The organism is Caproiciproducens lactatisolvens (genome assembly GCF_052443335.1).
Taxonomy (GTDB): domain Bacteria; phylum Bacillota; class Clostridia; order Oscillospirales; family Acutalibacteraceae; genus Caproiciproducens.
Genome location: NZ_CP195750.1, coordinates 1,554,167 through 1,611,402, shown reverse-complemented (window position 1 = coordinate 1,611,402; position 57,236 = coordinate 1,554,167). Strand labels below are relative to the sequence as shown.

59 protein-coding genes (2 of these 59 running past the window's edge) are annotated in these 57,236 nt (G+C 50.3%); 5 read left to right on the top strand and 54 right to left on the bottom strand.

The annotated features are described in order from the left end of the window. The 32 genes from ACRQV7_RS07940 to ACRQV7_RS07785 form a co-directional block, all read right to left on the bottom strand. A protein-coding gene (locus ACRQV7_RS07940; RefSeq protein WP_444657737.1) for a TIGR03960 family B12-binding radical SAM protein crosses the window boundary here: on the bottom strand, positions 1–615 show its start. 1,242 nt of this gene lie to the left of the window's left edge; the window shows 615 of its 1,857 coding nt (coding positions 1–615); it begins with the start codon at positions 613–615; the stop codon falls past the left edge of the window. A 59-nt stretch (positions 616–674) separates the two neighbouring features. Beyond that, entirely contained in the window at positions 675–1,274 is a 600-nt protein-coding gene (locus ACRQV7_RS07935; protein WP_275715797.1) for a site-2 protease family protein, read from the bottom strand. Further along, a complete protein-coding gene (locus ACRQV7_RS07930; protein ID WP_444657736.1) occupies positions 1,274–1,915 on the bottom strand; it encodes a hypothetical protein in 642 nt (213 codons plus the stop codon). Before ACRQV7_RS07930 ends, ACRQV7_RS07935 begins: the two co-directional genes overlap by 1 nt. Before the next feature lie 113 nt (positions 1,916–2,028). Continuing rightward, positions 2,029–3,432, bottom strand: coding sequence for an NADPH-dependent glutamate synthase (gene gltA / locus ACRQV7_RS07925; protein ID WP_444657735.1), 1,404 nt, complete (start codon positions 3,430–3,432; stop codon positions 2,029–2,031). Further along, complete coding sequence (locus ACRQV7_RS07920) at positions 3,425–4,273, bottom strand: sulfide/dihydroorotate dehydrogenase-like FAD/NAD-binding protein (protein ID WP_444657734.1); 849 nt, start codon at positions 4,271–4,273, stop codon at positions 3,425–3,427. The genes gltA and ACRQV7_RS07920 overlap by 8 nt, the downstream gene beginning before the upstream one ends. Before the next feature lie 136 nt (positions 4,274–4,409). After that, the gene (spoIVA, locus tag ACRQV7_RS07915; RefSeq protein WP_275715787.1) at positions 4,410–5,888 is read right to left on the bottom strand and encodes a stage IV sporulation protein A; all 1,479 of its coding nucleotides are present in this window, start codon (positions 5,886–5,888) and stop codon (positions 4,410–4,412) included. Positions 5,889–5,946: 58 nt separating this feature from the next. Then, the gene (locus tag ACRQV7_RS07910; protein ID WP_444657733.1) at positions 5,947–7,482 is read right to left on the bottom strand and encodes an SPOCS domain-containing protein; all 1,536 of its coding nucleotides are present in this window, start codon (positions 7,480–7,482) and stop codon (positions 5,947–5,949) included. 446 nt (positions 7,483–7,928) lie between these two features. After that, entirely contained in the window at positions 7,929–8,552 is a 624-nt protein-coding gene (locus ACRQV7_RS07905) for a thiamine diphosphokinase (RefSeq protein ID WP_444657732.1), read from the bottom strand. After that, positions 8,549–9,436: a ribosome small subunit-dependent GTPase A gene (rsgA, locus tag ACRQV7_RS07900; protein WP_444657731.1), complete on the bottom strand. Its 888-nt coding sequence runs from the start codon at positions 9,434–9,436 to the stop codon at positions 8,549–8,551. Before rsgA ends, ACRQV7_RS07905 begins: the two co-directional genes overlap by 4 nt. 5 nt (positions 9,437–9,441) lie before the next feature. Continuing rightward, entirely contained in the window at positions 9,442–11,475 is a 2,034-nt protein-coding gene (gene pknB, locus ACRQV7_RS07895; protein ID WP_444657730.1) for a Stk1 family PASTA domain-containing Ser/Thr kinase, read from the bottom strand. A 14-nt stretch (positions 11,476–11,489) separates the two neighbouring features. Beyond that, on the bottom strand, positions 11,490–12,227 hold the full coding sequence (locus ACRQV7_RS07890; RefSeq protein WP_444657729.1) for a Stp1/IreP family PP2C-type Ser/Thr phosphatase: 738 nt from the start codon (positions 12,225–12,227) through the stop codon (positions 11,490–11,492). After that, entirely contained in the window at positions 12,208–13,239 is a 1,032-nt protein-coding gene (gene rlmN / locus ACRQV7_RS07885) for a 23S rRNA (adenine(2503)-C(2))-methyltransferase RlmN (RefSeq protein ID WP_444660256.1), read from the bottom strand. The genes ACRQV7_RS07890 and rlmN overlap by 20 nt, the downstream gene beginning before the upstream one ends. A gap of 20 nt (positions 13,240–13,259) precedes the next feature. Further along, positions 13,260–14,612 carry a 16S rRNA (cytosine(967)-C(5))-methyltransferase RsmB gene (rsmB, locus tag ACRQV7_RS07880; RefSeq protein ID WP_444657728.1) on the bottom strand — a complete coding sequence of 451 codons (1,353 nt, stop codon included), beginning with the start codon at positions 14,610–14,612 and terminating at the stop codon, positions 13,260–13,262. Next, a complete protein-coding gene (locus ACRQV7_RS07875; protein ID WP_275715969.1) occupies positions 14,612–15,316 on the bottom strand; it encodes a zinc metallopeptidase in 705 nt (234 codons plus the stop codon). The genes rsmB and ACRQV7_RS07875 overlap by 1 nt, the downstream gene beginning before the upstream one ends. Positions 15,317–15,345: 29 nt before the next feature. Continuing rightward, positions 15,346–16,272: a methionyl-tRNA formyltransferase gene (gene fmt / locus ACRQV7_RS07870; RefSeq protein WP_444660180.1), complete on the bottom strand. Its 927-nt coding sequence runs from the start codon at positions 16,270–16,272 to the stop codon at positions 15,346–15,348. Positions 16,273–16,289: 17 nt separating this feature from the next. After that, entirely contained in the window at positions 16,290–16,763 is a 474-nt protein-coding gene (gene def / locus ACRQV7_RS07865) for a peptide deformylase (protein ID WP_275715771.1), read from the bottom strand. Between the two features lie 15 nt (positions 16,764–16,778). Then, entirely contained in the window at positions 16,779–19,232 is a 2,454-nt protein-coding gene (gene priA, locus ACRQV7_RS07860) for a replication restart helicase PriA (protein ID WP_444660177.1), read from the bottom strand. A gap of 16 nt (positions 19,233–19,248) precedes the next feature. Then, complete coding sequence (locus tag ACRQV7_RS07855) at positions 19,249–19,458, bottom strand: DNA-directed RNA polymerase subunit omega (RefSeq protein ID WP_444660176.1); 210 nt, start codon at positions 19,456–19,458, stop codon at positions 19,249–19,251. Further along, complete coding sequence (gene gmk / locus ACRQV7_RS07850; protein ID WP_444660174.1) at positions 19,451–20,062, bottom strand: guanylate kinase; 612 nt, start codon at positions 20,060–20,062, stop codon at positions 19,451–19,453. Before gmk ends, ACRQV7_RS07855 begins: the two co-directional genes overlap by 8 nt. Then, positions 20,052–20,330: an extracellular matrix/biofilm regulator RemA gene (gene remA, locus ACRQV7_RS07845; protein WP_219966407.1), complete on the bottom strand. Its 279-nt coding sequence runs from the start codon at positions 20,328–20,330 to the stop codon at positions 20,052–20,054. Before remA ends, gmk begins: the two co-directional genes overlap by 11 nt. Before the next feature lie 32 nt (positions 20,331–20,362). Continuing rightward, positions 20,363–21,241, bottom strand: coding sequence for a YicC/YloC family endoribonuclease (locus tag ACRQV7_RS07840; protein WP_444660171.1), 879 nt, complete (start codon positions 21,239–21,241; stop codon positions 20,363–20,365). Between the two features lie 161 nt (positions 21,242–21,402). Next, positions 21,403–22,803 (bottom strand): oxaloacetate decarboxylase subunit alpha, encoded by a 1,401-nt coding sequence (locus ACRQV7_RS07835; protein WP_444660169.1) that lies wholly within the window; start codon positions 22,801–22,803, stop codon positions 21,403–21,405. Positions 22,804–22,816: 13 nt separating this feature from the next. Continuing rightward, positions 22,817–23,227, bottom strand: a complete 411-nt coding sequence (locus tag ACRQV7_RS07830) for a biotin/lipoyl-containing protein (RefSeq protein WP_444660167.1) — start codon at positions 23,225–23,227, stop codon at positions 22,817–22,819. 40 nt (positions 23,228–23,267) lie between these two features. Continuing rightward, entirely contained in the window at positions 23,268–24,626 is a 1,359-nt protein-coding gene (locus ACRQV7_RS07825) for an acyl-CoA carboxylase subunit beta (RefSeq protein ID WP_444660165.1), read from the bottom strand. Between the two features lie 108 nt (positions 24,627–24,734). Next, positions 24,735–25,034, bottom strand: a complete 300-nt coding sequence (locus ACRQV7_RS07820) for a hypothetical protein (protein WP_444660163.1) — start codon at positions 25,032–25,034, stop codon at positions 24,735–24,737. A gap of 16 nt (positions 25,035–25,050) precedes the next feature. Further along, the gene (locus ACRQV7_RS07815; RefSeq protein ID WP_444660161.1) at positions 25,051–25,884 is read right to left on the bottom strand and encodes a pseudouridine synthase; all 834 of its coding nucleotides are present in this window, start codon (positions 25,882–25,884) and stop codon (positions 25,051–25,053) included. 26 nt (positions 25,885–25,910) lie between these two features. Further along, on the bottom strand, positions 25,911–26,936 hold the full coding sequence (locus ACRQV7_RS07810; RefSeq protein WP_444660159.1) for a D-alanyl-D-alanine carboxypeptidase family protein: 1,026 nt from the start codon (positions 26,934–26,936) through the stop codon (positions 25,911–25,913). 168 nt (positions 26,937–27,104) lie between these two features. After that, positions 27,105–27,566 carry a GerW family sporulation protein gene (gene ytfJ / locus ACRQV7_RS07805; protein WP_444660157.1) on the bottom strand — a complete coding sequence of 154 codons (462 nt, stop codon included), beginning with the start codon at positions 27,564–27,566 and terminating at the stop codon, positions 27,105–27,107. A 2-nt stretch (positions 27,567–27,568) separates the two neighbouring features. Beyond that, positions 27,569–27,961: a DUF2953 domain-containing protein gene (locus ACRQV7_RS07800; RefSeq protein ID WP_444660155.1), complete on the bottom strand. Its 393-nt coding sequence runs from the start codon at positions 27,959–27,961 to the stop codon at positions 27,569–27,571. A gap of 286 nt (positions 27,962–28,247) precedes the next feature. After that, the gene (gene scpB / locus ACRQV7_RS07795; protein ID WP_444660153.1) at positions 28,248–28,808 is read right to left on the bottom strand and encodes an SMC-Scp complex subunit ScpB; all 561 of its coding nucleotides are present in this window, start codon (positions 28,806–28,808) and stop codon (positions 28,248–28,250) included. Beyond that, positions 28,778–29,518: a segregation and condensation protein A gene (locus ACRQV7_RS07790; protein ID WP_444660151.1), complete on the bottom strand. Its 741-nt coding sequence runs from the start codon at positions 29,516–29,518 to the stop codon at positions 28,778–28,780. Before ACRQV7_RS07790 ends, scpB begins: the two co-directional genes overlap by 31 nt. Positions 29,519–29,530: 12 nt before the next feature. Continuing rightward, positions 29,531–30,223: a site-2 protease family protein gene (locus tag ACRQV7_RS07785; RefSeq protein ID WP_444660149.1), complete on the bottom strand. Its 693-nt coding sequence runs from the start codon at positions 30,221–30,223 to the stop codon at positions 29,531–29,533. Between the two features lie 212 nt (positions 30,224–30,435). Here ACRQV7_RS07785 and rpmB point away from each other — a divergent pair, with 212 nt between their 5' ends. Further along, the gene (gene rpmB, locus ACRQV7_RS07780) at positions 30,436–30,624 is read left to right on the top strand and encodes a 50S ribosomal protein L28 (protein ID WP_081928271.1); all 189 of its coding nucleotides are present in this window, start codon (positions 30,436–30,438) and stop codon (positions 30,622–30,624) included. Between the two features lie 109 nt (positions 30,625–30,733). Here the strand turns inward: rpmB and plsY are convergent, their stop codons facing one another. The 10 genes from plsY to hisH all read right to left on the bottom strand — a co-directional run bounded on the left by plsY (position 30,734) and on the right by hisH (position 39,597). Next, a complete protein-coding gene (plsY, locus tag ACRQV7_RS07775) occupies positions 30,734–31,465 on the bottom strand; it encodes a glycerol-3-phosphate 1-O-acyltransferase PlsY (RefSeq protein ID WP_444660147.1) in 732 nt (243 codons plus the stop codon). A 13-nt stretch (positions 31,466–31,478) separates the two neighbouring features. Further along, positions 31,479–32,801 carry a ribosome biogenesis GTPase Der gene (gene der / locus ACRQV7_RS07770; RefSeq protein ID WP_444660145.1) on the bottom strand — a complete coding sequence of 441 codons (1,323 nt, stop codon included), beginning with the start codon at positions 32,799–32,801 and terminating at the stop codon, positions 31,479–31,481. A gap of 5 nt (positions 32,802–32,806) precedes the next feature. Beyond that, complete coding sequence (locus tag ACRQV7_RS07765; RefSeq protein WP_444660143.1) at positions 32,807–34,111, bottom strand: DUF512 domain-containing protein; 1,305 nt, start codon at positions 34,109–34,111, stop codon at positions 32,807–32,809. A gap of 86 nt (positions 34,112–34,197) precedes the next feature. Continuing rightward, positions 34,198–34,380: a 50S ribosomal protein L32 gene (gene rpmF, locus ACRQV7_RS07760; RefSeq protein WP_444660141.1), complete on the bottom strand. Its 183-nt coding sequence runs from the start codon at positions 34,378–34,380 to the stop codon at positions 34,198–34,200. A 27-nt stretch (positions 34,381–34,407) separates the two neighbouring features. After that, a complete protein-coding gene (locus ACRQV7_RS07755) occupies positions 34,408–34,902 on the bottom strand; it encodes a YceD family protein (protein ID WP_444660139.1) in 495 nt (164 codons plus the stop codon). A gap of 141 nt (positions 34,903–35,043) precedes the next feature. After that, a complete protein-coding gene (locus tag ACRQV7_RS07750; RefSeq protein WP_444660138.1) occupies positions 35,044–35,460 on the bottom strand; it encodes a hypothetical protein in 417 nt (138 codons plus the stop codon). Positions 35,461–35,517: 57 nt separating this feature from the next. After that, a complete protein-coding gene (locus tag ACRQV7_RS07745; protein WP_444660136.1) occupies positions 35,518–36,858 on the bottom strand; it encodes a glucose-6-phosphate isomerase in 1,341 nt (446 codons plus the stop codon). A gap of 106 nt (positions 36,859–36,964) precedes the next feature. Next, entirely contained in the window at positions 36,965–38,113 is a 1,149-nt protein-coding gene (locus tag ACRQV7_RS07740; RefSeq protein WP_444660134.1) for a D-alanyl-D-alanine carboxypeptidase family protein, read from the bottom strand. Between the two features lie 91 nt (positions 38,114–38,204). Beyond that, entirely contained in the window at positions 38,205–38,963 is a 759-nt protein-coding gene (gene hisF, locus ACRQV7_RS07735; protein WP_444660132.1) for an imidazole glycerol phosphate synthase subunit HisF, read from the bottom strand. 22 nt (positions 38,964–38,985) lie between these two features. Beyond that, positions 38,986–39,597 carry an imidazole glycerol phosphate synthase subunit HisH gene (gene hisH, locus ACRQV7_RS07730; protein WP_444660130.1) on the bottom strand — a complete coding sequence of 204 codons (612 nt, stop codon included), beginning with the start codon at positions 39,595–39,597 and terminating at the stop codon, positions 38,986–38,988. A 195-nt stretch (positions 39,598–39,792) separates the two neighbouring features. Here hisH and ACRQV7_RS07725 point away from each other — a divergent pair, with 195 nt between their 5' ends. Beyond that, positions 39,793–40,380, top strand: coding sequence for a manganese efflux pump MntP (locus ACRQV7_RS07725; RefSeq protein ID WP_275715718.1), 588 nt, complete (start codon positions 39,793–39,795; stop codon positions 40,378–40,380). Here the strand turns inward: ACRQV7_RS07725 and ACRQV7_RS07720 are convergent. After that, the gene (locus ACRQV7_RS07720; RefSeq protein WP_444660128.1) at positions 40,373–41,386 is read right to left on the bottom strand and encodes a helix-turn-helix transcriptional regulator; all 1,014 of its coding nucleotides are present in this window, start codon (positions 41,384–41,386) and stop codon (positions 40,373–40,375) included. The genes ACRQV7_RS07725 and ACRQV7_RS07720 overlap by 8 nt on opposite strands. Before the next feature lie 191 nt (positions 41,387–41,577). Between ACRQV7_RS07720 and ACRQV7_RS07715 the strand changes: the two genes are divergently transcribed. Beyond that, positions 41,578–43,137: an acyl CoA:acetate/3-ketoacid CoA transferase gene (locus ACRQV7_RS07715; RefSeq protein ID WP_444660126.1), complete on the top strand. Its 1,560-nt coding sequence runs from the start codon at positions 41,578–41,580 to the stop codon at positions 43,135–43,137. A 151-nt stretch (positions 43,138–43,288) separates the two neighbouring features. Here ACRQV7_RS07715 and ACRQV7_RS07710 read toward each other — a convergent pair whose 3' ends face one another. The 9 genes from ACRQV7_RS07710 to ACRQV7_RS07670 form a co-directional block, all read right to left on the bottom strand. Then, a complete protein-coding gene (locus tag ACRQV7_RS07710) occupies positions 43,289–44,308 on the bottom strand; it encodes an electron transfer flavoprotein subunit alpha/FixB family protein (protein WP_444660124.1) in 1,020 nt (339 codons plus the stop codon). Positions 44,309–44,326: 18 nt separating this feature from the next. Further along, complete coding sequence (locus ACRQV7_RS07705; RefSeq protein ID WP_444660122.1) at positions 44,327–45,109, bottom strand: electron transfer flavoprotein subunit beta/FixA family protein; 783 nt, start codon at positions 45,107–45,109, stop codon at positions 44,327–44,329. A 29-nt stretch (positions 45,110–45,138) separates the two neighbouring features. Then, on the bottom strand, positions 45,139–46,278 hold the full coding sequence (locus ACRQV7_RS07700; RefSeq protein WP_444660120.1) for an acyl-CoA dehydrogenase: 1,140 nt from the start codon (positions 46,276–46,278) through the stop codon (positions 45,139–45,141). A gap of 43 nt (positions 46,279–46,321) precedes the next feature. Next, entirely contained in the window at positions 46,322–47,161 is an 840-nt protein-coding gene (locus ACRQV7_RS07695; RefSeq protein ID WP_444660118.1) for a 3-hydroxyacyl-CoA dehydrogenase NAD-binding domain-containing protein, read from the bottom strand. 30 nt (positions 47,162–47,191) lie between these two features. Next, positions 47,192–47,968 (bottom strand): enoyl-CoA hydratase-related protein, encoded by a 777-nt coding sequence (locus ACRQV7_RS07690; protein WP_444660116.1) that lies wholly within the window; start codon positions 47,966–47,968, stop codon positions 47,192–47,194. A gap of 35 nt (positions 47,969–48,003) precedes the next feature. Beyond that, the gene (locus tag ACRQV7_RS07685; protein ID WP_444660114.1) at positions 48,004–49,194 is read right to left on the bottom strand and encodes an acetyl-CoA C-acetyltransferase; all 1,191 of its coding nucleotides are present in this window, start codon (positions 49,192–49,194) and stop codon (positions 48,004–48,006) included. A 354-nt stretch (positions 49,195–49,548) separates the two neighbouring features. After that, a complete protein-coding gene (locus ACRQV7_RS07680; protein WP_444660112.1) occupies positions 49,549–50,577 on the bottom strand; it encodes a threonine aldolase family protein in 1,029 nt (342 codons plus the stop codon). A 16-nt stretch (positions 50,578–50,593) separates the two neighbouring features. Beyond that, positions 50,594–51,757: an alanyl-tRNA editing protein gene (locus ACRQV7_RS07675; protein WP_444660110.1), complete on the bottom strand. Its 1,164-nt coding sequence runs from the start codon at positions 51,755–51,757 to the stop codon at positions 50,594–50,596. A gap of 193 nt (positions 51,758–51,950) precedes the next feature. Next, positions 51,951–52,829, bottom strand: a complete 879-nt coding sequence (locus ACRQV7_RS07670) for a DMT family transporter (RefSeq protein ID WP_444660108.1) — start codon at positions 52,827–52,829, stop codon at positions 51,951–51,953. Positions 52,830–53,111: 282 nt separating this feature from the next. Between ACRQV7_RS07670 and ACRQV7_RS07665 the strand changes: the two genes are divergently transcribed. Continuing rightward, positions 53,112–55,202 carry a sodium-translocating pyrophosphatase gene (locus ACRQV7_RS07665; RefSeq protein ID WP_444660106.1) on the top strand — a complete coding sequence of 697 codons (2,091 nt, stop codon included), beginning with the start codon at positions 53,112–53,114 and terminating at the stop codon, positions 55,200–55,202. A gap of 75 nt (positions 55,203–55,277) precedes the next feature. Here ACRQV7_RS07665 and ACRQV7_RS07660 read toward each other — a convergent pair whose 3' ends face one another. Both ACRQV7_RS07660 and ACRQV7_RS07655 read right to left on the bottom strand, forming a co-directional pair. Beyond that, positions 55,278–56,150 (bottom strand): DegV family protein, encoded by an 873-nt coding sequence (locus tag ACRQV7_RS07660; RefSeq protein WP_275715692.1) that lies wholly within the window; start codon positions 56,148–56,150, stop codon positions 55,278–55,280. Between the two features lie 115 nt (positions 56,151–56,265). Beyond that, entirely contained in the window at positions 56,266–56,628 is a 363-nt protein-coding gene (locus tag ACRQV7_RS07655; RefSeq protein ID WP_275715690.1) for a winged helix-turn-helix transcriptional regulator, read from the bottom strand. Between the two features lie 287 nt (positions 56,629–56,915). Between ACRQV7_RS07655 and ACRQV7_RS07650 the strand changes: the two genes are divergently transcribed. Continuing rightward, on the top strand, positions 56,916–57,236 hold the 5' portion of the coding sequence (locus ACRQV7_RS07650) for a flavodoxin family protein (protein ID WP_444660103.1). It continues 228 nt past the right edge of the window; 321 of the gene's 549 nt are visible here — the first part of the coding sequence; it begins with the start codon at positions 56,916–56,918; its stop codon lies beyond the right edge, outside the window.

Below are 57,236 nucleotides of genomic sequence, written 5' to 3'. Positions count from 1 at the left end.
AGAAGGCACATAGACTCCCTGAATCTGAGAAGCCGCCTTTAAAAATTCCTCTTTGGAACGGTCCTGCTTTTTGTATTCCCGGTAAAGGGCGACTACCTCCAGATCTACTTCTTCCCCCTCGCCGATAAAGAACAGATCAAAAAAGTCCGCCAAAGGCTCCGGGTTGCAGGCGCAGGGTCCGCCGGCCACCACAAGCTGGGAAAGGGAATGCCGGTCTTCGGCTTTCAGCGGGATTCCCGCCAGATCGAGCATATTTAAGATATTGGTATAGCTGAGCTCGTATTGAAGGGTAAAACCGATGATATCGAAGTCGCGGATGCTGTCCCCGCTTTCCAGCGCATAGAGCGGCAGGCCGTTTTTACGCATTTCCTCTTCCATATCCACCCAAGGGGCGAATACGCGCTCACACCAGACATAGGGTACGGTATTCAGCTGGCTGTACAGAATTTTCAGCCCGAGGTGCGACATGCCCACTTCGTATATATCGGGAAAACAAAATGCAAACCGCACATCCACTTCATCCGCGTGCTTCCTCACGCAGTTGAGCTCGCCGCCGACGTATCTGCCCGGTTTTTGCACGTTTGCAAGCAGTTTTTCTATCTTTTTATTGACCATTCGTATCCTCCGCACAATATATGTTTTATATTATACTGCCCGCGTGCGGAGAATGCAAATCAATAATACCTTCCGTTCTTGTAAAGGAGGAGAAAGATTAAATAAACGGATACGGCAAGAAGATAAAAATTGCCGTTGGCACGGAACAGAAAAAGGAAACCAATCGCTGCCAGCGGCGTTAAAACCGCGAATGAAGCGACGGATACAATCCTTGCGGACAAAGTGGCGTTCAGGCGGGTACAAAGGACGGAATACAGCGCCTGCCCTCCGTCAAGCGGCTCCACGGGCAGCAGATTAAACCCTGCCAGCACCAGGTTGGCAAGGATAAAAGAGTGAAAATAACGCTCATCGGCGAGGAAACAGATCAGCGCGGCAGCAAGGTTGGTTCCCGGTCCCGCGACGGAAATGGCGGCGTCGCGCCAGTAGGACCGGTCGATACCCGCAGATTTGATCATATCGATGCCGAAGGGGGTAAACCGAATCTGCGACGGCGCCGCTCCGAACGCGGCCATAACCGCTAAATGACCCAGTTCATGCAGCGCCGCACAGGAAAGGCCCAGAACGGCCATTCCGCTCCTGTCGAACAGAAAAAAAACTGCCAGTACGGCTACAAATAAAAAATCGACGGTCACACGGCAGTTTTTGATGGAAAAAGACATCAGCCGCTGACCTGCTGGGAGGGTGCCGTCTGCTGGTTCTCCGGCTGCTGTGAATTTGTTGCGGAACCTGCGTCAGACTGGGAAACGGTTCCGGCCTGGGATTCGGGATTTGCCTGTGAATTGGCGCCGCCTTGGGGATTCTCACTTGTCTGGGAAGTCACACCGGGCTGGGATGGGCTGCCTTCCGCCTGAGAAGAATTATCCTGAGCGCGCGGCTTTGTAAAAAAATCGGTAACCGACGGCAATATCTCCACAACGGTATGTTTTACATGGTCGATATCCTCGGTTGGAACAATAGAATTATTGATGTTCTGCAGATACCAGTTTTTGATGATCAGATATGCATTGCCCCCAAAGACCCGGAGAAAGACCGCCGTGGCTAAAATGATCGAACATACCGTTATTTGAATTGTGGTCAGCAGTCTGGTGCTGAGGGTTTTCGCTTTTTTGTTCCTCCTGTATTGCTGTCCGCCGTAGTCCTTTTCATAATTCTTTTCGTAGTCCCGCTGATCATCTTTTTCGTGATTCCTGTAATTCCTGTTGTCATTTCTGCTGTAGACATCCTCGTAATGATCTTCTACATAACCGTCGTCATCGTCTTCGTAGTCATCTTCATAATCTTTATCATACCGATCGTCCATTGTTATTCCTCCTGCATCATTATAATCCTAATAATAATATGTCCGATGCAGGTGGAAGATGCCCTGATATGAAAAAACCGCCGTATTTTACGGCGGTTCAGTCGGTTTTGTCCTTATTTTGCTTTGTCTGCTTTGGACCGGATATACTGATCGATGGAGCGGGCGGCTTCCTTGCCGCCGCCCATGGCCAAAATCACGGTTGCGGCACCGCTGACGGCGTCCCCCGCGGCGTAAACGCCCTCCCGGGTCGTCGCCATGGTCGCTTCATCCACAACGATGCAGCCCTTCCTGTTTGCTTCCAGGCCCTCTGTCGTGGAGCGGATCAGCGGGTTCGGCGAGTTGCCGATCGCCATGACCACACAGTCCACCGGGATTTCAAAGTTGGAGCCTTCTTTGGGCACCGGCTTGCGCCTGCCGGAAGCATCCGGTTCGCCAAGCTCCATCTCGATGCACTCGATCGACCTGACCCTGCCGTTTTCGTCGCCGTGGATGGCAACGGGATTGCGTAAAAGATTGAAGAGAATACCCTCTTCCTTCGCGTGGTGAATTTCCTCTTTCCGCGCGGGCATCTGCTCTTCGGCGCGGCGGTACACAATATACACATTCTCCGCGCCCAGACGTTTGGCGGTCCTCGCGGCGTCCATCGCCACGTTGCCGCCGCCCACAACGGCGACGTTCTTCGGCCGGATAATCGGGGTGTCGTATTCGTCCAGATAGGCCTTCATCAGGTTCACCCTGGTCAGGAATTCATTGGCCGAGTAAGTCCCGACCAGTTCTTCGCCGGGAATATTCATAAAGCTGGGCAGTCCGGCGCCGGTGCCGATGAATACGGCTTCATAGCCCATTTCAAACAGCTCGTCTACCGACAGCACCTTGCCCATGACCATATCGGTCTGAATGTCGACGCCCTTGTCCCTCAGACCGTCGATTTCCTTCTGCACGATTTCCTTCGGCAGTCTGAACTGCGGGATGCCGTACATCAGTACGCCGCCCGCGGTATGCAGTGCCTCAAACACGGTAACGGAGTACCCCAGGGCCGCCAGGTCCCCGGCGCAGGTCAGGCCCGCGGGCCCCGCCCCGATCACGGCGACCTTGTGTCCGTTCGGTTTCTCCTCAAACGTCTCGGCCCCGCCGTGCTTCATGTGCCAGTCGGCCACATAGCGCTCCAGACGGCCGATCCCCACCGGATCCCCTTTGATGCCGCGCACACATTTTTGCTCGCACTGGGATTCCTGCGGGCAGACCCTTCCACAGACGGCGGGAAGAGAGTTTGTCGTCTTAATGATTTTGTACGCATTTTCCATATCGCCGGAGGCGACGCAGCTGATAAACTCGGGAATACGCACGCCGACCGGGCATCCGCCGACACACGGCTTGTTTTTGCAGTTCAGGCACCGTTTGGCCTCTTCCATGGCCATTTCTTCCGTGTAACCAAGCGAGACTTCTTCAAAGTTCTTGTTGCGCACATTGGGGTCCTGCTCCGGCATCGGCGTTTTTACTTTGGACATATTAGGCATTTTTCGCACCCTCCATCAAGCGGCAGTTGTATTCGCGCGTCGCTTCTTTTTCCGACTCAGAATAGGTCCTCGATCTTTTGATGGCCTCGTCGAAGTCTACTTCGTGGCCGTCGAAATCCGGACCGTCCACACAGGCGAATTTGGTTTTTCCGCCGACCGTCAGCCTGCATCCGCCGCACATGCCGGTCCCGTCGATCATAATGGGGTTCATGCTGATGAGCGTCTTGATGTTGTACTCTTTGGTCAGGTTGCAGACGGCGCGCATCATGACGAGCGGCCCGATGGCAATGACCAGGTCGTAATTTGCCCCGTCCTCAATATTTTTACGCAGGGCGTCGGTCACAAAGCCCTTGTTTCCGTTGGAGCCGTCGTCCGTGGTCAGGATCAGATGATCGCTGACCGCTTTCATCTCGTCTTCCAGGATGATGATGTCTTTGTTCCGGAACCCCGCGATCATGTCCACCTTCGCGCCCATGCCGTGCAGGGCCTTCGCCTGCGGGTACGCGATCGCGCAGCCGGCGCCGCCGCCGATCACCGCTACGTTTTTGTAGCTCTCCAGCTCGGTCGATTTTCCCAAAGGCCCGATAAAATCCAGAATCGCGTCGCCGACGTTCAGCTGATCCAGCATCAGGGTCGTCTTTCCGACCTTCTGATAAATAATGGTGATGGTTCCCTTCTCGCGGTCGTAGTCCGCTACCGTCAGAGGAATCCTTTCCCCGAATTCATTGACACGCAGAATAATGAACTGGCCGGCCTTCGCCTTTTTCGCAATATATGGCGCTTCTACCGCCATCAATGTCATCGAATCATTCAATATCCGCTTCTCCACAATCGTAAACATCGGTACACTCCCTTTTCTTTAACGAGTAGTAAAACATAGTCTTTTTTTATTATAAAGGTTTGTAGCAGATTTATCAATAAAAAAATGTGATTCGGCTAATTTTGCCGAATCACATTTGCGGTTTATTTTATGAATTTTACAGGATAATGCATATCAGGCCGTTGCAGCCTTCATTGATGATCCGTTCTATCGTCTCGCGCACCTTATCCCGTGCGTCCGTAGGCATTCTGTACAGCTTGTTGTGCAGGCCCTCGTTCACAAGCTCGTGCAGGCTCTTGCCGAAGATATTGGATTCCCAGATTTTGGAGGGGCTTTCCTCAAATTCCTTCAGCAGATACATGATCAAATCCTGCGACTGCTGCTCGGAACCCACAATCGGTGTCAGCTCCGTCGTAATTTTCGTCTTCATCATGTGGATGGAAGGCGCCGCCGCTTTCAGACGCACCCCGTATTTGCCGCCCTGTTTGATGATCTCGGGCTCGTCGAGCGTAAGCTCCTCAATATCCGGCATCACAATTCCGTAGCCGGTGTCCTGCACATCCTGATAGGCGTCTTTGATCTTGTTGTATTGATCCCGGATTTTTGCAAGTCCGAGGATGCTGTCGAGAAGCCCGCCCTCATCCTCAATATCGATACCGGTTTTTTCACCCAGAATTTTATAGAAAAGATTCGGCTGCAGATTAACGGCAACCCGCGCGTTGCCGGTTCCCAGATCGATGGATTCGGTTTTTGCTCCGCTGACATATTCGCATTGATTGATATCGTTGATAATCGACCCGACTTCCCTTATCCGGGAGATTTTCGAAGCCGAATTCTGAATGGTGCCGTAGACGGCGGAACGCAGCCAATGATTTTTTTCAAGGCTGGAAAGCCAGCGCGGCATATCGACCTTAATCGCCTTCACCGGGAATTCAAACAGCACTTTGGAAAGAATATCCCTGATTTGTCCCTCTTCCATTTCAAGGCAGTTGACGGGCGCCACGGGCACCTTGTATTTCTCCTGCATCTGCGAAGCCATGGAAACCGCAGGACTTGAATTCGGGTCGGTACAGTTCAGAAGGACAATAAAGGGTTTGTTGATTTCCTTCAGCTCTTTCACGACCCTCTCTTCCGCTTCCTCGTATTCCTCCCGGGGAATATCGCTGATGCTGCCGTCGGTCGTGACGACCAGCCCGATGGTCGAGTGCTCCGTAATGACCTTCTTGGTCCCGATTTCCGCAGCCATATTGAACGGAATCGGCTCGTCGTACCACGGGGTCATCACCATGCGCGGCTGATCGTTCTCTATGTATCCGAGCGCGCTTGGAACGATGTAGCCGACGCAGTCGATCATACGCACCGAGAAGGTGGCGCTGTCATCCACTTTTACTTTGACGGCCTGTTCCGGAATAAATTTCGGCTCCGTCGTCATAATGGTACGTCCTGCGGCGGACTGCGGCATTTCATCGATCGCGCGGTCACGCCTGTAGTTGGAATCCATGTTCGGAACGACGATGGTATCCATGAATTTCTTAATAAAAGTGGATTTTCCGGTTCTTACCGGACCTACCACCCCAATATAAATATCACCGTTCGTGCGCTGGGAAATATCACTGTAAATATTGCGTTCTTCCATTTTACCTCCCCCTCAGGCAGAGAAATTTAATTTTTATTGCGAATGTCTCTCAAGGAATCTACATAGGAATCAGCAGCATCCCCCTGTTCTCAACGAAATCACCGGCAAGGTCGTTTTCCAGTTTAATCGCATTGACCGAGGTGCAGTATTCACGGGCGATATTCCATAAGCTTTCACCCGCATTGGCGTAGTAAATACTTAATGCCGCGGATTTGTCCTGTGCCCTGGGTTTGGTTTCGTCAGCTGCGACATCTGTGATCAGCTTCAGGCTGTATTGGCTGTAAATTCCGGCGCTGAGCCTTAATTCAACCTTCAGATCAATTCCTCCGCCCGTAATCCGGTAGCTGATTCCCGCTACAAGCATCGAGGCGCTGCATTTGATATGATCCTCTTTCGCCTGGTAGGGGCGGGCATATTCAAAATCCATCAGCCGTTCAAAATAGACCGCCTTATTGTCCGGATTCAGGGCAAGCACACAGATATTGAATTTTCCCTTGTAATTGATTTGTCCGTTTGCATAGTCGGCGGAAACAGTGTTCATTTCATTCCAGATATCGATAATCTTTGAAATCGGTACATCCTCCAGTGCCAGAGAACCCTTGTGAATATCGGTATCGTTGATGAATTCAACAGCATTGTCGATGCTTTTCTGTTTGGAGCTGATGTTCAGCTCGTACTGCTTGGAGTAGGCGTCCGTTACCATGGTAACGTCGGAATTCTGATAGGCGGACGCATTTACAAACACCCTGGCCTGAACGTCAAAGTAAGTCTGATCACCGGAATAATCATTTTTGATCTGTGCTTCCAGCCCGGCAACATTCAGCTGGATATTGAAGATACAGTTTTCTGAGGCTCCCTCACAGTCAACCATTTCATTGAACGGAAGTGCGTACTCCATCACTTCCAGAGCAGCTTCGTTATCCGCTGTGGAATACAGGAATTTTACGCATACTTCTCCCTTGATCATCAGCTTGTTTGCGACAGGGGTATAGTCCTGAAGCACCGCAAACGCGTCGGAACGGACCAGATTATCCGCGGGCGGCTTGCCCTGCCCGAGCTCCAGCACCTCTTCCACCGTAAACTGCTGCTGAGCGAACCCGGCCATCTTGTTGATAGAAAGAGTACTTTTCTGCTCTTCCACTCCTTCGCCGTCTATGTTGGAGACCACCTCGTTCTCCCCCTGCACAATTACTTTTGCGCATGCGGAAAAAGAACCGTGTATGTCCAGGCGCCGGGGACTGGTCGCACGGCAGTTAATATATTCCACCCTGGTAAACGCAAAAATCTGCGCGTTGTCGGCAGCCTGCTTCAACTGGATGGCGGCGGAAAACGACTGACTGGTTTCATAGCAGTGAACAGCCGTACCGCCGGGATCAAGATAGAGTATTTTCACGGTGTAACTGCCCTCCAGCTCCAGTCTGTCCCCTGTAATGCTTCTGGAGGTAATGTGCGGATAAACCTGACATTTTAAAATGCGCTGTATATCGGGGCAGTAGTCAGGCAGGCTGATGTCGAGATCCACCGGCTGCTCCTGGCAGCCATCATAAATCACTTCGCTGGTGGCCAATGCCTCACGGTTAAGCATATAATCCATAAAGGTTCTCTCCTTTTCCTGTTTCTACCTAATTGTTATTCTAATCTTGTACGGTTTATGCGCATTCGCATAAAAAATTACCGGCTGCATCAGCAGCCGGCATCCGTTTTTTAATTTTCTTTTTTTATGTTAAAAAACTTTCGTAATACAAATCCTAAAAATTTCGAGCTCTTCAAAACGACTACTTTCATCTCACAAACCTCCCATTATGTTCCACACCTTAAAAGTGTGATTCCCAATATGACCATGATGATCGCTACTATAAACAGGATTAATCCCGTTGGGCAAAAACAAGAGGCAGCCAGCCCGAGCCCAAAAGCAACCGCGCATTTTGCAATTAAGCAATTATTTCGTTGCCACATCCAGCTCACCGCCATTATAAAGAATAAGACGATATTTCTTTTGTCTTATCCTCATTATATTCAGCGGCAAAGATTTTGGTTCGCTTATGACAGTAAAAAAATCAGGGCGTTTCCGCTGTGAACAAAAATCTGCGCCTGATCCTCCGTGATCTCATTGCTGACGCCGAGCGGATAGGCGGAGGAAATAGACGCTTCCCTGAGAGGATATTTCATTCCCTCGTAGCTCACCGAACAGAAACCGACGCCAAAAGGAAAAACGGAAACCGTCCGGCCTTTCAGCCCGCTCAGCGTCAGTCTGCCGCCGGAAAGCAGGAATACCCGGCAGTCCCTGTCGGCAATCACCGCTTTACAGCCCTGGGAAGCCAGATACTGCAGCGCGCAGAAATTGGAGAAGGAATGGTCGATCCTGCCGCCCAGAGCGCCGAAAAGAGTAAAATCACGGTATCCCCTTTTGATCGCTTCCTTGATCGCCGCCATCATGTCGGTATCGTCTTTTTCCTTGTTCAGACGGATGGTTTCAATGTTCTTTGGCAATTCATTTTTTACAGAGTCGAAATCACCGATGAGCAGATCGGGCGTAAGATGATGTTCCAGCGCAACGTCCAGACCGCCGTCGGCGCAAATAATAAAAGAATGATCAGGATCGATTTCATTCAGAATCCCGCCGTATTCGCAGGGAGACGAACCGATAATCACGCATTTTTTCATTTCATATTCCATTCTTTCAGATCTTTCACTTCATTGTACATGGCGACATAGCTTTCATGACGGGATTTACTGATAGCCCCCTCTTCCACCGCTTTCAAAACCGCGCAGCCCTTTTCGCAGGTGTGGGAGCAGGAGACAAATTTGCACTGATTCAGATAGGGTTCAAATTCCCGGAAGCAATACTGAAGGTTTTCTTTTTTCACCAGATCATAGCGTTCCACACTGATGGAAGAAAAGCCCGGCGTATCCGCGACATAGGTATTTTCCCCCAGCTTTAAAAAGGCAACCTGTCTTGTGGTGTGGCGGCCGCGTCCAAGCTTCTGGCTGATTTCTCCGGTCTGAAGATGGAAACGCGAATCGATCCTGTTCAGAAGAGAGGATTTTCCGACCCCGGAATTCCCCGTAAAAGCGGATATTTTGCCCTTCAGGAGCTTCTCCACTTCTTCAATTCCCTCACCCGTAGCCGAAGAAACCGTAAGCAGCGGAATCCCGGTCGTCTGATAAATGTCGTTCAGCCACTGACAGTCTTTCAAATCGCTTTTGGAGATCACGATAACAGGCTCAATCCCCCTGTCCTCCGCAGCAGCAATGATTTTGTCAATCACCAGCGTGCTGGGGGACGGATCGCAGATCGATACGACGATCACCAGCTGATCGATATTTGCAACCGGCGGGCGCACCAAAGAATTCTTCCGTGGGAGTATTTCCTCAATCGTGCCTGTCCCGTCTTTCTCCAGACTGACGGTTACATGGTCGCCGACGAAAGGAGTCACCTTGTTTTTCCGGAACACGCCCCTTGCTTTGCATTCATACAGCGTATCGGCGGCCTCCACATAGTAGAAACCGCCGATACCTTTTATAATGGTACCGTTTATCTTATCCATAAGCATCAGTCCGAAGGAGTGATGACGCCGCTCGGAATCTCGCTGTTTCCCCCCGTACTGCTGGCATTGTTATACGGATAACTTTCCCCTGCCGTGGAAGTGCCCGCGTCAAAGTCAAGCGTAAACTCCTGATACTTGTTTCCGTCCAGCTGAATAATCAGCTGCTTTTTGCCGCTGCTGCCTTTAAAAGTAAGCTGGCATACGTCGTTATAGGACGGGTTCACGGTCTTTTCCGTCTGGAGCTCATTGCCCAAATACGCTTTCAGGTTGATGTCGTGCGTCACTTCTTTCGGGAGCTTGACAAAGACATCGATGGATTTCTCCGATTTCTTACCCGAACTGACGACAATGGATACCGCGCTGCCTTTCACAACCTGCACGCCGGGCAGCGGGGAGGTTTCAATGACCACGTCTTTCGCTTTATCGCTGTCATCCTGTGCGGTAATATCCCCGACTGTCAGACCCGCCGCGATGATTTCCGTTTTTGCATCCTCTATAGTTTTGTCGATCACGGCAGGAACGGCCGTTTTTTCTTCCTCTCCGCCGGTGCTGACATAAATCTTCACCTTGGTTCCTTCCGTGACCTGCGTCCCCGCGGGGGGATCGGTATTTTTAACATGGCCCTTCTCGGTTTGGTCATCCACTACGGGCAGGACCTCGTACAGCAGATTTACTTTTTCCAGATCGGTAATCGCTTCCTCCTGCGTCTTGTTGGAAACGTCGGGAACAGAGACCGGCTTGCCGCCCGCGTTAATGGTAAGGGTGATTTCCGCGTTGGCTTTTACGGTCGTGCCCTCCTTGGGGCTTTGGCTCAGAACAATTCCCGTTTTCTGAGTAGAGTCATTTTTCGTTTCGGTAACAAAGGTCAGATTTTTATACTGATCGTTGTTCTTTACTTCTTCTTTTACTTCATCGTAGGTTTTTCCTCTGAAATCCGGTAGAACAATATTGCCGACTCCGCTGTTGCAGCTGTGAAACAGCGCGGCGATGCCAAAGCCGATGACGACAATCAGAAACGCAGAGGCAATCCCCGCGATCACTAAAGAGGCAGCCGACCTTTTCTTCTTCTTTTTGGGAGCTCTGGACGGTTCTTCTTCATATTCATAATTATCATTGTACGCAGAAGGCTCCGCGCCCTTTACCGTGTTGATCGCGTCGATATATTTGGTAGGCTTTTCATCGATAAAATATTTGTACTGAAAGCTGATGCTGGGATTCCTCCGGAAAGCTTCGATATCCCTGAGCATTTCGGCGGCGGACTGATACCTTTGCGTAGGATTTTTCTGCATCGCCTTTAACGTGATTTCCTCCAAACCTTCCGGCACGGAGGGATTGATTTCCTTCGGGGGCTTGGGGTCCGCCTGCAGCTGCATAATGGCGACGGAGACAGCGCTGTCGGCTTCAAACGGAAGACGGCCCGTAATCATTTCGTAAAGCATGACCCCTACGGAGTAAATGTCCGCCTTTTCATCGGTCAGATCTCCCCTTGCCTGCTCCGGCGCGATGTAATGGACCGAGCCGATCGCTTTGTCCGTCATCGTCCGCGTTTCACTGCGTGAAAAACGGGCAATGCCGAAATCGGTCACTTTAATCGTGCCGTCCTGCAGCAGCATAATGTTCTGGGGTTTTATGTCGCGGTGGACAATTCCCTTTTCATGAGCGTGCTGAAGCGCGCGCAGAATCTGGACGGTAAAATGGATGGCTTCTTTCCATTTGATTTCCTTCTGCTGATCCAAATATTCCTTTAACGTAATTCCATCGATAAATTCTTCGACGATATACTGGATTCTGTCACCAAAGCTGACGTCGTAAACTTTGACAATGTTTGGGTGGGAAAGCACCGCAATTGCCTTGGACTCATTTTTGAAGCGGCGGATAAACTCGTCGTTTCCCAAAAACTCGTCCTTGAGTATTTTGATTGCGACCGTACGGTCGTCAATCGTATCATACGCGCGGTAAACCAGAGCCATTCCGCCGGTACCGATCAGTTCATGTATTTCATAGCGTCCGTCGAGCCGTTTTCCTGTGTACTTATCCATAAAATCAACTCCTGTCAGCAGTAGTTTTCAATGATGACAACCGTAATGTTATCACCGCCCCCACAGTCTTTCGCGAGCGTTACAAGCTTGTCTGTCAGGCTGTCGGCGTCCATGGTTTTGGACAGCGCAAAAATCTGTTTGGCATCGATATAATTCGTAAGACCGTCCGTACAGATCAGAAGCATGCTGCCGGAACAAAACTCATTTTCGCAGTAATCAATTTGAATGGAAGGTTCGACACCCAGTGCACGGGTAATAATATTTTTCTGGGGATGTATTTTTGCCTGCTGTTCCGTAATATCTCCATTATTAACCATTTCCTGTACCATGGAGTGATCCGTAGTCAGCTGCCGAATGTTATTTTCCGTTATTAAATACGCCCTGCTGTCCCCCGCATGGGCAATATGGGCAACCCCGCCCGAAACAATCACCGCAACTACGGTTGTTCCCATACCGGCAAGCTGGATATGGTTCATTGCTTCGTCATGGATAGCGAGATTGGCGTTGTGTATCGCCGCCATTATCAGATTCTTTACGGAACTGTCAGTCATACCTTCCTGATAGGATGCGACAATGCTTTCGGAAATTTTTTCTACCGCAATTTCACTCGCAATATTGCCTCCGTTGACGCCGCCCATTCCGTCACAGACAACAGCCCACGCGGAATGTTCGGAAAAGGTGCCGCTTTTGCAGGCGTCCTGATTGGTTTGTCTGACAAGGCCAATATCACTTTTACTGAATATTCTCAACATTGGCCACCTCCTCTTTGTACCTGCGTCTGAGCTGTCCGCAGGAAGCATTGATATCCGAGCCGAGCGTTCTCCGGACGGTAACGGTTATTCCTTTATCCGAAAGGATACGGCTGAATTTTTGCAGTCGGTCGGCAGAGCTTTTTTTAAATCCGGCTCCGCTGACGTCATTGACAGGAATCAGATTGACATGGCTGAGTATCCCGCTGAGCCTTCCCGCAAGCTCCCTTGCGCAGGCGTCGCTGTCGTTCACCCCGTGAATCATGGCATACTCAAAAGAAATCCGGCGGCTCGTCATATCGACATAGTACCGGCACGCTTTCATCAGTTCCTCTATTCCCCATTTCCGGTTGACCGGCATGGTCCTGGAACGGATTTCGTCGTTTGGCGCGTGCAGGGAGACAGACAGGGTAAGCTGAAGCTTCTTTTCCGCAAGATCATAAATCTTATCCACAAGGCCGCAGGTGGAAAGAGAAATGTGCCTCATCCCGATGTTCATTCCCTCATCGGAAGAAACCAGCTCAAGGAAACGAAGCACATTCTGATAGTTATCCAGCGGTTCTCCCATCCCCATCATCACAACATTGGATATCCGGATACCGGCATCCTTCTGGGCCGACTGAATCTGCGCAAGCATTTCGGAAGCCGTCAGGTTCCGTGAAAAACCGCTTTTCCCCGTTGCGCAGAACGCGCAGTTCATTTTGCAGCCGACCTGTGTGGAAATACAGATCGTATGACCGTGATGATAGTCCATCAGAACGCTTTCCACATATTCTCCGTCGTTCAGGCGAAACAGATATTTTATGGTTTCATCCAAATGGGATTCCAGTTTTTTTTCTATCACAGCATTCGCTATGTAATATTTTTCCGACAGTTCCTGCCGAAAGGCTTTCGACTGATCGGACATTTGTTCAAAATCTTCTGCTCCGCGATGCAGCCATCTATAAACCTGCAAAGCACGAAAAGCCGGTTGGCCGTCAGCGGCAAAATCGGCTTTGATTTCTTCGAGAGTCATTGATTTCAGATCCTGCAAACTCAAGACATCCACTCCTGTTTTCTTCGAAAAGCCGCGATAAAGAAGCCGTCCGTCCCGTGAACGTGAGGCATCAGTGTCAGCTGGTTCCCCGGTTCCCCTTCGACGGCATGGCAAACCTGATCGGGCAGATTGAGAGGCAAAGGCTCAAAGTCATGGTTGTTCCGAAGGAATTTTTCCGACACCTCGCCGTTCTCTTTTGGGTTCAAAGTGCAGGTTGAATAAAATAAAGTCCCATTCGTCTTGACCAGTTTTGATGATTTACACAGAATAAGGTACTGCAAATCAGGCAAACTGTCAATAGCTGACGGTAATTTATACTTAATTTCCGGTTTTCTGCGAATGATTCCGAGACCGGAACACGGTACGTCGCAAAGGACTTTATCCGCCGGGGCCAGATCGTCTTCCGCAACAGAAGCGTCCCGTACGGCGGCGCTGATCACAGAGAGCTTTAAGCGCTGAGCCCCCTGCCGGATCAGGTTCACCTTTCCTTTATATTTGTCAAAAGCGAGAAGCTCGCCCTTGTTTTCCATGAGTTCGGCCATGGTAAAGGCTTTGCCTCCGGGCGCGGAGCACACGTCGATGACCCTCTCCCCGGGAAGCGGACGAAGTAGGAAGCAACAGAGCTGAGAAGAAAGATCCTGTATATGAAACAGGCCCTCCCGGTAACCTTCGGATTGACTGATTGCGCCCGTCTGCTGCAACTCGACAGCCTGATCCAGCCATGTAATGGGAATGGCCTTTACGCCTTCCGCATTCAGCTTTTCAATTAAGTTTTCCTCAGAAATACAAATATTATTCGTTCTGGCAAATACGGGCGGCTTTGAAAAAGTACTCTCCAGCAGACGGAGCGTACATTCTTTCCCATACGATTTCCGCCACAGAGAAATCAGCCATTGCGGGCACGAATATTGAATGCTTAGAGAGAACAACGAATCCTTTTCGGCATCCGGAATCTCTAAATTTTCAAGATTTCGGACCAGAGACCGAAGAACCGCGTTAATAAAGCCAGATGCCTTTACAGCATTGCTTTCTTTTGCAAGAATAACGGATTCGTTAACCGCTGCCGATTTTGGAATTTTTTCAAGATACAGAATCTGGTAGGCGCCCATGCGCAGGATCTCCAGCACCTGCGGAGAAAGCTTTTTAAGCGGCATTTTGGAAAACCGGCTGATGAAGTAGTCCAGGGTGATCCGGCGTTCCAGCACTCCGTAAAAGATCGCGGAAGCAAGCGCTTTGTCGCGTGGTTCCAAAGAAAAGGAAGCCAGCGTTTTGTCCAGAACAATATTGGAATAGCCTTCGTTCACATCGACATGCAAAAGAGCGGCCAGTGCTGCGGCTCTTGCATCGTCCATCAATCTCTGCCCCTTCTGTTTCCGGCAAGTACAAGCAGTCTCAGCAGGGACATAATGGCGGTAAAGCTTGCAGCCAGATACGTCATCGCCGCCGCCCGCAGAACTTTTTTTGCGCCCTCCAGTTCATCGGGATACAAAATACCGGCTTCGTCCAGCGCGCGGATTGCCCGGAAGCTGGCGTTGAACTCAACGGGGAGCGTTGCGAGCTGGAACAATACAGCAAAGCTGTAAAGCGCAATCCCCAGATTCACAACAAAGTCGTACTGAACGGGCAAAACCAGTCCGACAATAATCAGCGGAACCGCGAGCCGGGACCCGAAATTCGTGATGGGGACCAGAACGGTGCGGATTTTGTTCGGCAGGTATCCCTGCGCGTGCTGAATCGCGTGACCCGCTTCGTGAGCGGCCACACCAAGCGCCGCAATAGAAGTTGAAGCATAAACCTGGTCCGAAAGGCTGATCGTATTGTCCCGGGGATCAAAATGGTCGGTCAGGCTGCCGGAAATACGCTGCACCTGTACGCCGGAGGCGCCGCCGAACTGCGCGACACTGGAAGCCGCCTGTGCTCCCGTCATGTTTCTTGCCGTTGAGATACGGGAATATTTTTCAAAAGTCGACTTTACCCGAAACTGTGCAATCATTGTCACAATCAGCGCGGGCACAATATATACGAAATATGTATAGTCAAAATAATAAAATCCCATACCCATGATCAATCCCTCCGTTATTTCCTTTATTTTACCATAAAATCTTCGCCGGTTGGATGCCCGCGAAGAAAATCTTTTCCATTCATTTTTTTCCCGCCTTCGTATTGAACTTCCAGAAGTTCAAGGGCGGTCTTTCCACCGCAGCAAACGACAAACGAGCCGCCCGCCGTCAGAATTTCGCCGGGTTTTCTTTTGTATTGGACCGCCGGTCCGGTCCTGTGAATTTTTAAAAGCTTCCCGTGATAGGTCGTATTGGCCACAGGCCACGGGGAAAGCCCCCGGACCAGATTGTGGATCGTACCGGCCGGCTGATTCCAGTCAATACGGGAAAGCTCTTTTGTCAGCATGGAGGCATAGCAGGTGTTTTCCTCGCTCTGCGGAATACGCTGAATCGTTCCGTCCTCTACTTTTTGAAGAGTTTTGACGATCAGATCCGCGCCCATCAGCGAAAGCCGGTCATGCAGTTCGCCGGAGGTTTCCTCCGGACCGATTTCCGTCCGGGCGGTCAGCAGCATGTCTCCGGTATCCAGCCCCTCCGACATATACATTGTGGTAACGCCGGTCATCTTTTCACCGTTGATCACGGACCATTGAATCGGGGCGGCTCCGCGGTATTTCGGCAAAAGGGACGCGTGAACATTGATGCAGCCGTAAGGAGGAATCTCCAGAACCTCTTTCGGCAGTATTTTTCCGTAGGCGACGACAACGATCACGTCTGGGTTCAGATTCCGGATCGTTTCGGCGGCTTCGGCGGTGCGAAGCGTTTTCGGCTGGAAGACCTCGATATTTTTCTCGCCGGCCAGCACCTTGACCGGAGGCGGCGTAAGCGCATAGCCTCTCCCCTTCGGTTTGTCGGGCTGCGTAAAAACAGCGCAGACGTCATGCCCCGCGTCAATCAGGCTTTTCAGGCACGGAACGGCAAAGTCCGGCGTTCCCATAAAAACAATACGCATTGAATCACCCGCTTTTCTTATTTTAACTTCGCCAGTTCTTCATCACTCAGCATATGAATCACATGCGATTTAAACAAAATACCGTCCAGATGGTCGATCTCATGACACATCACCGTGGCGAGCAGTTCTTCCCCTTCTATTTCAAAGAATTCCCCTTTACGGTTCTGCGCGCGAACCTTCACATGCATCGGGCGTTTCGTAATGCCGTATTGCCCAGGGGCGGACAAACAGCCTTCCAGACATTCCTGCTCCCCGCTCTGTTCCAGAAAAACAGGATTGATCAGCTCAATTGGACCTTCGCCGATGTCGATAACAACGGCCCTTCTTAAAATTCCCACCTGCGGCGCGGCAAGGCCGACTCCGTCGGCGCTGTGCATGGTTTCCTGCATATCATCCAGCAGAGTCGCGAGCTTTTTGTCAAATTTATCTACCGGATGGGAGACTTTATTCAGGAACGGGTCTCCCTCTTTTATAATGTTTCGTATCGCCATAATTATACCTCCAAGTTACATAATACTGTCAGGGTTCATATCCGCAAATACCGATACCGAGGAAAATTCACGTACTCCCGCAAACTGAATCAGCAGGCGGGAGATCATTTCCCTGAATTTTGTACGATTGCGGCATTTAATGATCAATTTATATCTATATTTATTACTTACTTTCCCGATTAATGCCGGAGAGGGGTTCAGCACCCTCATCGGCTGCCCGGAATACTCGCTTTGCGCAAGAGTTGTCAGCATATTTAAAAAGGCTTTGCTGGCTTCCCGCACTTTCGCTTCCGTACCCCCCACAAAACCGACAACACAAATATCTGAAAAAGGAGGATAGAGCATCGCTTTTCGGATCGCAATTTCCCCTTCATAGTATTCCTGATAATCCTGCCTGGCGGCAAGCTTGATAATATCGTTTTCCGGGGTAAAGGTCTGAATAATCGCTTTCCCCGCAAACTGGCCGCGGCCCGAACGGCCGACTACCTGTGTCAGAAGGTCGAACGCGCGTTCATAGCTTCTGAAATCGTCGCTGTAAAGCGTCTGATCGGCCGAAAGCACACCGACAAGCGTAACATTTTCAAAATCAAGCCCTTTTGCGACCATCTGCGTCCCGATGATAATGTCGTATTCTCCTTCGGCAAACTGCCGGAGCTTTTTCTCATAGGCAAACCGCGTCATCGTTGAGTCGGTGTCCAGCCTCAGTATACGCGCATCGGGCAAGAGCTCCTGCAGCTGCTGTTCGGCCCGCTGCGTGCCGTAACCGGTGAAGTGGACCTTATTTTCATGGCACTGGGGGCACTCTTTGATCAGCGGCATGGAATAGCCGCAGTAATGGCACATCAGGCGGTGATTGGCGGAGTGGTATGTCAGCGAAATGCTGCAGTTCGGACACGTCATTACATGGCCGCAGGCCTTGCAGGAAACGAACGTGTTATATCCCCTGCGGTTCAGCAGAATAATCGACTGACGACCGTTTTTCAGGTTCTCATCCAATGCCTGATGCAGAACCGAACTCAAAATCGTATTGTTTCCGCTTTCCACCTCCGCATTCATATCCACCACCGTTACTTCCGGAAGGACGGCATTGCCGTAGCGGGTGGAAAGCACATTGAAGCTGTAGTGCCCATTCTGTGCAAGATAATAGCTTTCAATGGACGGAGTGGCCGAAGACAGTACAAGCAGCGCCTTATGGTAAGCGCAGCGAAACTTTGCCACATCCCGCGCATGATAGCGCGGAGAGGATTCCGATTTATAGGTGTATTCCTGTTCCTCATCCAAAATAACGAGTCCCAGATTTTCAAACGGAGCAAAAACCGCCGAACGCGTCCCAACCGCGATCAGCGCTTCTCCGTTCCTGACTCTTTTCCATTCGTCCATGCGCTCCCCAAGGCTCAGTCCGCTGTGAAAGACGGCAACATCCCTTCCGTAGCGCTGGTGAAACAAAGAGATCGTCTGAGGGGTGAGGGAAATCTCCGGTACCATCACAATCACGCCGCGGCCGTCCGATCTGACCGCATCGATCAGCTTCATAAAAACGGATGTTTTTCCGCTGCCGGTAACACCGTACAGCAAAGAAACGCCGCCGCTGCCGGAAGTGTATTGCCGGTATAAATTCGTGTATGCCTGCTGCTGCTCCGCAGAAAGGACGATATCTTCCGCGGGCCCGCCGTTCTGAATATGATCGTAGGGATTCCGATAAATTTCAATCTCGTAGTATTGCGCGAGTTCCTTTTTGACCAGCGCGTTCACAACCACAGGGGTAACACCCGCAAAATAACAGAGCTCCTTTAAAGAAGCGCTGCCGACGTCGCTGAGAAGATTGTAAACGCTTTTCTGCTTCAACGTCAGTTTATGCGGTTCCTGATTTTCGGTTAACCGCACCATTTTCTGCGAAGCGTCTCCCACCTGCCGGACTGTTCCGCTGCTCTTGACCAGTATGTTTGCCTTACAGAGCTTTTCGGGGACATTGGAATCACCGGAAAGCCCCAGCTCCTTTAAAAGCTTATCACGGTCGACGCTGGCGCCGGCATGGGAAAGATAGCGAACGATCTGTCTTTCAACTTCGTCCAAGCCGTCCATATCCAAAGAAGGAATGGGAACGGCAAGCGAATACTCCGTTCTGATTTTAAAGTTGATTCCCGTTGGCAAAAGCAGTTTGACGGCATCATAAAGCGTACAGAAATAATGCTCCTTCAGCCAAAGAACAAGGCGAAGCGCCTCCTGGGAAAGGAGCGGAGCCGGGTCCAGAAGCTCCAAAACCGGCTTCAGTTTTTCCGCGCTGTCCCGACGGGTCAGAGCGAGGACCATTCCCTGCCGCTTGCTGTCGGCCCCGCCGAAAGGCACCATTACACGGCATCCCGGTTTCACCGCTGCGAGAAGCCCGGAAGGAACCGCATAGTCAAAAGCTTTGTCAAAATGATAAACGGTTTTCTCTACCGCTACTTTTGCAATGGTAAAATCGGACATTTGATACCTCGCCGGATTATTCCTTGGAACGGCTGTCTGGCTCGACAATCCTGTATTTATTTTCCATCAATTCATGAACGGCCATATCAACCGGCTTTTCAATCAGGATTTCTCCCCTGTTTTCAGCATCGGCCGCAATTTCTCTCGCTCTTTTTGAAACAGCGATCACAAGGGAATAACGGCTTTGATTTGGTTTTATAATCAAATCTGCGGATGGTTTAAGCATGATTCAGTATCCTTTCAATTAAAAGATGATCTCTCTTTACCTTATGCTTTTCGGCACAAATAATATGAATAATTTCGTCGACCGCATGATCGACCGTATCGTTAATCACAGCGTAATCGTAGTGGACTGCTTCCAGAATTTCATTTCTGGCGGCGGCAAGCCTTTTTTGTACCGCTTCTTCGCTTTCCGTTCTGCGGTCCTTCAGCCGCTGCTCAAGCGCCGCGAGCGATGGAGGAAGGATAAAAACGCTGACGCTGTCGGGACATTTCTTTTTGATCTGGGACCCGCCCTGCACTTCGATTTCCAAAATGACATCATCCCCATTTGCAAGCCAATGATCAATCGGTTTGCGCGGAGTACCGTAAAAATTTTCGCAGTATTCCGCGCTTTCAATCATTTCGTCCTGTTGCGTCATTCTGATAAATTCATCTCTGTCCACAAAAAAATAATCTCTGCCGTGGACTTCTCCCTCACGGGGCTGACGGGTTGTGGCCGATACGGATAAGCGGATATTCGGATTCTTTTCCAGCAGCTTTTTCAGGATAGTATCTTTCCCCGCACCTGACGGACCGGAAAATACAATCAGAAGTCCCTTATTCTTCATCGTCTTCAAGCTCCTCGTCGGTCAGGTCCTCTTCGCGGTCATTCAGCCTGTTGGCGACGGTTTCCGGCTGCACGGCGGACAGAATCACATGGTCGCTGTCCGTGATAATCACCGCTCTGGTTCGGCGGCCATAGGTTGCGTCGATCAAAGTACCGCGCTCCTTCGCGTCCTGTATCACGCGTTTGATCGGAGCGGACTCCGGACTGACAATCGCAACAAGCCGGTTGGCGGAAACCATGTTGCCAAATCCGATATTAATAAGCTTCATAAAGACATCCCCCTCCATTGCCTTGGCAATGATTACTCTATATTTTGTATCTGTTCGCGGATTTTTTCAATCTCCGCTTTGATGTCCACAACCATGTACGCGATTTGGGAATCAATGCATTTGGAACCGATGGTATTCGCCTCACGGTTCATTTCCTGTACGATAAAATCCAGCTTCCGGCCGATCGCCTCATTGGAATTCAGCATATTGGAGAACTGTTCAAAATGGCTGCGAAGCCGTACGGTTTCTTCAGAGACAGCGATCTTATCGGCAAAAATAGCAGTTTCGGTCAGGATTCTCTGTTCGTCGATATTGCTGTCGCTCAACAGCTCGGTCAGCTTCTGGGTCAGCTTCTGCTGATATTCGCTTACGGTCTGCGGAGAGCGCTCCTCAATTTTCCCGACCGTCTGCAAAATCGTTTCCGCACGCTGCAAAACATCCGCCTTTAAGCGTTCCCCCTCTATTTCCCTCATTTTCAGAAACGCAGTCAACGCCTGATCGGTAACCTGCCGGACGGAATCCCAGATGATCTGCTCGTCTTCGGGCGCTTTATGAACGGTGAAGATATCGGAATATCTTGAAACGGTCCCCACGGAAATATCGTCCCGCAGATTGTACCGCTGCGCAAGCTCCCGCAGCGCATTCACATATCCCGCCGCCAGAGAATGGTTGACCAGCACCTGGGCATCCGTATTCTCCATGGTCTCAATGGAAGCATAAACGTCGATTTTTCCTCTGGAAATTTTGCTTTGCAGGTATGATTTCAATTTCTCATCCAAAAAGCCGTATCCGCGGGTGATTCGGGATGAAAATTCAAAATATCTGTGATTCACGGATTTAATCTCAACGATAATGTCCCTTCCGCTGATCACCTCTTCGCATCTTCCAAAGCCCGTCATGCTTTTAATCACGCAGTATCATCTCAATTCACTTTCAATTTATCGTGCAGGGCTCTCTTCCATTTTGAACAAAGAGCATTATTAATAATAATATCAGTTTTCCATAGGAATTGTCAACTATAGCAAAACAATTCAGCCCCAATTCTGGGGCTGAATTGATCGGGAAAAGGATATTAGACTGGGTGAACCATTTTTTCGGCATCCGCGTGCTTTCCGTCAATACCGTATTTTTTCTCCGCGCGTTTCTTGAAGAAGTCGGTAGCGACCTTCGGGAACTGGGCATAGGAAAGGACGTCTTCCTCCTGCTCCGTCCACTGGGCGCACTCTTTGCGGAGGGATTCGAGTTCGGGCTGCAACAGGTCGGCCGGGCGGCATGTAACTCTCGGCGTGTCACCGATAATCTTCTTCGCAAACTCGTCGTCGATCGGCAAAGGAGTGGAGCCGTATTTTCCGGCCACCAGATCCTTGAATTCATTCGTGCACATTTTGTAACGCTCGCCGGTAATGATATTGTACACAGCCTGCGTACCGACGATCTGGGACGTAGGCGTAACCAGCGGCGGATAACCGGAATCCTTGCGGACACGAGGGACTTCCTGAAGAACCTCCTCCAGTTTGTCTGCCTTGCCGGCCTGCTTCAGCTGTGAAAGCAGGTTGGACAGCATTCCGCCCGGCACCTGATAAATCAGGGCCTTCGTGTTTGTCGCCAGCATGCTGGGGTCAAGCAGACCGCTCTTGATGTACTTTGCCCTCAGGGTCATGAAATATTCCCTGATTTCGTTGAGCAGAACCAAATCCAGGCCGGTATCGTATTCCGTTCCCTTGAGTGCCGCCACCATGGACTCCGTCGGAGTGTGAGAGGTTCCCAGCGCCATAGGAGACATGGCCGTATCAAGCAGATCGGCGCCGGCTTCCACGGCCTTCAGCTCACACATGGAAGCAAGGCCGGAGGTATAATGCGTATGCAGCTGAACCGGGATTTTGACCGCGGATTTGATGGCTTTGACAAGGTCGTAGGTCTCGTAAGGCGTTAAAAGAGCGGCCATATCTTTAATGCAGATGGAATCCGCTCCGGTTTCCTCGATTCTCTTCGCATAGTCAATATAATATTCATGCGTAAAAATCGGGCCGGTCGTATAAGAAATAGCGACCTGTGCGTGAGCGCCCTCTTTTTTGGCGGCCTTGATGGCGACATTTAAATTCTTGATATCATTCAGGGCGTCAAAAATTCTGATAATGTCGATGCCGTTCGCAACGGAGCGCTGGACAAAATATTCCAGTACATCGTCGGCGTAATGACGGTAGCCAAGCATATTCTGCCCTCTGAAAAGCATCTGCAGCTTTGTGTTCGGGCAATTTTTGCGAAGGGTTCTCAGCCTTTCCCACGGGTCCTCGTTCAGGAAGCGGAGACAGGCGTCGAAGGTGGCGCCGCCCCAGCATTCCAGGGAATGGTACCCGACCTTGTCGAGCTTATCAAGGATGGGCAGCATGTCTTCAATCGGCATTCTGGTTGCAATTAAAGACTGGTGAGCGTCGCGCAGAATCGTTTCGGTAATTCCAATTTTTTTAGCCATGATAATGCCCCCCTTACTGGAGGGAAACAAGAGGAGTGCCGGAATCAACACTGTCCCCTTTGTTTACATGAACCGCCGCGACAGCAGCGTCGTGCGGAGCCATAATCTCATTCTCCATCTTCATCGCTTCTAAAACAAGCAGGACGTCGCCCTTTTTCACAGTCTGGCCCGCGGTTACGTTAACGGAAACGATCGTGCCCGGCATCGGGGAGGAAATCAGTTCCGCATCGGCCGGAACAGCCGCCTTCGGAGCGGGAGCCGGCGCCGGTGCAGCGGGTGCACTTGCCGGAGCAGGAGCGGGGGCCGCGGCCTTGGAAGCCGGGGCGGCGGGTGCGGAAGCCACAGCTCCAGGAGCAGAACCGCTTACTTCTTCAACCTGAACATCATAAACAGTGCCGTTGACGGTTATTTTAAGGTTTTTCATATGTTTGACCTCCTAAATAATTCAAATGGATCTGCGGTGACTATATTTGAATGTTGCTGTGTTTCTTGGGAAGACCGGAAACTCTTTTGCCCGATATCATCTGCAGGGCGGCAATCACGCGGATTCTTGTTTCTTCCGGAAGAATAATGTCTTCCACAAATCCGTGGGCGGCGGCGCCAAACGGAGACGCTTCCGTCGTTTTGTATTCTTCAATCAACCGCTTACGGTCCTCAACAGGATCGGCGGAACCCGCCAGATGGTCATTCCAAAGAAATACGGCCGCGGTTTCCGGTGCAAGCGGAGAAACCACCGCGTTCGGCCACGCCATGGTATAATCGGCATTGGCTCCGCGTCCGGCCGCCGCAACGTAAACCGGACCGTAAGCCGAGCCGGTAATGACGGTGACTTTTCCGGTCGTTGCTTCCGAATAGCAGCTGGACAGCTTGGAAGCCTCCCGCAGGGAAGTGAATTTTTCAGCGTTTACAAAGGTGACGACCGGCAGCGAAAACGCATCGCAAAATCTTACAAAGCGCGCCGCCTTTGCGCAGGCGTCCGCATTTAGCACACCGGTCAAGGCAACGACGCCCGTGGTTGAGCCGTCAATCTCGGACAGTCCCGTAACAGCGGCTTTGCCGTATTTTTCACTGAGCTCCAGGAAGCTGTCGTCATCGCAAACCGCCGAAAGAATGGAATGGATGTCGGAGTCATCGGTCAGGTCGGCCGTGTCGGCGGAGCCCTGCATATCCAAGACCGGGGCCCCGGAAAGATTATTGGAAGGCAGAAGGGTAATCAGCTTGCGTACGGAAGAAATCGCGTCCTGCTCGCCACCGGCAACAAGATGGCAAACGCCCAGCTCCGCGGCCTCATCTGCGGAACCGTGTTCCCCGTTTGTATCGATGGTCAGCTCGCCCTTATCCGACATCACCACAATATCGGCGCTGGCGGCGATCATAGCGGATGTACCGATGCAGGGACCCAGCACGAGTGAAATCTGTGGAACAACGCCCGAAAGATTATTGGCGGTCAACAGAATGTCGCCGTAAGCCGCCAGCATATTGCCGCCCTCTTTCAGCCGGCCGCCGATAGAATCGTAGATTCCAACGACAGGAAGTCCTGTTTTAAGGGCGAGATTGTATAGCTTTTTGATTTTTGCAGCCTGTGCGCTCGACATGGCACCGCCCGCAACGTCGCTGTTCTGGGCAAAAGCGTAAGCGGGTACGCCTTCAATTGTGCCATAACCCGCAACAACTTCCGTATAGTCTTCCCCTGACCTGGACAAGCTGTCGATTTCATTGAAGCTGCCTACGTCAAATAAAGTGCTGATACGTCGATAGCCTGTCGCATTTTTCGCCGTATCACGGGCGGTATGCAGCCGTTCCGCACAATCGACCTTACTCATTTTCCATTCCTCCGTTTTATATTGAATTTTCATGTAAAAAAATTAACGAAATCAAATTAAGTATAATATATTACAAAGAAGTTAGCAAGTATTTCCGAAAAATTTTGTTTATTTTTGACATATCTTTATAAAATTCGACAGAGGACTTGTGAATTTATCATTTGACCATAGAAAACCGCATCCGGAAAGGAACTCCTGAAGTTCGTCTATCCGGGATTCCATCCGATAGGCGCCGATCGCCGCTCCGTAGGAGGCGGCGGCCCGGAGCATGCTGTCCGCGCACAAAAGGCCATGCGCATCCAGCTCTTTCAGGCTTTTGCACCCGGCGATTTCCATTTTCAGCATCCGGATCACCGAAGACTGCATGTCGACGACCACATATCCCAGCTCCCGCTCCCCTTCCCTCATCACGAGAATCCGCGCATTATTTTCTGCGGCGGGAAGGGTCCGTACGATTTGGGCGGCTCTGTCTTGGTCGTTTAATGTCAGAATGGAAATCATCCGCTTCACTCCCCGCTTCTTTATGCTGCTTGTCCGCTTTTGCTCCGGCAGTAAGCTTTTTGACTTCCTCAGCGGTAAGGGGCCGCCACGTTCCGGGCTGGAGCATTCCAAGCTTTACAGGACCGACCGCAATCCGCTTCAGCCGTGCTACTTCCAGACCGAGCTGTTCGCACATTTTGCGGATCTGACGGTTTCTGCCTTCGTACAGCACGATTTCCAGCACCACGCGCCCGGTTTCCTGGGAAAGAACATTGACCTTGGCCGGCGCGGTTTTCCTGCCGTCGATTACGATGCCCACCGCTATCTGGGTCAGCTGGTCTTCCGAAATGGAAGGATGCACCGTTACGCGATAGGTTTTGGGAATATGCAGCGACGGGTGAGTCATCGCGTTGGCAAATTCCCCGTCGTTCGTCATCAGCAGAAGCCCTTCGGACTCCCGGTCCAAACGGCCCACCGGATAAATACGCTCCGGCACATCCTTAATGAGCTCTGCCACACATTTCCGGTCCATCTCATCACTCATGGTGGTGATAAAGCCGCGCGGCTTGTTCAGCATGATATAGACCGGCTTCACATGAGTGTCCAGCAGCCTGCCGTTCACGCTGACCTTATCCTTTTTCGGATCTACCTTATCGCCGATTTTTGCTGTAACGCCATTTACCTTTACTTCTCCGGCGGAAATCATTTCTTCCGCCTTTCTTCTGGAAGCAACCCCGCAGTCCGCAAGCATTTTTTGCAGCCTAACATCTTTTGCCATCGTATAATACATCCTTTATATTTCATTTATAAAAACAGATTTTTTACCCAGTCCCAAAATATCTGGAACCTGTTTTTGTGGATCGCAGCTCTCGGGACCTGCCCGTCGGCAATCAGGTCCGTGGTGGCAAGCGTTTTCCCATTCAGCGTGTACCTGACAACGCCGAGCGTCTGCCCCTCCTGTATGGGCGCATAAAAAAAAGAGGGCAGTTCAACAGTCCTTTTTATGTTTGGTATTTCATCAGCGGTCACAACGATTTCTTTCCCCGCGCTGCCCTTCACCATAATCCGGTTTGACGAACCGCCCACAACCGGAATCTGCACAGTGAAAGAGGAGTCGTCAACGGGATACGAGGACAATTGCGCGAACCCGTAATTCAGCATTTTCTGATGATCGTTCCAGTCGTCGGGCGCATCCAGCGTAACCGCGACCAGACAGACCCCATCCCGCTCCGCCGAGGAGACCAGACATCTTCCGGATTTTTTGGTAAAGCCCGTTTTTACCCCGATACAGCCCTCATACATGCCCAGCAGCTTGTTGTGATTGGTAAAACGGATGGTCTGAACCGGATTCACATATTGCACGGTGACCGCCTTTTGGGAGGCGATTGCCGCAAAATCGGGGTTCTGCATCGCCGCCATGGCCAATTTGGCCAGATCGCTGGCTGTTGTATAATGCTCCGAATTGTCCAGGCCGGAGGGCGTGACAAAATGGGTATCCTTCATGCCCAACTGCTGCGCCCGCTGATTCATCAGCTCCGCAAAGGCATCTAAGGAACCGCCTATGGCAATGGCCGCGGAGTTGGCCGCGTCATTTCCCGAAACGACCAGCATCCCTTCCGCCAGAGACTTCAGGCTGAGCTTGTTGCCGGGCTTCAGGCCCATGGAGGAGCCCTCTACCCGAACCATGCTGTCCGTTATGGTAACGATTTTATTATCCACCGCGGCGGTTTCCAGCGTAATCAGAGCCGTCATGATTTTTGTCGTGCTTGCCATGGGCCGTTTGTCATTTTCGTTCTTTACGTATAGTACCTGCCCATCGTCCGCGTTCATCAATACCGCTGATTTTGCGGAAACCTGCGGCTGGCCATCCGCCCACACGGAAACCGGAAAGGAAAGAGAAAAAAATAACAGACATAACCATAAAGATATTTTCTTTTTTAACAAAACAACCACCTGCCTATCAATTTATATGCAAGCGGTTGCTTCAATATTGAAAAATTATATTTGCGGGTCGTCCAGTTTCACGCCTTTTGTCTGTGAAACATCATCCCCGTTTTTGTTTTCAGGGCTCTTTGATTTTTTTCCTTCGCCCTTTTTGTTAAAAAGGCCGCTGATTTTATCGACCACATCGGGGAACATGCCGATCACTCTGTCCGCGGTATTGTTGTAAGGGTCAATCTGCAGCATTTTCACCGAGCCGTTGCAAATCGTAATGAAAGCCACCGGATTGATGGAAACACCGGCTCCGGTACCTCCGCCGAAAAAGTTCTTTTCCGACTGGACTTTACTTGGGAAGTCCGAACCGCCGGAAGCAAACCCATAGCTGATTTTGGAGATCGGAATAATAATGGATCCATCCGGTGCGGTGATCGGGTCACCGACAATGGAATTGATGTCAACCATTTGCTTGATTTTTTCCAGAGTTGTATTCATCATGCCTTCAATAGGATGATCGCTCATTTTTAATGCACCGCCTTATCTGTCGTTTTTTTGATTTTCGTTGGGTTTATTTTTATTTTTTTCAGCAGCATCAATGATTTTAATAGCGCGGGCAGCATGGACGAAAGGATAAAAAGCAGCTTTGCTTTTATTTCGCAGGTAAAGAAAATCCGGCTCTCCTTCTCGTTGAAGTCGGGAGCGATATGGATATGATAGTCCTTGCATTTCACCCGGGTAACAAGCACCGCCATTGCGGGATAAACCACGGAACAGGTGCATCCGTAGGAAATGGCAGCCTGCGCGGCGTCTTCATCCGCAACCGCAATATCGACAAAAATACGCTGAATGACAACATGAGAAAAAAGGTTTTTAGCCGCCCCTGTGGCAATAGAGGCAAATTCACTGATGATGTCCAAAAAACCGGATAAACCCTTACGCTTTATTATGTCCCTGAATTTTGAATATGCGTCACTTTTTTCTCCTGTTTCTTCCTTTCCAGTTTTTTCCGGTTCCCCGGTTTCCTGGGGTTCCGACGGAATTTGATAGCTAAAAAACAAATACTTGATTTTCGCGGAAAACTCCTGTTCAAAACAGGCGGAAACAGAAACGGGAAAGAGCAGAAGGGCAAAAAGGAACAGGGCAATTCCCAAAACAATCAATAAAGCTGTCATAATGCCTCCTGCAGTTCATCCATTTATCCGGTCATCCGGCGGAAACGTCCGCCATTTCCTCTGCCGCGTTTTCCTCCTGCCGTGATTTTTCAAGAGGCGGAAGCTCGCTGAGAGAAGAAATATTCAGGCACCGCAAAAAATTCGGCGTGGTGCCGTAAAGCAGCGGCCTTCCCGGAAGCTCCAGCCGGCCCCGCTCTTCGATCAGTCCCTTTAAAGTCAGACTGCCCAGCACCCCGGAACAGTCCACACCGCGGACCTGCTCTACAAAAGCCTTTGTTACCGGCTGATTATAGGCGACAATGGCAAGCACCTCCATGCCCGCCTGGGACAGAGGGGTGTTGCGGCGCATATCCAGGATCCGCCGGACATATTCGGCATATTGAGGATTGGAGCACATCTGATAATGATCTTCGAGCTTTACAATCTGGACGCCCGCCTCTTCGCGGTTGAACTCGTCCATCAGGTTTTGAAGCATTTTCGCGACGGTGGACTTGTCCAGATCCAGCGCGTCCGCTATTCTGTCAATGGAAACCGGATCTCCGCTTGAGAAAAGGATCGCTTCTATTGCTCCCTGAAATTTCTTGATCTCCAATTTTTCACACCGCCATTGATTAATTTTACCACCGCGCTGCAGCTTCCGCCTTCGATACGCACCCGCTTCCCTTTCACCAGCTCCAAGACCGCCAAAAAAGTAGCCACCAGATCGGATTTGTCCCGTTTTTCCTCAAACAATTCTTCGTATCTGATGCCGTCTCTCTGCCAAAGACGGCGCAGCACATAGATGATCCGTGAGGAAACCGTTACGGTTTTGTGCGTAACAAGGTGAGAAAACGCTTCGGGAGGCGGCGGAATCAGGCGCCTTCCCCTCCCCACTGCGTTATGGTAAGCGTTAAAAAGCTCCGCGGGCGTATGATTGCGCCGGTAAGTGGGGTCAACCTGTATTTCAGCAGGTTCACGGACAAAAGCGTTAAAACTGAAATGTTCGGCTAAAACCCGCGCGACGCGCTTGCATTCCTGATATTCCAGAAGCTGTCCGCTCAGTTCCCGCCGAAGCTCGTCCGCTTCCTCGTGCTTCGGGAGCAAATAAACGGTTTTCATATAGACCAGCCGCGCCGCCATCTCCAGAAAATCGCTCGCGATATCCATGTCCTGTTCCTTCATGGCCTGTATGTGCTCCGTGTACTGGTCCAGAAGCTCGGCAATCGGAATCTCACAGATATTCAGCTTGTTTTTGGCAATCAGATAAAGCAACAGGTCGAGAGGCCCTTCAAAAACAGGCAGCCTATAGGATAGTTTTTCCATAATCCTTCCCTTTTATAACAGACCGAACAGTTTAAATGGAAGTTCCGCCAGCCACAGCACAATGTTCAGGCAGGCTCTCTGCAGAATGTCAAGGGGAACACGGAGCATACCGCTGAACAATACCACGAAAGCGATCATGATGATAATGTTCTGATATCTGTAATAATTGTAAAGCGCTTTACTGGACAGAAAAGCGCCCAGAATTTTGGAACCGTCCAGCGGCGGCAGCGGAATCATATTGAACACCGCGAGGGCGACATTGATCGTGATATAGGCGATAAAGAAGGTCTGCACAAACGCAGGGACATTTGGTTTCAGCGCAATCCAAAGCCCCTGATAAATCACGGCGCCGACGACAGACGCCAGCAGGTTGGACAAGGGTCCCGCCAAAGCCGTGATGGCCATGTCGCGTCTCGGGTTTTTAAAGTACCGGGAATCAACCGGAACCGGCTTCGCCCAGCCAAAGCCGAACAGAAGAAGGAACAGCGAACCGACCGGGTCAATGCTGGCGAGCGGATTTAAAGTCAGCCTGCCGCTGTATTTGGCGGTTTTGTCGCCAAGCTTGTAGGCAACCCAGCCGTGCGCACATTCGTGCAGAGGCAGAATGCAGAAAATGATAAACAGGGTGGCCAGTATTTGGGATAAAGCGGAAGCCATGTCAAACGGCTGTCCTGAAAAAACGTCACTGATCATGTTAAACAGCATATCATAGTCTCCTTTATGGAATATTATTATAATACCTTTCGGCCTAAAAAACAAGCAAGGCGGTAAAAACCGGGAGATTTATCGTTGAAATTCATTTTCCCGGCACAATATCATCAAAAAAGGCCGGAAAGGGCTTGCAATTCCATTTATTATCTGATAAAATACTACTGTTGCGATTCTATAAACAGTCCTTTTAAAGGAGGTGCAGACACATGGCAAAATGTGATGTTTGTGGCAAGGATATGGCTTTCGGTATTAGGGTCTCCCACTCACACAGACGTGCGAACAGAACTTGGAAGCCCAATATTAAGCGTGTTAAAGCAGTTGTGAACGGTACTCCTAAGCGTATTTACGCCTGCACCCGTTGCTTGCGTTCCGGCAAGGTAACCCGGGCCGTCTGATCAAAAAAACATTATGTTTAGAGGAGCCTTGAAGGGCTCCTTTTTTCTGCGTAAAAAATGGATAAAAGCAGTGCCGCTATGACCGGATTTCATAGCGGCACTGCAATTTTTATGTTTTGTGATTAATCGTGATTTTCTTTTCGGTTCCGTTCTTGATCCTTTCAATATTGGTTCTGTGCTTATAAATCAGAACAAAGCCCATACAAAATGCAACGGCGGTCGTTATCCATACATAAGAAATCGGAACCGGCCCGGCGGCCGCCTGATTCCCCCTGAAATCGATAAAAAAGGTAATGATGAATGTGGCAACCGGGAAAGCCGCCGCCGCGCAGATGGAGGACAGCGAGACAATCTGGGTGCTCAGAAACAAAGCCAGAAACACACCGATCACGATCAGGAACACACGCCAGTCGATCAATGCGATCATCGCGGCGCTGGTCAGTACGCCCTTTCCGCCTCTGAAACCGAAATAAATCGGATAAATATGTCCGAAAACGCAGGCCACACCCGCAATATAGGCGCCGTACTGCGCCACAACGTGCGGATTGATCATCAGGGGCGCCGCAGCCTGGCTGCAGACATACTGAAAAACCGCCCTGCCGATCATAACGGAAACCGCGCCTTTGGCAAAATCAAAAATAAAGGTAAAAATCGCAGCCTTGACGCCGACGGAACGCAGGACATTGGTCGCCCCCGCGTTTCCGCTGCCCAGCGTGCGGATATCCACATTATTATCGAATACTTTTGTAAAAATGATAGAAGAGCTGATACTTCCTAAAAAATATGAAACAAGCGCTACTAAAACCGATGGCAGTGCAAAATCCCTAAGATAACTGAACATCAGTAACTCCTCCTTACTTATCTCCTCGCTCGCGCACAATCAGCCGGATGGGAGTGCCTTCTAATCCAAAAGTCTCCCGGATTCGGTTTTCAAGATACCTTTGATACGAAAAATGGAACAGCTGTGCGGAATTTACAAAGCATACAAAGGTGGGCGGTTTGACCGTCGCCTGTGTCATATAATAGATTTTCAACCTCCTTCCCTTGTCCGTCGGCGGCTGCACTCTGGCCACAGCCTGCGCCAGGACATCGTTTAGCATGCCTGTGGCAATCCGCATGGAGTTGGAGTTCGCGGCATGCTTGATCAGGTCAAAGAGACGGTCGAGCCTCTGGCCTGTTTTTGCTGAAATAAAGATCATAGGAGCATAGGACATGAAAGAAAAGTCGTCTTCCAGCTTTTTGCGGTATTCTATCATGGTACGGTCGTCTTTTTCTATGATATCCCATTTATTGACGACAATGACGCAACCCTTCCCCGCTTCGTGCGCCAGACCCGCCACTTTGGAATCCTGGTCGGTAAACCCGACCGAAGCGTCTATCATGATCACGCAGACGTCGGCCCGTTCTATCGCCATCTGCGCACGGATCACGCTGTATTTTTCAATGGAATCGTCCACTTTGCTTTTCCTGCGGAGCCCGGCGGTATCGATCAGCGTAAATCGTCCGTGCTGATTTTCAATGGTCGTATCGATCGCGTCCCGCGTTGTGCCGGCAATGTCGGAAACGATGCACCGTTCCTCTCCGGAAATCTTGTTCACCAGGGAGGATTTCCCCACGTTCGGCTTTCCGATGATAGCGACCTTAATAATTTCACTGTCGGTCTCGTCTTCTTCCTCGGCGGGAAGATGCTCTACAATCCTGTCGAGCAGATCGCCGGTGCCGTGGCCGTGAACGGAAGAAACCGCCACCGGGTCGCCGAGCCCCAGATTGTAAAACTCGTAAAATTCCGCCGGAGGTTCCCCGATCGTATCGCACTTGTTGACGCAGAGGATCACGGGTCTTCCGCTTTTCAGCAGCATAGCCGCGATATCGGAGTCAGTGGCCACAACGCCCGTACGGATATCCGTAACAAGCACGATGACATCCGCCGCGTCGATCGCAAGCTGGGCCTGCATCCTCATCTGGGTCAAAATCACGTCTCCGGAATCGGGTTCAATACCGCCCGTATCGACAATGGAAAACGTTCGGCCCCCCCACTCGCATTCTCCGTAGATTCTGTCCCTGGTAACCCCCGGGGTATCGTCTACAATGGAAAGGCGTTCACCGATCAATTTATTAAAAAGTGTCGATTTTCCGACATTTGGCCTGCCTACGATTGCAACTACAGGTTTAGCCAATCACATCAACTCCCTAATACTGTATTCAAAAGCTCATATCCGTCGTTGGGAGATACGGTAACTTTTATATTCAAGGCTTTGCTCAAATCGTCAAGAGAAAGATCATCCAGAAAAATGTCCCCCTCGCGGCGAAGCATAACGGCGGGCACAATCAGCTCGTCGCCTAAATCTTTCCCCTTTAACTGCCGTATGATATCGGTACCGGTTACCAGCCCCGTAACATTTATGGTATCCCCAAAATAATGATTCATGATAGGAATTAGATTACATGCTAAATTATTGCATTTTATTCTTAATTCGTCAAGTAAAGAGTTCAGAAAATGATAAACGCTTGTCCCCGTTACCAGCGTAACGCGGCGGGGTTCGGAAGGAGCCTGAAAATCCTCCAGAGCGCTCTCGAATTCCTGTTTCAGATTCGCCATCAGGCCCACCCCGTTTTCCAGCTGGTCGAAATCGCCGTAGAATTCGGCCGGCGGGATGGGACGCCCCGCCTTCAGGTAAAATTCGTCCGCGGCATAGCAGATGCGTTCCCCCAATTCGGCCGTAAAGCGGTCCCCGAATTCCTCGAGAATCCGTACAGCCGCTTCCGCAGAATCCCTGTCGAACGACTCAAGCGGGAACAGCCCTTCCCTGAACCGTGTCAGGCCGACCGGCACGGCGGCAATGCTCTGCACCGCCGGATAGAGGTTTCCCAGATCGGTTAAGCTTCGTTTCAACTCTTCTCCGTCGTTGATGCCCTTACAGACAACGAGCTGCGTATTCATCTTGATGCCCGCCTGCGCGAACCGGTACAAACTTTGAAGCGATTCCCCGGCGAACCGGTTCCCCATCATTTTTACCCGAAGCTCGGGATTGGTGGTATGAACCGATATATTCACGGGGCTGATGTGCATTTTTATGATTCTGTCGACATCATGATCGCTCATATTGGTCAGCGTAATATAATTTCCGAACAAAAAAGAGAGACGGGAATCATCGTCTTTGAAGTAAAGGGTACTGCGCATTCCCTTCGGCAGCTGGTCAATAAAGCAAAAAATACATTTGTTGCGGCAGGAATGCTGCTCGTCCATCAAATAAGTCTCGAATTCCAGCCCGATCGATTCGTATTCCCCTTTTCGGATGGAAACCGTACGCGGATTCCGGCCGCTGTCCGTCAGCAGGAGGGAGAGGTTCTTGCTCGTCTCGTAAAAGCGGTAGTCCAGAACGTCGTTAATCTCATTGCCGTTGATGGAAACAAGCGTTTCCCCCGGCAATATCTTCCTTTTTTCGGCAGGGCTGTCCTGATCGACCGATAGAATCTTAACTGACATAATAACTCCTCTGCTGCACAAAGATTTCATAAAAAAATAAGAGAAGGATCGCTCCTTCTCTACATTTTTGGAAAATCAAACAAAGCTTATGCTTCTTTTTTGATTACTTCCCTGCCGTTGTAGTAACCACAACTGCCACAAACTCTGTGCGGAGTCTTCCACTCGCCACATTTAGGGCATTTCACCAGAGCAGGAGCACTCATCTTCCAAACATTTGAACGTCTTTTATTCTGTCTTGCACTCGACACTTTACTCTTTGGTACCGCCATCTTCAGCACCTCCTTATAAAACTCAGACTAATCTATTAGTTTTTTAAGAGCCTGCAAACGAGGATCAATCTGATGAAAATCACAATCGCATGTTCCGTCATTCAAATTTTTCCCGCAGGAAGGACACAGGCCTTTGCAATCATCGCTGCATAAATACTTGGACGGCAGCTCAAGCAAAATATCCGCCCGGATCAGCTCGTCCAAATCAAGCTGGTAATCGGGAACCTCCACATAGCTGACATCGTCCTCGTTTTCCAAAGACAACACCAGAGTGTGCCAAAAGGTATAATGATAGCATTTATCGATCTGCTTCATGCATCGGTCGCACGGAATGGAAAATTCAAACGAAACCTCGGCGTTAAGCTGCGCAAAGCCGTCCTGACCTTTCACGGTACCCCGAACCCTTACAGGCGAAACAAAGGGATGATAGGCATTGATATCGGTAGATGACAAATCCAGCAGGTAGTCAAAGGAACGGCTTTCCTCCCTGTCGGAAAACACCTTTTTCAAATCAAGAAGCATAATTACACCTCGGCGCTACATTAGCTTATTATATAGATTTATCGATGTTTTGTCAATAGAAAATTACAATATATTCATATTCATAAAGAAGCTGCCGAAGACGAAACGCCTGCGGCAGCATTATGAAAGAAAGGTTTGCCCTTAGCTCTGAACGGAGAAGGAGCGGATTTCCTCCGGCAGCTCCTCTTTGCTTGCGGAAACAAGAAGTGAAATACTGGTATTGGCCTGCGCGGAAAGGGCATTCATTTTTTCAGTAAACTGTACGAGGGCTTTCATATCATGCCCAATTATCTTTAAGGTGGAATCAACAAAAATATCCGTCAAGTCATAGTTGCCTGCACAAATACCGCTGATAAAACCGACGAGTGCGTCCGCACCCTGAATCCCGTATGCATCGCTGTCGATCAGCCTTACCTGATGGGATAAATCGTAGGTCAATTTCAGACCCTTTTCAATGACCACAACATTGCCGTTTGACTTTTTGGCCGCGTCGTTTGCGCTTTCGATCAGCTTCTTTGTTTTTCCTGAACCTTTTTTGCCAACGATAAGAGTTATCATGAAAACTCCTCCTATATTATATTATTTCCGCAAAAGCGGAGAAAACTCCTGCTTTTGCTAGTTCTTTAATCTCGCCTCCAAAGCACTCTTTTCCGATTCATAACCCGGCTTGCCAAGAAGAGCAAACATGTTTTTCTTGTAGCTTTCGACTCCGGGCTGGTTGAAGGGATTTACGCCGAGCAGGCTTCCGGAAATCGCACAGGCCTTTTCAAAGAAATAAAGCATGTAGCCGAGCGTCTCTTCAGAAAAATCGGGTGCGCGGAGTACAACGCTGGGGACGCCTCCGTCAGCGTGTGCCAGAACAGTTCCCTCAAACGCTTTTTCATTGATATAAGCCATACTCTTTCCCTGCAGAAAGTTCAAACCGTCAACATTTTCAGGGTCTGTTTCTATAAACAAATCTTTTTTCGCTTTATCGAATAAAACAACCGTCTCAAATAAGGAACGTCTGCCGTCCTGAATGTATTGACCCATGGAATGCAGGTCGGTCGAGAAAATAACCGACGCCGGGAAAAGGCCCTTATGATCCTTGCCTTCGCTCTCGCCGAACAGCTGCTTCCACCATTCGCACATCATCGAGTAGCACGGCTCATAGCTGACAAGGACTTCGATTTCCTTCCCCTTGCGGTATAAAAGGTTGCGGGCGGCTACATATTGATAGCACGCGTTGGAGCCCAGGTCCGGATTGTTCAGCTCCTGCTGCGCCTTTGCCGCGCCGGCCATCAGCGCGTCGATATCGGCTCCGCTGACAGCGATGGGCAGAAGGCCGACGGCCGTCAGCACGGAGTATCTGCCGCCGACGTCATCCGGAATCACAAAGGTTTCATAGCCTTCCTTCGTCGCAAGCTGCTTCAAGGTGCCGCGCACCTTGTCGGTGGTGCAGTAAATCCTCTTGCGCGCTTCTTCCTTGCCGTATTTCTCTTCCAGAAGCTTGCGGAGCACCCGGAAAGCGATTGCCGGCTCGGTCGTAGTGCCGGATTTGGAAATCATGTTGATGGAAACGTTCCTGCCCTCGCAGAGCTCCAAAAGCTCGCTCAGTGCGGAAGAGCTGATACTGTTTCCGGTAAAATAGATATCCGGGGTATTTTTCCTGACCAAATTATAATTCGGGGAATTCAGAAATTCGATGGCTGCGCGAGCGCCGAGGTAAGAACCGCCGATGCCGATCACAATAAAAACATCGGTATCCGACTTGATCTTTTCCGCCGCCGCTTTTATACGTGTAAATTCCTCTTTATCATAATCGGCAGGAAGGTTTACCCATCCGATAAAATCATTGCCCACACAATTTCCTGAATGCAGAGCCTCATGGGCCTGACGGATCTGAGGGGCAATCGCCGTGTATTCATTTTGTCCGATGAAACTTGAAAGATGTTTTAATTCCAGTCTGACAGACATTTTTTGCTTCCTCCTAAATGATACGTTCGATATGATTATATTACAATATATTGACTACATTTGCAAGGAGGAGCACTATATTTTATAATTATTTCATAAATTCTATTCAAAGCATTTTCAGCAGATATTTTGCTAACAGCCGGAAGGCGGAGCCAAACGTTATTTGGGAAACGGAATTTTTTGCACAGATATTATATTCCTTTACAACCTCGTCCCCAAGCTTGCAGGTGATTTTTCCCACGACCTGGCCTTTCGTCACCGGGGCCGTGATTTCCGGCTGAAAAGAAACGCTGTATTTGATTTCTCCGGCCTTTCCTTTCGGCACCAGAATGCTGCCGTCCGTTTCGGCGGTCGTTTCAACCGTATCGCTCATCCCGTTCAGCACCGGGACAGGCTTGGCAGCCTCCTGCGGAACGGCGGGAGTGGTCACAGACCAGTTGGCAAAACCGTAGTCCAGCAAAGCGGACGCAGCAGAAAACCGCGTCTTTGTGTCCGCCGCGCCCAGCACAACCGAGATCAGCTTTACGTTGTCGCGTTCGGCGGTGGCCGTCATACAGCTGCCCGCCTTTCCGGTGGTTCCGGTTTTCAACCCGGTGATCCCCTTATAGGTCTTCAGCAGCTTATTGGTGTTGACCAGCTGAGTCTTGCCGTCACGGATATTTTCCATCCAGATTTTTGTATAGTCGAATATTTTCGTATGTTTTATCAGCTCGCGGGACATCAGCGCGACATCGTACGCGGAGGTGACGTGCCCGTCTTCGTCGAGGCCGTTGCAGTTCTTAAAAACGGTATCCTTCATGCCGAGGTTCTTTGCTTTCTGATTCATCTGCTGCAAAAATTCATCCTCGCTGCCGGAAACATACTCTGCCAGCGCTACGGCCGCATCATTCGCACTGGCGACTACCGTAGCTTTCAGCATGTCGTCCACCGACATCGTCTCCCCCGGCTTCAGCCAAATGTCGGAGCCGCCCATGGACGCCGCGTGTTCGCTTGTGGAAACCATATCGGTAAGCTTGATTTTACCGGAGTCAAGCGCTTCCATAATGAGAAGCAGCGTCATGACCTTCGTAATGGACGCGCAAGGGCGCTTTTCATGTGAATTTTTCTCGTAAAGTATTTTTCCGGTCTGCGACTCCATCAGTACGGCTGACGGGGCTTTCACCTCCGTGTCGGACAGTGCAGCCGCTTTCACCGGCAAAACTGAAATAAGCATCAGAACCACGAGGAAGCATGCCGACAATTTTTTTAACTTCATCTCCAGCACCTCCAATTTATTAGTAATTCTTATGCCAAAAAAAGAGGTTCTATCCATAAAAAATGAGGCCGAATCAAATTCGGCCTCATTTTTACTGTCTGACAGGGACTCCTCTTTGCGCGAGATATGTTTTCAGTTCCGGAATCGTGATTTCCCCGAAATGGAACAGCGAAGCCGCCAGAACCGCGTCCGCTTTTCCCGCGGTAAACGCATCGTAAAAATGCTCAAGCTTTCCCGCCCCACCGGAAGCAATCACCGGAATATTGACGCTTTGCGAAACCGCCGCAGTCAGTTCCAGATCATACCCGTTCTTCACGCCGTCACAGTCCATGCTGGTCAGAAGAATTTCCCCCGCTCCCAGCCGGGCCGCTTCCACCGCCCATTCCACGGCGTCTTTTCCCGTATCGATGCGGCCTCCGTTTTGATAAACCGTCCAGCCGCCCTCTTTCCTGCGTTTCGCGTCAATCGCGCACACAACGCACTGGCTGCCGAACTTTTCCGCAGCCTCGCTGATCACGGCGGGACGGTTCAACGCGGCGGAATTGACGGAAACCTTGTCCGCACCCGCCCGAAGCAGGGCTGTAAAATCATCCACCGTTCTGATTCCGCCGCCGACTGTGAACGGAATAAAAATCTGTTCGGCCACCTTGCTGACGATGTTCAGCATAATCCCGCGTTTGTCGGACGATGCGGTAATATCCAGCAGCACAAGCTCGTCCGCACCCTGTTTGTCATATTCAATGGCGGCCTGCACCGGGTCTCCCGCGTCGCGCAGATTGACAAAGGAAGTTCCTTTTACGACCCTGCCGCCGTTCACATCCAGGCAGGGGATAATCCGTTTTGCATACATAATCATAACCTCCGCGCAAAAATCAAGAAACAAACGATACGAAATTTTTCAGCATCTGCAAGCCTGTTCTCCCGCTTTTTTCCGGATGGAACTGGGTCGCGAACAGATTGCCGCGCTGGACGGAGGCGTCGATGGCAACTCCGTAATCGGTGGTGGAAGAAACGGTCCCCGGGTCTTCCGCTTTCAGATAGTAGGAATGGACAAAATAGACATAGGGATTGGGTTCCATATTTTGAAAAAGGCCGCTGTTTTCTTTTACGGAAAGAGAATTCCACCCGATATGCGGGATTTTCAGCCCCGTCTCCGCGGGAATCTTTTGAATTTTTCCTTTTAATACGCCAAGCCCGCTGATTCCCGGAGTTTCCTCGCTTCCTTCAAAGAGGAGCTGCAAACCGAGGCAAATTCCCAGAAAGGGCTTGCCGCTCTCTATAAAATCGAGCACCGGGGTCACGAAATCGGCTTTTTTCAGGCAGCTCATCGCGTCGCCAAACGCGCCAACACCGGGCAGTACCGCAGCGGAAGCGTGTTTCAGCTCCTCCTTGTCCGCCGTGACAAGGATGTCACAGCCGATAAAATGAAATGCCTTTACAACGCTTTGCAGGTTTCCGGCGCCGTAATCGATCACAGCAATCATAATACATTATCCTTCTCATTAAACTTGCATCCAATTCTACTTAAATTTTATCATGATTAAAAAAGAAACGCAATTGATTTAACATATTAATTTATTACCATATTAAATTAAAAACTTGTCCATCGTTATAATTGACATCGCCTCAATAAAAAGGTATGATAATATTCATGTCTTTTTTGATTCGGAGGAAAAACCATGGATTATATTTCATTGGTCGGCATTGCTTTGGGCCTTGCCATGGACGCGTTTGCAGTCAGCATTACCAACGGGGCGACGATCCGAAAAGTTACGCCGAGATTCTCTTTAAAGCTTGCATTCAGCTTCGGACTTTTTCAGGCGCTCATGCCCATGCTCGGCTGGCTCATTGGCAAAGCGGGAGAAGGTTTTATCAATGCGGTGGATCACTGGATCGCTTTGGTACTTCTTTCTTACCTGGGAATCAGAATGATGATGGAATCCTCTAAACAGCCGGAAGAAAAAAGCACCGGTCAGAGGCAAAACGACATCGGTTTCAAGACCCTTGTTACTCTTTCCGTTGCGACAAGCATTGACGCCCTGGCCACCGGAATTCTTCTTCCGTCCGCAGTGGGCGCCAAAACGGCAGCCCTGATGGTTTCTTCCGTGGGAATCATCGGAACCGTTACCTTCTTCCTTTGCCTGATCGGCGTTTATATCGGGAAAAATTTTGGGAAGCTGCTTTCTTCAAAAGCGGAACTGTTCGGCGGAATCGTCCTGACGGGCATTGGCGTCAAGATTTTCGTGGAGCACATGTTTTTTACGTGATTTGATACGCGGCGCGCATCGCTTCGATCCGCTTCAGCATCTCATCTTTCAGCGTCTGCGGCGACAGAACGATCACCCGGTCCCCGTACTGCAGCAGCCATTCGATCAGGCCGTCGCTGACATACACGGAGGCCCTCACGGTGAAGGCGTTGCTGTCGTGACAGGAAAACTCGATGTCCCCGCCGAATTTATCGATGATCGTTTCGAGCAGGCTGTTGGAGCACCGCAGCATAATGCGCTCCTGTTCCCCATTGTACATATTGAATGTCCTGCGCAGATAGTCCGCGGTATCAAAATAATCCCGATAAGAACAGACCTCGCTGAACGGACGCACTTCCAAAGCGGTCAGGGCAATCCGTTTCATCCGGTCCAGCCGGTAATTGCTGATCGTATCGTATTTTTCATAATTTCCCGCCAGGTAATATTTATCGTTCGCCCACAGAAGCGCGTAGGGGCTGATGATAAATTCCCGGCCTTCATCCAGCTGCGCTTTCCCGCCCGCGATCACGCGATGGTGATAGGAAAACGATAATTTTTTACGCTGGGCAATGGCCCGGTTGATGGTATCGATATTATAATAGATTTCTTCATTGTCAAATTTTATTCGTTGATCCACATATATTTGTTTCAAAACCGTTTCAGCCTGATGACAGCTGAGGAGCTCGCAAAGCTTGTCTGTCAATTCGGCTGTTTTTTTGTTGGTGATAAAAGGCGCCGTGAGCACGGCATCCATCAGCAGACGGACTTCAGCCAGTTCAAAATCGCGTTTTGCTATAAAGAAGCCCTGCCGGGGGGAACGGGTATAGACAATATCCACCCCGAATTTCGTCAGGACATCAAGATCGCGGTAGACGGATTTTCGCTCTGTCCCGATCCCTTCCTGCTCCAACAGACGGCAAAGCTCCACCGCGGAAACCGGATGCTCATCATCGGAATATTTTCTCAGCAGCTTTAATAAGAATAGAAGTTTCATTTTCGCGTTGCCATGGTCTGTCAAACGTTTCACCTGCTTTCCGTCTTTGAAATTATTTTACCATAATATGGTAGGATTTGGTATCATTCTTTACCAATCTGTCAAAAGATCGTATCTTTTTACCATATTGGCCACTAAAAGACATATTTTGGTACAAAGGAACTTGTAATTTTACACGGAAATGATATAATATTAACAAAGTATTTTTTTCGGAGGATTAAAGAATGGCTGTAAAGATATTGACTGCGCGGCAAGCGGCCGATCTGGTGCCAAACAATATTAATTTCGCAACAAACGGATTTATGGGCGCCTCGGTTGCCGAGGAAATCGCAATGGAAATTGAGAACCGTTTTTTGGAAACCGGCGAACCGAATAACCTTACCCTGCTATTTTGCGCCGCCCAGGGCGACGGAAAAACAAAGGGCCTGAACCATCTTGCCCATGAAGGTCTTGTGCGCCGGGGAATCGGCGCCCACTGGGGGATGGCGCCCAGGCTCGGCAAACTGGTCATTGAGAACAAAATACTGGCGTATGATTTTCCCCAGGGCGTTACCACCCACATGTTCCGCGATACAGCGGCAAACAAACCGGGGACCATCTCTCAGGTGGGCCTCGGTACCTTTGTCGACCCCCGCAGCCTGGGCGGGAAGCTGAATCCCCTTACCCGGGAAGCGGAGGATTTGGTCAGCTTAATGGAAATCGACGGAAAAGAATATCTTTTCTACAAGACCCATCCTGTTGATTTCGCTATTCTGGGCGGCACCTATGCGGACGAGAACGGAAATATTTCCATAGAGCGCGAAGGCGTCCGTGCGGAAACGCTCGCGGTGGCGCAGGCGTGCAAAAATTCCGGCGGCACCGTTATCGTCCAGGTCGAAAAAGTCGTGGAGGCGGGATCTCTCGACCCGCAGAAAGTGGAAATTCCGGGCGTTCTGGTGGACGCGGTAGTCGTTGTCAGCGATATCAAATATCATATGCAGAACTATGGCACGCAGTATAATCCCGGCTTCTCCGGCGAACACAGAATGGGGCTTTCCGAATTCACCCCAGCCCTTCTGAACAACAAGAAAATCATTGCCCGCCGCGCGGCGATGGAGCTGAAAGACGGCAGCATTGTCAACCTTGGAATCGGCATCCCGGAATACATCTCTTCCGTCGCTCAGGAAGAAGGCATCACAAATAAATTTTCTTTGACCGTAGAGTCCGGTATCTTTGGCGGCAACCCGCAAAGCAGCATTGACTTTGGCGTCAGCCTGAACCCCGAGTCCATCATTTCCATGCCCTCCATGTTCGATTTCTATCAGGGCGGCGGGCTCGACCAGGCGTTCCTGGGCTTTGCCGAATCCGATAAGGAAGGCAATGTAAACGTATCCAAATTCGGCGCGAAGCTGCCCGGATGCGGCGGATTCATCGATATCTCCCAAAACTCCAAACAGGTGTTTTTCTGTGGGACCTTTACGGCAAACGGTTTAAAAACCGAAATAAAGGACGGCAAACTCCATATTTTGCACGAAGGCAGCGCCAATAAGTTCCGTGAGAGCGTCGAACATATTACATTCAGCGTAAAAACAGCCATCAAGAATCATCTTCCGGTTATGTACATTACGGAACGCGCCGTGTTCAAGCTGACAGAAGACGGCGTTATGCTGACGGAAACCGCCCCCGGTATTGACCTGGAAAAAGATGTGCTTGCCCATATGCCGATGAAGCCGATCATATCCCCCGACCTGAAACAGATGGACGCACGTATCTTTATAGACGAAAAAATGGGTCTGAAAGAATAAACCTGAAGGAAAACAGATTCCCATTCGCCTGAATAGAATGATGAGGGAGTTCCCCGGCTTTACCGGGGAACTCCCTCAATTCTTACATAGAAAAGACTCCGTGGATATCCACGGAGTCCTGACTTTAGCAGTGCGAAATCACGCGTTGAAATTACGCGTTGCGGGCAGCCATTGCCTTTTTGACCTCTTCCGTAAACAAAGGCAGGATTTTGGTGACATCTCCGACAATGCCGTAGTCGGCTACTTCAAAGATCGGAGCGGTTTCGTCCTTGTTGATTGCAATAATCACGTCGGACTCTTCCATACCGGCAAGATGCTGGATAGCGCCGGAAATACCGCAGGCAATGTAAAGGTTCGGGCGGACCGTCTTCCCTGTCTGACCGACCTGAATGTCCTTTTCAACCCAACCGGCGTCAACACACGCTCTGGAGGAGCTAACAGTGCCGCCGATCGCGTCGGCCAAATCCTTGAGCAGGGTAAAATTCTCGGGACAGCCCATGCCGCGGCCGCCGGAAACGAGGATTTTTGCGTCCTGGATATCCATTTTATTGGATACCTTCTTGATGATATCAACGATCTCTACATTCTGATGATCCGCGCCGATTTCAAGATCATACTTTTCGACCGGAACTTGTGCGCCTTCGATCGGCTTGATCTTCTGCATAACGCCGGGACGCACGGTTGCCATCTGCGGACGGTGATCCGGGCAAAGGATCGTCGCCATGATGTTTCCGCCGAATGCGGGACGGGTCATTCTCAGGTTCTTGGAGCCGTCGTCCGCGATTTCGAGCTTTGTGCAGTCGGCGGTCAGGCCGGTCTTTACTCTGGCGGATACGCGCGGAGCCAGGTCACGGCCGATTGCGGTTGCGCCGTAAAGGACAACTGCAGGTTTGTATTTTTCAATGACATGATACATGCTGTGTGCATAAGGCTCTGTGGCATAAACCTCGAGCGCCTTGTTGTCGACCATGATAATCTTATCGGCGCCATGTCTGGCCAGCTCTTTGCAAAGGCCGGATACGTTGTAACCAAGCAGAACAGCGGTCACTTCTGTTTCCATATCTTTCGCAAGTTCCCTGGCTTTTCCAAGAAGCTCAAAAGAAACGCCGGCTATTTTGTTGTCGACCTGCTGTACGAAAATAAATATGCCTTTATATTCTTGAATATCCATACTGCTCACCACTTTCAACTATATAATGAATTTTTCTCTGAGTTTCTCGAGCATATACTCAGCCGACTCCTGTGGGTCAAGGTTTACAAGCTGACCCGCCGCCTTCAAGCTCTTTGTAAATGTCTGTGCAACTCTGGTTGGTGAGCCTTTTAATCCGATCTGAGCGTCATCTACTGCAATATCCGCACGGGTAATGGTTTTGACTTCCTTGCTTCTGTATGCGTCAAAAATTCCGCCCGGGGTCATGTAGCGCGGCTGGTTCAATTCGCTTAAAGCAGTAATCAGGCAGGGCATTTTCACCTTGAGAATGTGATATCTGTCTTCATACTGGCGTTTTACGGTAATGGAATCGCCTTCGACTTTGATCTCCTCCGCATAGCTGACATTCGGAATGCCGAGGTGCTCGGCAATCTGGGGGCCAACCTGCGCGGTATCGCCGTCGATGGCCTGACGGCCTGTGATAATCAGGTCGTATGGAAGTGTTTTGACCGCTGCGGCGATCGTAGTGGAGGTTGCCAGAGTGTCGGCGCCGCCGAAAGCCCTGTCTGTTACCAGAATCGCTTCGTCCGCGCCCATCGCAAGCGCTTCGCGCAGAGCGGCATCGGCCTGCGGGGGGCCCATGGACAAAACGGTAACATGCGCGCCCTGATCGTCTTTCAGGCGAAGGGCGGCTTCCAGGCCGGCCTTATCATCGGGATTGATGATGCTGGGCACGCCTTCTCTGATCAGTGTTCCGGTTACCGGGTCCAGCTTCACTTCGTTGGTGTTTGGAACTTGTTTTATGCAAACAACAATATTCAAAGATTGTCACTCCTTTTGGGCTTTTATCGTTATTTAAGTTCGTTCGAGGAAATAACCATGCGCTGAACTTCGCTGGTACCTTCGTAAATCTCGGTGATTTTGGCATCACGCATCATGCGCTCAACTGGATATTCTCTCGTATAACCATAACCGCCATGAAGCTGAACCGCTTTTGTGGTAACCTCCATTGCAACTTCAGCCGCAAACAGCTTTGCCATTGCAGCTTCTTCTGAATAAACCTTCTGGGTATCCTTTGCCATAGCGGCGCGATAGACAAGCATCTGGGCCGCTTTGATCTTTGTTGCCATGTCCGCGATCTGGAACTGTGTGTTCTGGAATTTTGCAATCGGTTTGCCGAACTGCTTTCTTTCCTTTACATACTTGACGGTTTCCTCATAAGCGCCTTCCGCAAGACCCAGAGCTTGGGCAGCGATGCCGATACGGCCGCCGTCGAGTGTGTTCATAGCGATTCCAAAGCCCTTGCCCTCTTTACCGAGCAGGTTTTCCTTCGGAACAATGCAGTTTTCAAAAATGAGCTCACAGGTAGAAGAACCGCGGATACCCATTTTCTTTTCCTTCTTGCCTACGCTGAAGCCCGGGAAATCCTTCTCAACGATGAACGCGGAGATGCCCTTTGTTCCCTTGCTCTTATCGGTCATGGCAATGATGATATAAGTATCGGCATATCCGGCATTTGTGATAAAGATTTTGCTGCCGTTCAGCACATAGTGGTCACCCTCCAGGACAGCTTTCGTCTGTTGCATGGATGCATCAGTACCCGCGTTCGGCTCTGTCAGAGCGAAAGCGCCTAATTTGTCACCCTTTGCGAGCGGAACAAAATACTTTTCAATCTGCTCGGGAGTACCGAATTTTAAAATCGGGGAAGCGCCCAGGGAAGTATGTCCGGACACAACCACGCTGGTCGTGCCGCAAACCTTCGCAATCTCTTCAACGAACATGATATAAGCAAGCGTATCGCAGCCCTGGCCGCCGTATTCCTTCGGGAATGGAATTCCCAAAAAACCATATTTGTGCAGTTTTTCTACTGTTTCTACAGGAAAGCGCTCTTCTTCATCCAGTTCCTGGGCAAGAGGCTTTATTTCATTTTCAGCAAATTCTTTGTACAGCGTACGGAGCATCTCATGCTCCTTGCTAAGTACGAAATCCATACTCGTTCCTCCAAAATCTATAATTTGCAGCAATCAGCAATCTTTATTTTGTATAATCGTAAAAACCCTTACCGGTTTTTCTGCCCAGCAATCCGCCGCGGACCATTTTTCTGAGTAAGGGGTGAGGACGGTATTTGCTGTCGCCCGTTTCGGACTGAAGCACTTCCATAACAGCAAGAACGACATCCAGACCGATCAGATCGCCCAAAGCCAGCGGGCCCATCGGATGATTGGCGCCCAGCTTCATTGCCGTATCGATATCTTCAGCGGAAGCGGTGCCGTCGGCATAGATTCCAACCGCTTCATTGATCATGGGAACAAGGATTCTGTTGACAACGAAACCGGCAGCTTCCTTGACCTGTACAGGAGTTTTACCGATTTCAACGGCGATAGCCTTGATTTTTTCGACCGTCTCGTCCGGAGTCGTGATGCCGGCGATCACTTCGACCAGCTTCATAACCGGAGCGGGGTTAAAGAAATGCATGCCAACAACCGCTCTGTCGAGCCCGTTGGAAATTTCGGTAATGGAGAGAGAAGACGTATTGGTGGCAAAAATCGCATCGGGCTTGCAGATGCCCTGCAGCGCCTTGAACAGTTCCTTCTTCAGATCCATTCTTTCAAGAGCGGCTTCAACAACCAAGTCACAGTCGGCGACAATTTCTCTTGTCCCGGTTGTGATTTTAGCGAGGACTTCGTCCGCTTTTGCCTGATCCAACTTTCCTTTGGCAACAAGCTTCTCAAAGCCCTTGGCGATTTTCTTTTTTCCGCCGGCGGCAAACTCTTCGTTAATATCGCAAAGCTTAACCGTATATCCGTCGGTCTGAGCAAACGCCTGAGCAATTCCGGAACCCATGGTGCCCGCGCCAATAATACCAACTTTCATTTTAATTCCTCCTAAATTAATTTATAGAAATTATTTGTTTACGAAAGGATCCGGTTTGCGCTTTTCACAGAAAGCCGCCATAGCGTTTTTCTGATCTTCCGTTTCAAAGCAGGTGCCGAACTGAGCAGCCTCAATGGCAATTCCGGAATCGATGTCGACCTGGATCCCGTCATTGACCGCTTTTTTGGTGGCACGCACAGCAATCGGAGCGTTGCCCGCGATTCTTCCGGCAAGCTTCAGGCATTCCTCCATCAGCTGCTCCGCCGGATAAACCGCGTTGACAAGGCCCAGCCTCAGCGCTTCCTCCGCCTTGACCTTACCGCAGGTGTAGAGCATTTCCTTGGCTTTGCCGATGCCGATGGTACGGGCAAGCCTCTGGGTTCCGCCAAATCCGGCGGTAATGCCGAGGCCCGCTTCGGGCTGTGCAAACACCGCGTTTTCAGCGGCGATGCGGATGTCGCAGCTTAAAGAAAGCTCGCAGCCGCCGCCAAGGGCAAACCCGTTTACCGCGGCGATCACCGGGATCGGGAAGGTTTCGATTTTTCTGAAAACAGCGTTGCCCTTTGCGCTGAAGGCTTCCGCCTCCGCCCGTGTTTTGCTGCTCATTTCGGCGATATCCGCGCCGGCGACAAAGGACTTCTGTCCGGCGCCGGTAATGATCAGACATCTGGTAGTATCGATGGAAACGCTGTCCAGCACAGCCTCAAGGTCGGTCAGGACTTCGCTGTTCAGGGCATTCAGCGCCTTTTCACGGTCAATGGTAATAATCCCGACAAAATCCTTTTGCTCGTATTTTACGTAACTCATCAGTCAATACCCTTCTTTCTGCAGTCTGCAGTTAATTATTCGTCATCGCCCATTTTTACGATTGTGGAAACGCCCATTCCGCCGCCTACGCAGAGTGTGGCAAGGCCGTACTTGGATTTTCTGCGCTGCATTTCATAGAGAAGGGTAACAAGGATTCTGCATCCGGAACATCCGACCGGGTGGCCCAGCGCGATAGCGCCGCCGTTTACGTTGACTTTGGACTGGTCGAATTTCAAATCGTGCGCAACGGCAAGAGTCTGGGAAGCAAACGCTTCGTTTGCTTCAATCAGATCCATATCGTCCACTGTCATGCCCGTCTTCTCCATGACCTTGCGGGTGCTGTAGATCGGGCCGAGACCCATGACGGAAGGATCCACACCGGCGGAAGCACCGGCAACCCAAGTGGCCATCGGTTTTACGCCGAGTTCTTTTGCTTTTTCTTCGCTCATCAGAACGATGGCGGCAGCGCCGTCGTTGATACCGGAAGCGTTCGCGGCGGTAACGGTGCCGTCCTTCTTAAATGCCGGCTTCAGCTTGGAAATACCTTCCGCTGTAACGCCCGCACGGGGGCCTTCGTCCTTTGCAAACAGAACGGTTTCTTTTTTAACTTTCACCGGTACGGGAACGATTTCTTCGTCAAATTTGCCTTCCGCCTGTGCCTTTTCGCACTTCTGCTGGCTGAACGCGGCAAACTCGTCCTGCATTTCACGGGTAATTCCATACTGCTCCGCGACATTTTCAGCAGTGATTCCCATGTGGTAGTGGTTGAAGGTATCTTCCAGACCGTCGTGGATCATGGAATCGAGCAGCTCGCCGTTGTTCATGCGATAGCCGAAACGGGCATTCTTCAGAAGATACGGTGCACCGGACATGCTTTCCATACCGCCGGCTACGATGATGTCGGCTTCGCCGGATTCAATCAGCGCGGCGGCAACGTTGACGGTTTTCAAAGCGGAACCGCAAAGGTTGTTGAGGGTGAACGCCGGAACGGTTACCGGAATGCCTGCGTAAACAGCGGACTGACGGGCGACGTTCTGGCCAAGACCGGCCTGATACACACAACCCATAATGACTTCGTCAACCTGCTCCGGTGCTACGTTTGCACGTTTCAAAGCCTCTTTAATGACGATGGTACCGAGGGTCGGGGTCGGGACGTTGGAAAGTGCGCCGCCCATCTTGCCGATGGCTGTACGGCACGCCCCTGCTAAAACAACTTTTCTTGACATAAAAATTTTCCTCCATTCATGTTTTTGCAATTCGTCCAATTGCGAAGCATCATGTTCTTCAATTTGCTATATTTTACTGAACGCGGGTATGTGTTAAATATATCACAATATCCTTCGGTTTGCAATACAATTAAAATGAATATCTCAAAAAGTGTTACAAAATTATCGAAAATTGTTACATAAATAGAATCGGAGTATTAAAAAAACCAGTAAAATTCTATAAGAAAGCCAAAAAAACCGGCTCTGTGAGCCGGAATTCTTTTAAGATTATGAAGGATGATGTCAGGATCGCTGCATATTTACAAAAATCCACATCCAATCTTTGCTCCTTATCAGCATAAAAAAATCTCTGATTCACCGAACACAATCAAGAAAATCCTTCATAAAAGCCTCCACTTCCGACTTTGGCGTAGCCCAGGAAGTAACCAGACGAATCGCTGAAGCGGATGCATCGATCTTTGCCCAAAATTCAAAGCCGTACTTTTTCCTGAGCTTTTCAATCAAAGGATCCGGAAGAATCGGGAAAATCTGATTGGTCGGAGAAGGAGACAAAAATGGAAATCCCGCTCGGGCAATCTCACTCCGAAGGAAAGCCGCCATTTCGTTTGCGTGCTTTGCCAGATCAAAGTATAAATTATCCCGGAACAGTTCTTCAAACTGGACGCCCAGGACCATCCCCTTGGCGGCAATGGCTCCCCTCTGCTTCTGCATATAGCGGAAATCTTCTTTCAGCTCCGGGTTGCAGATTACAAGCGCTTCTCCCAGTAAAGCGCCGTTTTTGGTACCCCCGATATAAAACGCGTCCGTAAGATCGGCCAGATCCCGCAGGGTCAGGTCATTTTCGCTGCAGGTGAGCGCCGAGGCCAGCCGTGCGCCGTCCAGATACAAATAAAGCTGATTGGCTCTGCAGAATTCGCTTAACGCGGAAAGGGAAGCCTTGGTGTAAACCGTTCCGATTTCGGTTGAATCGGATATATAAATTAGCTTCGGGCGGACCATATGCTCATCCGTATGTCCGTCCAGTACCTCCCGAACCATTTCGGGAGTGAGCGTTCCATCCTCCGTATATACCGTCAATACTTTATGTCCCGTAGCCTCTATGGCCCCGGTTTCATGCACATTGATATGCCCTGTTTCGGCGGCCACGGCGGCCTGATAAGGACGTAAAAACGCTGAAATCGCCGTCAGGTTCGTCTGGGTCCCGCCTTCCAGAAAATGCACCGCGACATCGCAGCGTCCAATGCGCTGCCGGATCAGTTCAGCCGCGTGCAGGCTGTGGCGGTCATTTCCGTATACGGCGTTCTGCTCCCGGCTTGCTTTTTCGAGCGCCTCCAAAATCCTCGGGTGGGCTCCTTCACTGTAATCATTATGAAAACTGTACATTTTTACTCCTCCGCCATCAATGATGGTTTTCTATAAAACATTTGATTTCCGGCTGTAATCCCCGAACGGTGCCCTGTACAAGCTCTTTGGAGCCTCCGCCCCTTCCGTTGAAAGCCTGATTCAGTTTCTTTCCAAACGCACGGACATCTTTCTTTTCGCTGCCCACTGCATACTGATATCCGGCAGCGTCATCCCCCGAAAGGACGGCGGCAACGCCGGAACAGCGGCCGCACAGCAGCAGGCAAAAGATACGAAGATCCGCCGGTGCAAGATCCGGCTCAAACAAACAGATATTTTCCGTCCCTTCCGGCACCTGATCGCATTGGAAAGCAAAAATCTGATTTTTCAGGGAAGTCAGCTGCTGCTTCAAAGCGTTGGTTTCTTCCAGCAGATGCTCCACCGCTTCTTTTATTTTATCCGGCTTCGCGGACAGAAGCACCGAAACGGCACCGACGCTGTCTGTTTTTTCATTGTAATCATCCACCGCTTTTTTACCGCATAAGAGGCCGATACGCGTGCCTCCTTTATAACGCTGGGCGGATATCAGCTTAATGATCCCGATCTCCCCGGTTTTTGCGACATGCGTACCGCAGCAGGCACAGACGTCGTATCCGGGGATGGTAACGATGCGCACTTCCCCGGTCAGTTCTTTTTTGCTCCGGTAGGAAAGCGCCGAAAGCGCCTGCGCGTCGGGATAAGACGTTTCAATGGAAACGTTCCGGTAAATCGCTTCGTTCGCCAGGGCTTCCACCAGCGAAAGATCATCCTGGCTGAGCTCTCCGTTAAAGTCGACGGTTACCGCTTTGGACCCCATGCGGAAACCGACGTTGTCGAGACCGAAAAGGCGGTTGACAATTCCCGAAACGATATGTTCCCCCGAATGCTGCTGCATCAGCGCAAACCGGTGAGGCCAGTTGATTCCGCCCGTTACCGCAGAGCCCGCCGGAAGCGGCCTGTCCGTCGTATGGACGATCCAGCCGTCCTGCTCGTGCACATCCAGAACATTGACCGTGTTCAGCACCCCGATATCCGCGGGCTGTCCCCCTCCCTCCGGATAAAACAGCGTTCTGTCCAGCACAACGCCGTAATGTTCTCCCCGCTTTTCACAACGGAGAACCTTTGCACGGAAGGTTCTGAAATACATATTTTGATAATATAATTTTTCCGTTCCCTGATTCATTCCATTTCCAGCTTTCCTAAAAACTTCACAGTCATCCATCCCCGCCGGTCCCCGCGCAGCCAGCGGACATAAAACGGCGTTATCATGACCCTTTGCGGTTATTATAGCACAGAATCGAAAAAGGGCCAACAGCTTATGCTGAGGCCCTGACAAAATGAATTCCGAAGTTCAAAACAAATCCTAATCCATCGTTTTAATCGTTCAGAGAGTTCTGAGAATTGACTGAAACAAAACGGTCTCTCCAGACACACCACCCGGTTACGGCGGCAATCACAATGACTCCGCCCAGAAGAGCGAATTTTCCGGGCTGCTCTCCGTTAAAAAGAAAGACCCAAAAAGGATTCAGCAGCGGTTCGATCGCGCCGACCAGCGAGCAAGCGAGCGGCGGACAGTCCTTTACCGCAAGCCCATACAGGATATATGGGATGCCAAGCTGTATGACTCCCAGTGCCAAAACGCTGATTACCGCAGTGGAAGAGGCGGGAGTCGGAAAGATAAAAAGCATCGGAACTCCGATCATCGCAGTAAGCAGATGGCCGAAAAGAATACCGCTCATACGCGAATCGTCATCCGTACGCCCGGTAATCACATACATTCCCGCCATAAACAGTCCGGCGAGGATTGCAAGGCAATTGCCCATCAGCTTACCCGCGCCAAGCTTATCAAAGAAAAACAGGGAAATTCCGAACAGCGTTACCACTACGGTAATCAGATCCGCCCTGTGGAAATGCTGATGGAAAACCAGCGCGGAAATAATCAAAATGAAGACAGGCGCGGTAAACTGCAGCACAATGGCGTTGGCGGCCGTGGTCATCTTATTGGAGGAAACGAAGGCAAAAAACGTTGCCGCAATACAGACGCCGCTCTGAAGGGAGGACAAATTCAGCTTGACCCGGCGCCCGGTCATACGCATAAATAGTAATACCACGACTGCCGCGATCAGGCTGCGAAATCCCGCGATCACCATTGCGTTCCACGGAACCAATTTAATAAAAATACCGGCAATGCTCCACAGACAGGCACAGATGGCCATGAGCCCGATGGAACGCCTTTGGGAAGAAGATGAAGCCATTCTACATATCCTCTTAATATCTGAATTTTCTCAGTCAGCGCGTCGGGCAAGCCCCCGCGCCTAACACACACCACAATATAATACTTGAACTGCAATAAAATTGCAATAAAAACCGACAAAAATTACGATACCCAATTTGTCACTTTAAAAGGCTTTATCATGAAAAATATCAAAATGCACAATATTAAGATGGAAAAATCGTCTGTTTCAATATGTATTTATATGGTTCATCGTGATATAATGCGAAAGAAATGAACATTTTATTAACAAGGAGTTGGTACAATGCAATCCACCGTCACATTTTTCCTATTGATTTCCATCGTGGTCTCAGCACTCTCCTTTCTCTTCGCAGGCTGGCTGTATCAATGGGTCAAGAAACGCCCGTCTTCCAACAAACGTATTGCGGAAGTCGGCACTCTGATTAGAAATGGAGCAAATACATTTTTAAGCAAAGAGTATACGGTTCTTGCGAAATTCGCCGGTATTGCGGCAATCCTTATCCTTATATTTCTGCCAACGCCAATTTGGAGAGGGAATCCTCTTGACAATCTGGTAATGGCTCTGGCGTATGTGTTCGGCACTGTTTTTTCCGCAATCGCAGGCGTTATCGGTATCAGAATCGCCACGATTGCAAATGTGAAAACAGCGGAAGCGGCGCAAAACGGCATTAAACCGTCCTTCATGTCAGGGTTCCGCGGCGGCGCGGTCATGGGCATGGCCGTTGTGGGAAGCACCCTGCTCGGCGTCACGCTGGTAATGCTGATCACAAATAATACGACCGCCCTGCTTGGCTTCAGCTTCGGCGCCAGCTCTCTGGCCCTGTTTGCGAAAGCCGGAGGCGGTATTTTCACAAAAACAGCCGATATCAGCGCCGACCTGGTCGGCAAGGTTGAGCTCGGCATTCCGGAAGACGACCCCAGGAACCCCGCGGTTATTGCGGATAATGTAGGCGACAATGTGGGCGACGTTGCCGGTATGGGCGCCGACCTGTTTGATTCCAACGTTGCTTCCATGGCGGCGGCGCTTGTCATTGCAGCCTCTCTTGACAAAGCGTCCGGCGGGACCGTAAACACAAGCACGGTATTCTGCTACGCGGCCATCGGTTTGCTGGCGTCGATCATTGGCGTTGCGACCGCCAGAATGGGCAAACACGGCAACCCGACAAAGGCGCTGAACAGCAGCACCTATGTGACGACGGCGCTGTTTGGCGTTTTGACGGCGCTCGCCACCTGGATATTCAACTTCCAATGGCGTATTTGGGGCGCGAGCGCGGTCGGCCTTCTGGTCGGCGTCATTATCGGGATCGCAAGCGACTATTTTACAGACGACACGAAGAAGCCCGTACATAATGTAGCCAAAGCATCCGAAACCGGTCCGGCGTTTACCATCCTGTCCGGTATTTCTTACGGATTCCTCAGCACCTTGCCCGCCATGATCGGCATTGCGATTTCCGCTCTGGCGGCCTACAAGCTCTGTGACCCGATCGGCCCCGGATATGCCATGTACGGCATTTCGATGGCGGCGGTCGGCATGCTTTCCATAGTCGGCATGATTATCTCCAACGACGCTTACGGGCCCATTGTGGATAATGCGCGCGGACTTGCGGAAATGGGCGACCTGGGCGACGACGTTCTGGAAATTACGGATTCGCTTGACAGCGCAGGAAATACCGTTAAAGCGGTTACAAAGGGATTTGCAATCGGCGCCGCGGGCTTAACCGTTATTGCCCTGCTCGGCGCATTTATCAGCCAGGTAAATGACTCTGCGGCGCTGCTTGGGTTAGAGGGAATTTCCGGCTTCGATATCATGAACCCCATCGTTTTCTTCGGGCTGCTCATCGGCGCCTCCATCCCCGCGGTATTCTCCGCAATGCTCATGCTTGGCGTGGACCGGAACGCCCAGAGAATGGTTTCCGAAATCCATCGCCAGTTCCGGGAAATCCTCGGCCTGAAGGAAGGCAAAGAGGGCGTTGTTCCCGAATACGACAAATGTATTGAGATTGCCACCTTCGGCGCTTTGAAGGAATTGATTCCGGCCGGACTTGTCACGATCATCATCACCGTGCTGGTCGGATTTATCGGCGGCGTCCAGGCCATCGGCGGATACCTCGGCGGCAATATTATCAGCGGTCTGCTTCTGGCGCTGTTCATGAGCAACGCCGGCGGACTTTGGGATAATTCCAAAAAATTCATAGAGTCCGGCAACAACGGCGGCAAGGGTTCTGACGCACATAAGGCGGCGGTAGTCGGCGATACGGTTGGCGATCCTTTCAAGGACACCGCGGGCCCCTCGATCAACACGCAGATTACCGTGGTTTCCCTCGTTGCTTCCCTGATGTCCACTCTGTTCCTGACTTTATCCATCTTCCATTAATCAATTATTGATCGCATGCCTATAAAGGGGCTCCCGGCTGAAAACAGCCGGGAGCCCCTTTTGCAGTAAGAAAACTTATTTTTCCGTTCCGATAAAGAACAGAGCGGCAATACCGCAACCGGTGTGGGTTCCAATCACGGGACCCATATCGCTGATGATGATCTCCTTTACGGAGAATTTTTCCTGAACAAGGGATTTCAGAAATTCAGCCGCTTCCATATCATCTCCATGGCCGATAAAAACGGTCTGGTCCTCCGGATGGACACAGGTTTTGATCATATGGTCAACCAACGCTTCCAAAGACTTCTTACGCCCTCTCACATTGGCAACAGGAAGCAATTTCCCCTCCTTGTCCACATGAAGCACGGGCTTGATTCCCAGCGCCGTTCCTACTACGGCGGATACCGCAGAAACCCTTCCTCCGCGTTTCAGATGGTTCAGGTCGTCGACCGTAAACCAGTGACACATATGATCACGGTTTATTTCTGCCCATTGCGCCAGTTCCTCCAGGCCAAGGCCCTCCCGCTTTTTCCGGGCAGCGTAATAAACAAGCATTCCTTCTCCCACCGAGGCGGCTTTGGAATCGATGCAGATAATTTTTCTGCCCGGGTACCGCTCCATCAGATCGTCCGCCGAAATCCGGGACGCCTGATAGGTACCGCTTAAATTAGACGAAAACGCGATATACAAAATGTCCTTCCCCTGTTCGAGAATCGGGCAGAAGTATTTTTCATAGGTAATGCTGTTGATTTGGGAAGTGACGGACATCTCCCCGTTTTTCGTTCTCTCATAAAAGGTGTGAAAGCTCATTTCCCGTGCGTCGGGGAAATGCCGATACACTTTTCCGCTCATCGTAAATTCCATCGGGATAACAACGATTTCAAGCTGCTCCGTCAAAGCAGCCGGAAGGTCGCAGGTGGCATCTGATACAATAACATACTGATTCATACTTGCACTCCTTCTAATTTGCTTTTTCACCACTTCCGGGTTTTATGTGCCAACGTTCCTGCAGAATCTCGGAAAAACAGTCTTAACCATCTCTCTTAACATTGTGCTGACAATTCTATCTGCATTTTTTCGAATATGGCAATCGATTTCTTTCGCCCCACTCACACATCATATCTAAGACGGGAATCAAAGACTTTCCTCGTTTTGAAAGAGTGTATTCCACCTTTGGCGGTATTTGTGGGTACTCTGTGCGGATAATCAACTGGTCGGCTTCCATGTCTTTCAATGTACTGCTGAGCGTTTTATAGGTGATCGTACCAATACAGCGCTTCAATTCATTAAACCTCATAATCTGCTTATACTCTGAAAGCCAATACATGATAATCATTTTATATTTGCCGCCTATGATCGACAAAGTATAGCCAAAACCAGTATTTTCAATAACTGCCCCTGTTGGGCTGCAATCTTCAATCGCCATCTCACACTCTCCTTTAGTATAGTATATATCTCAAATGTGCGTACTTGACTTATAATATATATACACTATCCTTATCTTAGTGTCAATCAGAAAAGAAGACCGAACAACAGAAAAACTTCCAGCCGAATTTATTACGTTTGAGAAAGGTCATACAATCGGCCTTTCAGCTACGACATTCCAAACAGCGCAATTCCAGTCAGTCCTCTCAAAGTGCTGAGATTCATCACAGATGAGGATTGTAAATACTGGTGAATAAAGCAAAAAATATACGAAGGGATGAATTGAAAATGGGCAAAAAAATCCTGGTACTTACGGGCAGCCCCAGAAAAGGAGGCAACAGCGATTTAATGGCGGATGCGTTTATGAAAGGAGCGCAGACCGTCGGACATACTGTAACAAAATATGAAGCAGGCCTAAACAAAATCAATGGCTGTAAAGCCTGTAACAGATGTTACTCCAAAGCGGAAGCCTGCGTATTTGAAGACGATTTCAATACATTGGCTCCATTCTTGGAAGAAAGTAATATCCTCGTTCTCGCAACACCCATGTATTGGTTTACCTTTCCGGCACAGCTTAAAGCAGCTTTAGATAAAATGTATGCGCTGCTG

Coding starts and splice junctions, on each gene's coding strand:
- ACRQV7_RS07935 (WP_275715797.1), bottom strand. CDS start 1,274: ATGTCTTTTTCCATCAAAAACTGCCGTGTGACCGTCGATTTTTTATTT.
- ACRQV7_RS07930 (WP_444657736.1), bottom strand. CDS start 1,915: ATGGACGATCGGTATGATAAAGATTATGAAGATGACTACGAAGACGAT.
- gltA (WP_444657735.1), bottom strand. CDS start 3,432: ATGCCTAATATGTCCAAAGTAAAAACGCCGATGCCGGAGCAGGACCCC.
- ACRQV7_RS07920 (WP_444657734.1), bottom strand. CDS start 4,273: ATGTTTACGATTGTGGAGAAGCGGATATTGAATGATTCGATGACATTG.
- spoIVA (WP_275715787.1), bottom strand. CDS start 5,888: ATGGAAGAACGCAATATTTACAGTGATATTTCCCAGCGCACGAACGGT.
- ACRQV7_RS07910 (WP_444657733.1), bottom strand. CDS start 7,482: ATGGATTATATGCTTAACCGTGAGGCATTGGCCACCAGCGAAGTGATT.
- ACRQV7_RS07905 (WP_444657732.1), bottom strand. CDS start 8,552: ATGAAAAAATGCGTGATTATCGGTTCGTCTCCCTGCGAATACGGCGGG.
- rsgA (WP_444657731.1), bottom strand. CDS start 9,436: ATGGATAAGATAAACGGTACCATTATAAAAGGTATCGGCGGTTTCTAC.
- pknB (WP_444657730.1), bottom strand. CDS start 11,475: ATGGATAAGTACACAGGAAAACGGCTCGACGGACGCTATGAAATACAT.
- ACRQV7_RS07890 (WP_444657729.1), bottom strand. CDS start 12,227: ATGTTGAGAATATTCAGTAAAAGTGATATTGGCCTTGTCAGACAAACC.
- rlmN (WP_444660256.1), bottom strand. CDS start 13,239: ATGACTCTCGAAGAAATCAAAGCCGATTTTGCCGCTGACGGCCAACCG.
- rsmB (WP_444657728.1), bottom strand. CDS start 14,612: ATGGACGATGCAAGAGCCGCAGCACTGGCCGCTCTTTTGCATGTCGAT.
- ACRQV7_RS07875 (WP_275715969.1), bottom strand. CDS start 15,316: ATGGGATTTTATTATTTTGACTATACATATTTCGTATATATTGTGCCC.
- fmt (WP_444660180.1), bottom strand. CDS start 16,272: ATGCGTATTGTTTTTATGGGAACGCCGGACTTTGCCGTTCCGTGCCTG.
- def (WP_275715771.1), bottom strand. CDS start 16,763: ATGGCGATACGAAACATTATAAAAGAGGGAGACCCGTTCCTGAATAAA.
- priA (WP_444660177.1), bottom strand. CDS start 19,232: ATGTCCGATTTTACCATTGCAAAAGTAGCGGTAGAGAAAACCGTTTAT.
- ACRQV7_RS07855 (WP_444660176.1), bottom strand. CDS start 19,458: ATGCTTAAACCATCCGCAGATTTGATTATAAAACCAAATCAAAGCCGT.
- gmk (WP_444660174.1), bottom strand. CDS start 20,062: ATGAAGAATAAGGGACTTCTGATTGTATTTTCCGGTCCGTCAGGTGCG.
- remA (WP_219966407.1), bottom strand. CDS start 20,330: ATGAAGCTTATTAATATCGGATTTGGCAACATGGTTTCCGCCAACCGG.
- ACRQV7_RS07835 (WP_444660169.1), bottom strand. CDS start 22,803: ATGGCTAAAAAAATTGGAATTACCGAAACGATTCTGCGCGACGCTCAC.
- ACRQV7_RS07830 (WP_444660167.1), bottom strand. CDS start 23,227: ATGAAAAACCTTAAAATAACCGTCAACGGCACTGTTTATGATGTTCAG.
- ACRQV7_RS07825 (WP_444660165.1), bottom strand. CDS start 24,626: ATGAGTAAGGTCGATTGTGCGGAACGGCTGCATACCGCCCGTGATACG.
- ACRQV7_RS07820 (WP_444660163.1), bottom strand. CDS start 25,034: ATGAGGGAAGGGGAGCGGGAGCTGGGATATGTGGTCGTCGACATGCAG.
- ACRQV7_RS07815 (WP_444660161.1), bottom strand. CDS start 25,884: ATGGCAAAAGATGTTAGGCTGCAAAAAATGCTTGCGGACTGCGGGGTT.
- ACRQV7_RS07810 (WP_444660159.1), bottom strand. CDS start 26,936: ATGAACGCGGACGATGGGCAGGTACTATACGTAAAGAACGAAAATGAC.
- ytfJ (WP_444660157.1), bottom strand. CDS start 27,566: ATGAGCGATCATCCTATTGAAGGCATGATGAATACAACTCTGGAAAAA.
- ACRQV7_RS07790 (WP_444660151.1), bottom strand. CDS start 29,518: ATGGAAAAACTATCCTATAGGCTGCCTGTTTTTGAAGGGCCTCTCGAC.
- ACRQV7_RS07785 (WP_444660149.1), bottom strand. CDS start 30,223: ATGCTGTTTAACATGATCAGTGACGTTTTTTCAGGACAGCCGTTTGAC.
- rpmB (WP_081928271.1), top strand. CDS start 30,436: ATGGCAAAATGTGATGTTTGTGGCAAGGATATGGCTTTCGGTATTAGG.
- plsY (WP_444660147.1), bottom strand. CDS start 31,465: ATGTTCAGTTATCTTAGGGATTTTGCACTGCCATCGGTTTTAGTAGCG.
- ACRQV7_RS07765 (WP_444660143.1), bottom strand. CDS start 34,111: ATGTCAGTTAAGATTCTATCGGTCGATCAGGACAGCCCTGCCGAAAAA.
- rpmF (WP_444660141.1), bottom strand. CDS start 34,380: ATGGCGGTACCAAAGAGTAAAGTGTCGAGTGCAAGACAGAATAAAAGA.
- ACRQV7_RS07755 (WP_444660139.1), bottom strand. CDS start 34,902: ATGCTTCTTGATTTGAAAAAGGTGTTTTCCGACAGGGAGGAAAGCCGT.
- ACRQV7_RS07750 (WP_444660138.1), bottom strand. CDS start 35,460: ATGATAACTCTTATCGTTGGCAAAAAAGGTTCAGGAAAAACAAAGAAG.
- ACRQV7_RS07745 (WP_444660136.1), bottom strand. CDS start 36,858: ATGTCTGTCAGACTGGAATTAAAACATCTTTCAAGTTTCATCGGACAA.
- ACRQV7_RS07740 (WP_444660134.1), bottom strand. CDS start 38,113: ATGAAGTTAAAAAAATTGTCGGCATGCTTCCTCGTGGTTCTGATGCTT.
- hisF (WP_444660132.1), bottom strand. CDS start 38,963: ATGTATGCAAAACGGATTATCCCCTGCCTGGATGTGAACGGCGGCAGG.
- hisH (WP_444660130.1), bottom strand. CDS start 39,597: ATGATTGCTGTGATCGATTACGGCGCCGGAAACCTGCAAAGCGTTGTA.
- ACRQV7_RS07725 (WP_275715718.1), top strand. CDS start 39,793: ATGGATTATATTTCATTGGTCGGCATTGCTTTGGGCCTTGCCATGGAC.
- ACRQV7_RS07715 (WP_444660126.1), top strand. CDS start 41,578: ATGGCTGTAAAGATATTGACTGCGCGGCAAGCGGCCGATCTGGTGCCA.
- ACRQV7_RS07710 (WP_444660124.1), bottom strand. CDS start 44,308: ATGGATATTCAAGAATATAAAGGCATATTTATTTTCGTACAGCAGGTC.
- ACRQV7_RS07700 (WP_444660120.1), bottom strand. CDS start 46,278: ATGGATTTCGTACTTAGCAAGGAGCATGAGATGCTCCGTACGCTGTAC.
- ACRQV7_RS07695 (WP_444660118.1), bottom strand. CDS start 47,161: ATGAAAGTTGGTATTATTGGCGCGGGCACCATGGGTTCCGGAATTGCT.
- ACRQV7_RS07690 (WP_444660116.1), bottom strand. CDS start 47,968: ATGAGTTACGTAAAATACGAGCAAAAGGATTTTGTCGGGATTATTACC.
- ACRQV7_RS07685 (WP_444660114.1), bottom strand. CDS start 49,194: ATGTCAAGAAAAGTTGTTTTAGCAGGGGCGTGCCGTACAGCCATCGGC.
- ACRQV7_RS07680 (WP_444660112.1), bottom strand. CDS start 50,577: ATGTACAGTTTTCATAATGATTACAGTGAAGGAGCCCACCCGAGGATT.
- ACRQV7_RS07675 (WP_444660110.1), bottom strand. CDS start 51,757: ATGAATCAGGGAACGGAAAAATTATATTATCAAAATATGTATTTCAGA.
- ACRQV7_RS07670 (WP_444660108.1), bottom strand. CDS start 52,829: ATGGCTTCATCTTCTTCCCAAAGGCGTTCCATCGGGCTCATGGCCATC.
- ACRQV7_RS07665 (WP_444660106.1), top strand. CDS start 53,112: ATGCAATCCACCGTCACATTTTTCCTATTGATTTCCATCGTGGTCTCA.
- ACRQV7_RS07660 (WP_275715692.1), bottom strand. CDS start 56,150: ATGAATCAGTATGTTATTGTATCAGATGCCACCTGCGACCTTCCGGCT.
- ACRQV7_RS07655 (WP_275715690.1), bottom strand. CDS start 56,628: ATGGCGATTGAAGATTGCAGCCCAACAGGGGCAGTTATTGAAAATACT.